This is a genomic window from Streptomyces muensis, from assembly GCF_021474425.1.
In the GTDB taxonomy this organism is placed as follows: domain Bacteria; phylum Actinomycetota; class Actinomycetes; order Streptomycetales; family Streptomycetaceae; genus Streptomyces; species Streptomyces muensis.
The window spans coordinates 1-46,307 of the sequence record NZ_JAKEIP010000043.1; the positions used below are offsets into that span (position 1 = coordinate 1).

Here is a 46,307-nt window from a genome sequence, read left to right on the forward strand (position 1 = left end):
CGGTACGCCACCCGCGCCCCCCCCAGCGCGGCCCCCGCCACGACCCCGTCGCCCGGCCCTCCGCGCCGGGGCCCCCCACCCCGGAGCCGCAGCCGCGCGGGTGCGGCTCCGGGGTCGGGGTCACCGGCTCGGAGGGCCGTACGACGTGGTCGTGGCGGTGGCCGCGATGGCCGACCGGGCGTTCGATCCAGGTGTGGTGGGCGATGTCGATGATCGTGATGTCGGTGATGACCTGGGTTGTCGGGGCCACCACGATCACCTGGTCCGGCCGGTAGCCGGGCCAGGCCCGGCCGCTGGTGCCGGATCCGCCGTGTCGGTCGACGGGCGGTGCGAGGGGGTTGCCGCAGGCGCAGCGGACGCGCGGGACGCCGTGGCCGTCGACGAGGACGGCGGTGCCGGACTGGAGGACGGACTGGTAGCCGGTCACCGTGCCGTCGCGGAACCCGTGGTTGGTGACCCGGGTGTCGGCGCGCAGCACGACCGAGGTGAGTCCGCGCAGATAGCCGGGGATCGACCCCTGGGAGATGCCGGCGGCCCGGGCGAAGACCCGCCCCTTGGCCCGGTCGGCGGTGAGCCGGTCGATCTGTCGCCGGACGTCGCAGCTGCCGGCCCCGCGGGTGCCGCCGTACAGGCCAGGTGTCTCGCCGGACAGGGACTGCGGCCCGGCCCGGCCCGAGTGCGCGGGCCTCGGCGTTCGGGTGACCGGCGGCGGGGTGGCGGTCGTGGTCGCCGTGGAGTCGGTGAAGGGGTCCGGCCCCTGGTCGGCGGCGGGCTGGAGAAGGACGTCGCCGTCCGCTCCGGTGTCCTCGTCGCCGTCGTCCCCGCATCCGGCGACGACGAGCGCCGCCGAGAGCGCGCAGGCCGTGACGAGGGCTCGGGTGAGTGTCCGCACCACGTCCTCCCGCCGGTTCTCGGGCATTTCGCCCCCATTGTCTGCTTCACTCGGTCGGGTTACGCAAGCGGAGAAGTGGTATACGGAGAGTCACCTGAGTCGAGTGGCGCGACCGGTGACGCGACAATGAGGAGAGGAGGGGACGGGCCGTGGAGTGGTTCATCGCACCGGACTACTGGACGAGCCGGCTGGTCTTCCAGCGGGCTCTGGCCGGCGTGTATCTCGTCGCGTTCCTGACGGCTGCCCTCCAGTTCCGGGCGCTGATGGGCGAGCGCGGCATGCTGCCCGTGCCGCGCTTCGTCGCGCAGGTACGCTTCCGGGCCGCGCCGAGCCTGTTCCAACTGCACTACTCGGACCGCTTCTTCGCCGCGTGCGCCTGGTCGGGGGCCGCGGTGTCGGCGGCGCTGCTGGCCGGGCTGGACAACGTCGTGCCGCTGTGGGCGGCCATGCTGCTGTGGCTCGTCCCGTGGGCGCTGTACCTGTCGATCGTGAACGTCGGGCAAACCTGGTACTCGTTCGGCTGGGAGTCCCTGCTGCTGGAGGTCGGATTCCTCGCCGTCCTCCTGGGCAACGACGAGGTGGCGCCGCCGATCGTGGTGCTGTTCCTGCTGCGCTGGATCCTCTTCCGCGTCGAGTTCGGGGCGGGCCTGATCAAGATGCGCGGCGACGAGTGCTGGCGGAAGCTGACCTGCCTGGACCACCACCACGAGACCCAGCCGATGCCGGGACCGCTGAGCTGGTTCTTCCACCATCTGCCGAGGCCGCTGCACCGGGTCGAGGTGGCCGCCAACCACGTCACCCAACTCGTCGTGCCGGTCCTCCTCTTCACCCCCCAGCCGATCGCGTCGGTCGCCGCCTCGCTGATGGTCGTCACCCAGCTGTGGCTGGTCCTGTCGGGCAACTTCTCCTGGCTGAACTGGATCACCATCGTGCTGGCCCTGTCGGCGATCGAGTTCCCGAGCGATCCGCCGACCGCGGCGGACGCGCCGCTGTGGTACGAGGTCGTGGTCCTCGCGGTCGCCGCGCTCCTCGTCTTCCTGAGCTACCACCCGGTCGCCAACATGGTCTCCCGCCGCCAGATCATGAACCGCTCCTTCGACCCGCTCCATCTGGTCAACACCTACGGCGCCTTCGGCAGCGTCAGCCGGATCCGGTACGAGGTGGTGATCGAGGGCACCGACGACGACGTGCCGCGGGAGGACTCGGACTGGCGGGAGTACGAGTTCAAGGGCAAACCCGGCGATCCCCGGCGCTGGCCGCGGCAGTTCGCGCCCTACCATCTGCGACTCGACTGGCTGATGTGGTTCGCCGCGCTGTCGCCCGCGTATGCCGGGTCGTGGTTCGGCGCCCTGGTGGAGCGGCTCCTGGAGAACGACCGGGAGACGCTGAAGCTGCTGCGCCGCTCCCCGTTCCCGCCCGACGCCCCGCCGCGCCACATCCGCGCCCGGCTCTTCCGCTACCGCTACACGACCTGGCGTGAGCTGCGGGAGACGGGGGCGTGCTGGGAGCGGACGTATGTGCGGGAGTATCTGCCGCCGACCAGGCTGGCGGGGGTGGCTCAGAGGTCGTAGACCCGGGTGGCGGTCGTCTCGAAGATCTGCCTGCGGTCGGACTTCCCGGTCAGCTCACGTGCCGTGTCCAGCACTTGGCCGTACGACGCCGCGAGTGTGCACACCGGCCAGTCGGAGCCGTACATCAGCCGGTCCGGGCCGAAGGCGTCCAGGACGACGTCGGCGTACGGGCGCAGGTCGTCGACCGTCCAGGAGGCGAGGTCGGCCTCGGTGACCATGCCGGATAGCTTGCAGACGGTGTTGGAGAGGGCGGCCAGGGAGCGGACCGCTGTCTCCCAGGGTTCCCGCTCGCCGGAGGCGATGGGCGGTTTGCCCAGGTGGTCCAGGACGAAGGTGAGGCCGGGGTGGTCCGCGGCGGCCTTGACGCAGGCGGGCAGCTGATGCGGGAGGACGACCAGGTCGTGGACCAGCCCGGCATCGGTCACCGCGGCCAGTCCGCGTCGTACGTCCGCGCGCAGCAGCCACTCCGGGTCGGGCTCGCCCTGGACCTGGTGGCGGATCCCCTTCAGATACCGGCCGCCGGGCAGCTCCCGCAGCCGGGCCAGTTCGTCGGCGACGTCGGGGCGGGTGAGGTCGGTCCAGCCGACGACGCCCGCGATGAGGTCGTGCTCGGCGGCGAGGGCGAGGAACTCCGGGGTCTCCTCGGCCACCGTGATCGTCTGGACCAGGACCGTACGGTCGACTCCGGCCTCGCGCGCCTCGGGGGCGAGGTCGTCGACCGTGAAGTTCCGTCGGAGTGGCTGCAGTTCGGGTCCGGTGATCCAGTCCTGGTCCCGGACCGAGAGGTCCCAGACGTGGTGGTGGGCGTCGACGACCGTCACGGCAGCTCCCATACGACGGGCAGGCCGGCGTCCGCGCCCTCGTCGGAGTAGTCGTGCACCACGTCGAGCAGCTCGGCCATGCGGGCCTGCCAGGCCACGTTGACGGGCAGCTTCTCCAGCTCGGCGAGGAGGCGGCCGTAGTCCTCGCACTCCAGGACGTGGAAGAGGTCGGTGCCGCTGCGCCAGATCGTCCAGGAGGTGGCCCCGGCCGCGCGGATGGCGTCCGTGAGTTCGACCGGCACCTCCTGGTGGGCGGCCTCGTACTCGGCGACGCGGTCGGCGCGGACCTTGGTGTGCAGGGCGACTCTCATGAGGGTTCCTTGTCGGACAGCAGGCCGGACTCCAGCAGTTCCCGCCAGAACGCCCTCGGCACGTCCGTGGCGAACTGCTCGGCGCAGTCCCGGACCTCGTCGGCCGACCGGGCGCCCACCAGGACGCTAGCGACGGCCGGGTGCGCGGCGCAGAAGGCGAGGGCGGCGGCCCGCAGGGTGATGCCGTGGCGGTCGGCGAGGGACTTCATGCGCAGGGCGCGGTCCAGCAACTCCTGGGGCGCGCGGGTGTAGTTGTACGTGGCGTCCGGCCTCGGGTCCGCCAGGAGGCCGGAGTTGAAGGCGCCGCCGACGACGACCGAGGTGTGGCACTCGACGGCCACGGGCAGCAGGTCGTCGAGCGCGCTCTGGTCCAGCAGCGTGTAGCGGCCGGCGCACAGCACCACGTCGACGTCGGTGTCCATGGCGAAGCGGGTGAGCATCTCGGCCTGGTTCATCCCGGCGCCGATCGCGCCCACCACGCCCTCGGAGCGCAGCTGCTCCAGCGCCGGATAGCCCTCGCGGAAGGCCTGTTCGGCGTGGTCGTCGGGGTCGTGCAGGTAGACGACGTCGACGCGGTCGAGGCCGAGCCGTTCCAGGCTCTCCTCCAGGCCGCGTCGTACGCCGTCCGCGCTGAAGTCCCAGACACGGCGGTGGGTGGCGGGGACGGCGAAGCCGTTGGCCAGGTCGTCGCCCGTCGCGTCCGTCACCGGCTCCAGACGGCGGCCGACCTTCGTGGAGATCGTGTACTCGCCTCGCGGGCGCTCCCGCAGCGCCGCGCCGAGGCGGCGTTCGGACAGGCCGAGGCCGTAGTGCGGGGCCGTGTCGAAGTAGCGGATGCCCGCTTCCCAGGCGGCGTCCACCGCCTCGTACGCCTGCTGCTCGCCGACCTCGGTGTAGAGGTTGCCGATGGCGGCGGCGCCGAAGGACAGCGGGCTGACCTCGACGTCGGTGCGGCCGAGCCGGTTCACGAGCCCACCGGCCTGAGGCGCAGTCCCTGCATGCCGCCGTCGACGGCGAGGGCGGTGCCGGTCGTGGCGCCGGACAGCGGGCTTGCCAGATAGGCGACGGCGCCCGCGACCTCGGCGGCCGAGACCAGGCGGCCGGTGGGCTGACGGGCTTGAAGCGCGGCGCGTTCGGCGGCCGGGTCGGGCGCCTTGGACAGCAGTCGTCCGACCCAGGGGGTGTCCACCGTGCCGGGGTTGACGCAGTTCACGCGAATGCCCTCGCGGACGTGGTCGGCGGCCATGGCGAGGGTGAGCGAGTACACGGCGCCCTTGGTCGCGCTGTACAGCGCCCGCTGCGGGAGCCCTGCCGTGGCCGCGATGGAGCAGGTGTTGACGATGGCCGCGTGGGCCGACTCCCGCAGCTGCGGGAGGGCGGCGCGGGCGACCCGGACCATGCCGACGACGTTGACGTCCATGACGCGGTGCCACTCGGCGTCGTCGTTGTCCTCGACCGTGCCCTGGGCGCCGATGCCGGCGTTGTTGATCAGCACGTCGAGGCCGCCGAGGTCGGCCACGGCGGCGGCGACCGCCTCGCGGACGGACGTGTCGTCGGTGACGTCGGCGCGGAACGCGAGCAGCGGCTTGTCCACCGACGACGGGTCCAGGTCGAGTACGGCGACCTGGGCGCCGCGCGCGGCGAGGAGTTCGGCCGTGGCCCGGCCGATGCCGGAGGCCCCTCCTGTCACCAGCGCCTTGAGACCGTCGAAGTCGCTCATGCCGCGTGCCCCTTCTCGTCGGTGGCCTTGAGGTCGGCGGCCCAGAAGGCGCCGTCCGGGAACGTGTACCGCGCGATCGACTCGGGTCGCATGGCGGCCGAGAAGCCCGGCGCGGTGGGTGCCGTGTAGTGACCTTCCCTGATCACCACCGGGTCGAGGAAGTGGGCGTGCAGATGGTCGACGTACTCGATGACACGGTCCTCGGTGGTGCCGGTGACGGCGACGTAGTCGAACATCGACAGGTGCTGGACGAGTTCGCACAGGCCGACGCCGCCCGCGTGCGGGCAGACCGGGACGCCGAACTTGGCGGCGAGCAGCAGGATGGCGAGGTTCTCGTTGACGCCGCCGACGCGGGCCGCGTCGATCTGGAGGACGTCGAGGGCGCCGGCCTGGAGGAGCTGCTTGAAGACGACCCGGTTCTGCACGTGCTCGCCGGTCGCCACCTTCACCGGGGCGACGGCCTCCCGGATCGCCGCGTGGCCGAGGACGTCGTCGGGGCTGGTGGGCTCCTCGATCCAGTACGGGTCGAACTCGGCGAGGGCCTTGGTCCAGCGGATCGCCTCGGCCACGTCCCAGCGCTGGTTGGCGTCGATGGCCATGCGGATGTCCGGCCCGACGACGCGGCGGGCGACCCGGCAGCGCCGCACGTCGTCCTCCAGGTCGGCGCCGACCTTCAGCTTGATCTGCCGGAACCCGTCGGCGACGGCCTCGGCGGCGAGGCGGGTGAGCTTGTCGTCGTCGTAGCCGAGCCAGCCGGCGGAGGTGGTGTAGGCGGGGTAGCCACGCTCCAGGAGCCGGGCCGTGCGCTCCCGCGCCCCCTTGCGGCCCCGGCGCAGCAGCGTCAGGGCCTCCTCGGGAGTGAGCGCGTCGCTGATGTACCGGAAGTCGATCTGGCGGACGATCCACTCCGGGTCGGCGTCGGCGAGCAGCCGCCACAGGGGCTTGTCGGCGCGCTTGGCCGCCAGGTCCCACACGGCGTTCATGACGGCGCCGATCGCCATGTGCATCACGCCCTTCTCGGGGCCGAGCCAGCGCAGCTGGCTGTCGCCGATCAGGTCGCGGTTCAGGGACCCCGGGTCGGCGCACAGTTCGTCGACGGACCGGCCGACGACATGCCCGCGCAGCGCCTCGATCGCGGCGACCTGGACATCGTTGCCACGCCCGATGGTGAACGTGAACCCGTGCCCCGCGAGCCCGTCCGCGGCATCGGTGCGGAGCACGACGTACGCGGCCGAGTAGTCCGGGTCCGGGTTCATCGCGTCGGAGCCGTCGAGTTCGCGGGAGGTGGGGAAGCGGATGTCGTAGGTGTCGACCGCGGTGATGCGGGCGGGGGTACCTGGGGTCGGGGACACGGAGGGCCTTTCGGTCAGTGGCGGCGTTGTCGGGGGCGGCGCTGGGACGGCGGTCCTGGCCGGGTCAGTCCTGGGCGCGGCCCGTCGTCACGCGGGCGATCATGAGGGCGACCAGGATGATTCCGCCGTAGATGGCCTGGATCCAGAAGGACGGCACCTGGGCGAGTGTCAGCAGGTTCTGGACGACGCCGAGGAGGAGTACGCCGGTCAGGGCACCGAACATGGTGCCCTTGCCGCCGTCGAGGCTGATACCGCCGATCACCGCGGCCGCGAACACGGTGAAGATCATGTTGTTGCCCTGGTTGGCGCTGATCGCGCCGACATAGCCCGTCTGGATGATGCCGCCGACGGCCGCGAGGGTGCCCGCCACGATGAACACGCCGAGCATCACGCGCTCGACCCGGATACCGGCCGCGCGGGCCGCGTCCGCGTTGCCGCCGATGGCGTACAGAGCGCGTCCGATGCGGTGGTACTTGAGCACGAACCCGGCGACCGCGAAGGCCGCCGCGGCGAGCCACACCGACATCGGGACGCCGATGAAAGTGGTGGTGGCCAGGGAGTAGAAGCTGTCGGGCATCCCGAACAGCGTCTTGCCCTTGGTGGCGCCGACCAGCAGTCCGCGCAGCACGATCAGCATCGCGAGCGTCACGATGAACGCGTTGAGCTTGAACTTCACCACCAGGATGCCGTTGAAGGCACCCACGGCCGCGCCGACCACGAGGATCGCCAGCAGGGAGAGCGCGGCGGGCAGTTCGGCGCCCCAGCCGGACTGCGCGGCGGGCAGCACGAGGAGCGCCCCGACGGCGGGCGCGATGCCGACGACCGATTCCAGGGACAGGTCGAACTTGCCGGTGATCAGAACCAGCGACTCGGCCAGCACGACCATCGCCAGCGCGGCGGACGCGCCGAGGATCGAGATCAGGTTCCGCTCGGTGAGGAACGAGTCGTTGACCACCGCGCCGAGCACCAGGAGCAGCAACAGGGCCGGGACCAGGGCGAGTTCGCGGGCGCGGCGGAGCAGGACGGTCCTGGCGGCACGGGCGTCCGGCACCTTCACGGGCAGGGCCGGTGGGGCCTTGGTGTCAGCCATGGTGGTCCACTCCTTCGATGGAGGCGATCAGCTCGTGGTCGCGCCAGCCCGCCGGGTGCTCGGCGACGACACGGCCGTGGAACAGGACGAGGACGCGGTCGCAGCGCCGCAGGTCGTCGAGCTCGTCGGAGACGACCAGTACGGCGACGCCGTCCTCACGGGCGCTGTCCACGCGGGCCAGCAGGGACTCCTTGGACTTCACGTCGACCCCGGCCGTGGGGTTGATCAGCACCAGGAGCCGGGGCTCGGAGGCGAGCGCGCGGGCCATGACGACCTTCTGCGCGTTGCCGCCGGACAGGTCGGAGACGGGCTGGTCGGGGCCCTCGGTGTGGATGTCGAGGCGTTCGATGAGCGCCGTCGCGAAGCCACGTTTGCGTTCGGTGCCGACGAAGCCGAAGCGGCCGAGCCGGTCGAGGACGCTCATCGTGGCGTTGTCGCCGATGGTCATGCCGGCGACCAGGCCCTGGTCGTGCCGGTCCCGGGGCACGCAGGCGACACCGGCCTTCAGCGCGGCCTGCACATCGCCGAACGGCAGCCTCTCGCCGCCCAGTTGGGCGTTCCCGCTGCTCGGCGTGTACAGCCCCGCGAAGGACTCGGCCAGCTCCACCTTGCCGCTGCCGCTGATCCCGGCGAGCCCGACGACCTCACCGTGGCGGACCGTGAGGTCGATGTTCTCGTACGCCGGTGAGGTGAGACCGCGCGCTTCGAGCAGCACAGGGGCGTCGTGGTCGACGTCCCTCGGGTCCACGGCCTGTTCGGCGAGGGCCTCCAGGGACTCCCCCGCCATGGCCTCCACCAGGGCCCGGCGCGGGAGTTCGGCGACCGGGGCGGTGGTGATCCAGCGGGCGTCGCGCAGCACGGTGACGGTCTGGCAGACCTCGTACACCTCCTGGAGGTGGTGCGAGATGAACAGGAAGGTGACGCCGGAGTCCTGCAGCGCCCGCATCCGTGTGAACAGGCGCTCGATCTCGCGGTTGTCGAGCTGGGCGGTGGGCTCGTCGAGGATGATGAAGCGGGCCCCGAAGCTCAACGCCCGTGCGATCTCCACCATTTGGCGGTCCTCGACCTTGAGGTCGGCGGTGCGGGCCTCGGGGTCGACGTGCACGTCCCAGGTGGCGAGGAGGTCGGCGGCCTCGGTACGCAGTCTGCGCCAGCTGATGAAGCCGCGCTGGAGCGGCTGCCGGTTGATGAAGAGGTTCTCGGCGACCGTCAGCTCCGGGACCACCGTGGGATGTTGGTAGACGCAGGCGACCTTGCGGCGCCAGGCGTCGCGGTCGGTCAGCGGCGGCGCGGGTTCACCGTCGAAGCGGACGGTGCCCTCGTCGGGTGCCTGGAGGCCGGTGAGGATCCTGACCAGGGTCGACTTGCCGGCGCCGTTGCGGCCGACGAGGGCGTGGGACTCGCCGGGCAGGACGGTCAGCCGGCCGTCGGCGAGGGCGGTGGTGGGGCCGTACCGCTTGACGATGTCCCGCGCCTCGGCGAGGGGTGTGATCACTGCCGTCCTCATTTGACCGTGTTGCCCCAGAGCTTGGGGTCGTCGACGTTGTCCTTGGTCACCAGCGGGGCCGGCAGCTGGTCCTCCAGGATGCCGCTGGGCAGCTTCACGATGGTGGAGTCGTGGTCGGTGGGGCCGGGCTCGAAGGTCTTCCCCTCCATCGCCGCCTTGATGTAGTACATGCCGTACTTGGCGTACAGGTCGGCGGGCTGGGAGACCGTCGCGTCGATCTCGCCCTTGCGGATGGCGTCGAACTCCTGCGGGATGCCGTCGTTGGAGACGATCGTGATGTGCCCGGACTCCCCGGCCTTCTTCAGCATGCCCTTGGACTTCAGGGTCTGGAGGGTCGGCGCGAGGTAGACGCCGCCGGCCTGCATGTAGATGCCCTTGATGTCGGGGTTGGCGTTCAGAAGGGTGTCCAGCCTGGAGGCCGCGGCGTCGGACTCCCACTTGGCCGGTATCTCCAGGACCTTCAGCTTGGGGAAGTTCTTCTTCACACAGGCGCGGAACGCCTCGGAGCGGTCACGGCCGTTGACCGAGGCGAGGTCGCCCATGATCTGCACGACCTTGCCGGAGGGGATCTGCTCGCCGAGGTACTGGCAGGCCTTCTCGCCGTACGCCACGTTGTTCGCACGGACCACCATCGCGACCTTGCCCTTGTCGGGCGCGACGTCGACGGCGACGACCGGCACGCCCTTGCGCTCGGCCTGGTCGAGGCCGGCCTCGATGGCGGCGCTGTCCAGCGGGGCGACGACGAGGCCCTTCACACCCTGGTTGAGCTGGTTGTTGATGTCGGTGATCTGCTGGGAGGGGTCACTGTTGGAGTTGACCGTCTTGAGCGTGTCGACGCCCTCGGAGTCGGCCATCTTCGGCACGTAGTCGTTGTACGACTGCCAGAACGGCGAGGTCAGCAGGGGCAGGATCACCCCGACCTTGCCGCTGCCGCCGCCTTCCGCGCTCGCGGCGCCGGTGTCCTTGGTGCTGCCGCACGCGGCGAGTGCGAGCGAGGCGCCGACGGCCAGGGCCATCGCGCCGACGTTCCGTGACCTGTACTGCTTCCGCGCTGTCCTGCCGGGCATCTGGCGGCTCCTCGTTGAGCGTCGTCGAGCACATGGTTCGAGCAGATGCCCGCATATTTATCAGACCACTTCCCGGGAAGAACACCCTCCAGCATCAGATTTTCCCGCATCGCGACCATATTGGTCGGACCACCTCTGTATTGGTCGGACCACTTCGCTGGTTAGACTGCGCGCACCGGTGACAGGAGGAACGGCGTGAACGTGGACGAGACAGCCCCGCAGAAGGGCACCGTGACGCAGCGCGCCATCGAGCGGATCAAGGCGATGATCGCGGAGGGGCGCCTGGAGCCCGGCCAGCGGCTGCCGACCGAGCGTGATCTGGCGACGCAGCTCGGCATCTCCCGCAGCTCGATGCGGGAGGCGATCCGCGCGCTGACGGTGCTGGGGGTGCTGGAGGCCCGGCACGGTTCGGGCATCTACGTCACCCAGTTGGAGGCCGGCGATCTGCTGGAGACGTTCGGTGTGGTCGCCGACCTGTCCCGGGGGCCGCGGCTGGTGGAGCTCCTGGAGGTGCGCCGCATCCTGGAGTCGACGGCGACGGCCCTGGCGGCGGCGCGCATCACGCCGGACCAGCTCGCGGAGGTCGAGAAGCATCTGACGGCGATGAACGCCACGGACGACCCCGAGGAGATCCTCGCCCACGACCTGGCCTTCCACCGCGAGATCGCGGCCGCCGCCGGCAACGAGACGATGGCCGCGATCCTGGAGGGCCTGTCCTCGCGCACCTTCCGCGCCCGCGTCTGGCGCGGCTACCAGGAGGAGGGCGCCTTCGCCCGCACCCGCCGCGAACACGCCGCGATCCACCGCGCCCTGGTCGCCCACGATCCGGAGGCGGCCAGGGCGGCGGCGGCCGCGCATGTGGGCGAGGTGGAGGAGTGGCTGCGGGCCCAGCTCGGCGGGTGAGCCCCAGCCCCTGTCCCTGCCCCTGTCTCTGTCTCTGTCTCTGTCTCTGTCTCTGTCCGGGCTAGGCGGCCCGGCGCAGTCGCAGCGTCACCAGTTCGAAGGGCCGTAGCCGCAGCGCGACGTGCTGCCCGTCGTACACCGGTGTCTCGGGCAGGGCGCGCTCCAGCAGATCCGTCGCCACGACGTCCGCGACCTCGAACCCCGCCGTCAGGGTGGCCCGTACGCGACCGCCGTGGGCCTCGTGGAGGCGCACGACCACGTCTCCGCTGCCGTCGTCGGCCAGCTTGACGGCGGTCACGACGACCGCGTCATGGTCGACGGCGACCAAGGGGGCGACCTCGTCGACGTCGCCGAACAGCTGCCGCTCGGGCAGGTTGATCCGCCAGCCCTCGCGCACCGCGTCCCCGATGCCCGCGCCGGGGACCAGGGCGTGCCGGAAGCGGTGGACGCCCTGGTCGGTCTCGGGGTCGGGGAAGCGCGGTGCGCGCAGCAGGGACATGCGGACGGTGGTGGTCGTGCCGCGGTCGCCGTCGGTGCGGACCGTGCGGGTCACGTCGTGCCCGTACGTCGAGTCGTTGACGACGGCGACGCCCCAGCCCGGCTCCTCCAGGTGGACGAAGCGGTGGTTGCAGGCCTCGAACTTGGCCGCCTCCCAGCTGGTGTTGGTGTGCGTGGGCCGGTGGAAGTGGCCGAACTGCGTCTCCGAGGCGTACCGCTCCGCGTGCACGTCCAGCGGGAAGGCCAGCTTCAGGATCTTCTCCGTCTCGTGCCAGTGGACGATCGTGTCGAAGAGCAGACGCTTGTCGCCCGGTGCGAGGCTCAGCCGCTGTGTGACGCGGGACGAGCCGAAGGCCCGTACGACCCGGACTCCCTCGCCGCTCTCGTCGACCTTCTCCGCGTCGGTCAGGTCGGTGACCGTGTTGCGGTAGAACTCGTCGACGTCCCAGGCGTCCCACATGTTCGGGAAGTCGGGGTGGAGTTGGAGGAGGTTCGCGGCAGCGCCCGGCGCGATCGTCTCGCGGTCGGCCTCGATGTCGTACACGGACACCACCAGGCCACGTCCGTCGATCTCGACGCGCAGCAGGCCGTTGTCCAGGACGTGGCCGCCGTCGGGCCGGGGCGTCACCTGTGTCCGGCCCTGGGTCTCGGCGGTTCCGACGCCGCCGGCCGGGACGCCGGCGCGTGTGTGCGGTGTGGCGTTGAACAGCAGGATCCGCTCCCCGTCCGCGTCCCCCGCCAGGGCCCGCTGTGCCGCGCGGATGATCCCCGTCAGCTCCTCGGCGACCTCCTCGTACGTCTTCCGTGCCTCCCGGTGCACCCACGCGATCGACGACCCCGGCAGGATGTCGTGGAACTGGTGCAGCAGCACCGTCTTCCAGATCCGGTCCAACTCCTCGTAGGGGTAAGGGAATCCGGTCCGTACGGCCGCCGTCGCCGCCCACAGCTCGGCCTCGCGCAGGAGGTGTTCGCTGCGGCGGTTGCCCTGCTTGGTCTTGGCCTGGCTGGTGAGGGTGGCGCGGTGGAGTTCGAGGTAGAGCTCGCCGACCCAGACGGGCGGGTCGGGGTACTCGGCCTCGGCCTTGCGGAAGAAGGCGTCCGGGGTCTCCCAGACGACGGTGGCGGAGCCTTCGAGGTCGCGCAGCCGGGCCGCCTTGGCGATCATCTCGCGGGTCGTGCCGCCGCCTCCGTCACCCCAGCCGGTGGGGGCGAGGGAGTGCCGGGCGACGCCCTTGTCCTTGAAGTTGCGGGCCGCGTGGGCGATCTCGCTGCCCTTCATGGAGCAGTTGTAGGTGTCGACGGGCGGGAAGTGGGTGAAGATCCGGGTGCCGTCGATGCCCTCCCACTGGAAGGTGTGGTGCGGGAACTTGTTCGTCTGCGACCAGGAGATCTTCTGTGTCAGCAGCCATTTGGAGCCGGCCGCCTTGATGATCTGGGGCAGTCCGGCGGCGAAGCCGAAGGTGTCGGGCAGCCAGGCCTCGTCGTTCTCGATGCCGAACTCGTCGAGGAAGAACCGCTTGCCGTGCACGAACTGCCGGGCCATCGCCTCCGAGCCCGGCATGTTGGTGTCCGACTCCACCCACATCCCGCCGGCCGGCACGAACCGCCCCTCCGCGACCGCCTTCTTCACCCGCGCCCACACCTCGGGCCGGTGCTCCTTCACCCACGCCCACTGCTGGGCCTGGGACATGGCGAAGACGAAGTCGGGCTCGTCCTCGATCAGCGCGGTCATGTTGGACGTCGTACGGGCCACCTTGCGCACGGTCTCGCGCAGCGGCCACAGCCACGCCGAGTCGATGTGCGCGTGTCCGACGGCGCTGATGCGGTGGGCGGACGGTACGGCGGGGGCGGCGAGGACGTCGGTGAGGCGGGCGCGTGCCCGGGCCGCCGTGCCGTTGACGTCCTGGAGGTCCAGGGCGTCGAGCGCCCGCTCCACCGCCCGCAGGATGTCCCAGCGTCGCGCCGACTCCACCGGCAGCTCGGCCATCAGCTCGCCGAGCACCTCCAGGTCGATGACCAGCTGCCAGACGTCCTCGTCGAGCACGGCGAGATCCATCCGGGCCAGCTTGTACTGGGGTTCGCTGCCGGCGGTCTCCTTGTCGCCCAACTGTGTCGGCAGGAAGGGGTGGTAGTCGAGGATGACCGGGTTGGAGGCGGCCTCGATGTGCAGCCGCACCTGCTCGCCGCCCTCGACGGGCGCGCCGATCCGCACCCACTGGTTGCGCGGGTTGAGGCCCTTCACCGGGGTGCCGTCGGGCCGGTAGACGAGGCCCTCGCACTGGAAGCCGGGCATGTTCTCGTCGAACCCGAGGTCGAGCAGCGCCTCGACGGTCTTCCCTGCCCACGCCTCGGGCACGGTCCCGGTGACGCGGAACCAGCTGGTGCCCCACGGAGCACCCCAGCGGGCGCCCACCTCGATCGGCTCGGGTTCGGCCGCCAGCCCCTCGGCGACGGGGACCGGCTCGCCGGGCGCATGCCACACCGCCACGTCCAGCGGCACGGACTCCGGGTACACGGCGGGTCGGACGCGCTCGTCGAGGACGCGCTTGAGACGGGCTTCGACCAGGCTGCGGTCGTCATGCATACGGGGGCACTCCGTAGGTCGTGGGTGAGGCGGGGCGGGTCGGGTTACCAGGCGTGGGTGACGGTCGCGGGGGCGGACGTGGTGTAGAGCTCCCCTACGGCGCGCAGTTCGAACCGCGCCGCCCGTTCACCCTGCTCGGGCCCCAGGCCGCCGGCGAAGAAGGCACGCTGACAGGTGGCGCCGAGGAAACGTCTGGTGCCGTCGGGGAGGAGGCGGTGCAGGGTGTAGTGGCGTACGTCGCCGGACGCCGGGTTCCAGGCGTAGCGCAGGTCGCCGCCGGACGCCGCGGTGATCCGGAGGCCGGAGGGGGCGCCGGGCGTGTGCGGGGCGTTGCGGACGGCGAGGCCGCCCAGCCGCCAGCGGACGGGGCCACCGTCGGTCGCGGTGAGGCGAATGCCGATCGCGTGTGCGGTGCCGGTCAGGCCTGTGAGCGGGACGGACACGGTCTGCCAGCTGTTGACCGAGTTCACAGGCAGATATGTGTACGGCGGTGTCGCCCCCGGCCCGCTCGGCTCGGCCATGGCCACCGCCAACTCGACGTTCACACCGCCCGCGTCGGTCCGATGCGTCAGCTCGACAACCGTGTCAACAGTGACCGGCAGCCGTGTCGCATACACATCCACGACCGCGGGCTCGTCCAGTTCACCCTCGACCAGCACACTGCTCCCGCCACACCACGCGTCAGCGAAGTCGAAGTTCACAGCGGGCCGCTGCCCCTCCGTGTGCACGACCCAGCGCCGGGACGGCAGCCGGTCCTGCAGCCCCAGGTGGTTCCAGGGCGCGTCCGACGTCACCTTCCCGTCCTCGTACCACCGCAGCCCGTGCCCGGTGTTGAACACGCTCGCGAACGGCACGGTGGTGACCGTCGAGCGGTCGGCGACCGACACGGCGGGAGCCCGCCAGCTGTCCGTACCGTCCGGCCGCGAGGGATCCAGTGACCGCCCGGTCCAGAACCGGTCGTCGGCGGCGTGGAACTCACTGGGCGCCCGCCCATCGGCCGGCAGGTGGTTCCGGGTCCACTCGGGCCGGTAGAACCCGACCGACACCACATGCGCCCTGTCACGCGGCACGATCGCGTCCCAGTTCACGGACGAGTTCCAGCCGTTGGCCTCCACGTCCACGCCCGCCCACAACTCGTAGCGGCTGCGCCCCAGTTGCCCCGCCCGCTGCCCCGACGACGTCAGCTTCGCCGCCGTCCACCGGAAGTCGACGAACATGTCGTCGGCGGCCTGGAAGAACGCCTCGTTCTGGGAGTTGAGCGCCCCCTGCCAGCTCACGGCGCCGTTCACGGTCATCGAGTCGTACCAGGTCACCCGCTGTCCGGCGGCCCTCGCGAGCGACTTCAACTCCCGCATGAAGCCCAGCATGCCCGCGGCGAGGGCGGCGTCCCCTCCCCCGGTCTCGGCGTTGACGAACCACCCGTCGAACCCGTACGCCTCCGCGACCGCGACCAGCCGCTCGGCCAGCGGATACCGCCCGGCCGCATCCTGCTGCACCAGGTCACGCGTCCACCGCAACTGTCCGCCGTAGGCGACGGGCGGCAGGAAGACGTTCCCGAGGACGGGCACCCCGTGCCGGTGCGCGGCGTCCACGATCGGCGCGTTCGGTGCCAGGATCAGCCCCTCACCGGAGGAGCCGCCCCAGAAGACCAGCTCGTCGATGTACGCCCAGTGGGTGAGGGCGTAGTAGTCGGCGGTGGCCGACCCCTGGGAGGGGTTGGCGGCTGTCGGCCCGAAGGACACCAGGGACTGGATGCGGGCCTGGCCCGCGCGGGCGGTCGCGTTCACCGGGGCCGGGGTGAAGCGCGGGGCGAGCGGCACCGTCGAGGCGTTGAAGGCGAGGTCCGGGTCGTCGGTCGGGCGCCATGACTTCAGGCTCCGCCAGGTGATGCCCGTGCCCGGGGTGCCGGAGGGCAGGGAGTCCGGGTACCAGTAGGAGGCGTACGGCTGGAGTGCGGCGGCCCTGGACTTCGGTGCCGCCACGGCCGGTGACGAGGGGAGCAGCGCGGCCGTGGCGGCGATGAGGACGGTGCGTCTGGTGGGTTTCACGAGCGGGTGCCTCCTTGGAGTCCTTGTGGGGCGGGGAGTACCTGATCGGGAGTGACGACCTCGGTGATGCCGCGCGCGGCCAGGTGTTCCTGGTCGTCGGCGCGGGTGTCGAGGACGGTGGTGGGGCGGGCGCCGTCGGCGGTGAGGCGGAAGAAGGCGTCGAAGACGGGACCGCCGGGAGCGCAGGTCGAGCGCACGGCCGGGTCGGCGGGGACGATCAGCGCCGTCGTACGCGGCTCGGGCGTGCGCGGCGTCTCCCGGGCCGCTCGCTCCAGTACCCGAGCGGTGTCCTTCGGCTTCCGGTCGTTGGTCAACAGACCCAGCCTGTATTCGAGTTCGGGAAAATCGGCCAGCTCCCGGGACACGTCGTGCGAGCACCACCAGGTGATGCCCCACAGGTCGGGGCAGTCCAGGGCGTTCGCGACGGTCGCGGCGGTGAAGGCGGCGGCGTGCTCGGGCGGGACCAGCGGGGCGGGCGCGCCGACCTCCTGGAGCCAGACGGGGCGGTGCGGGTCGCCGGCCCAGGCCTTGCTGAGCTCGACGAGGTACGCGGCGTGGTGCTCGGCCGGCACGGAGGTACGGCCGTGGCGCTGGGCGGTGCCGTTGAAGACCCAGGAGTGCACGGCGGTGACGGCACCGTGCCGGGCTGCCTGAGCCGGCGTGAACGGCTGGTCGTCCTGGTACCAGGTGGCGTCGTACTCGGCGTGCAGGTGCAGCCGCCCGGGGGCGCCTTCCTCGCAGGCGGCGAGCATACGGGTGAGCCAGCGGTCGATCTCGGCCTCGGTGGCACGGTCGGGGTCGGGGTGCGGGCCCGCCGAGAACTGGTTGACCTCGTTGCCGAGGGTCATGCCGACGAAGTTGGGGCGGTCCGCCAGCGCCGCCGCCAGGGTGCGCAGGTAGGCGGCCTGGCCCTCGACTGCCTCCGGGTCGGTGAAGAGGTTGCGCCGGTGCCACGTCCGGGTCCAGGCCGGCAGGAAGTCGAAGCTGCTCAAGTGGCCTTGCAGCCCGTCCACGTTGACGTCGAGACCGCGTTCGGCGGCGGCGTCGACGAGCCGCAGGAGATCCGAGACGGCCCGCTCCCGGATCAGGGTGCGGTTGGGCTGGAAGTACGGCCACAGCGGGAAGACCCGGATGTGGTCGAGGCCCAGTGCCGCGATGGAGTCGAGGTCGGCGCGTACGGAGTCGAGGTCGAAGTCGAGCCAGTGGTGGAACCACCCTTCGCTCGGGGTGTAGTTGACGCCGAAGCGCACGGCAGGAGGCATGCGTGTCCTTGTGACGGAGGTGGGACGGAGGTGAGACGAGGGCGGGGCGGTCGGCCCCGGGGTGGTCAGCCCTTGACGGCGCCCTCGCCCACCCCGCGGAAGAAGTACCGCTGAAGACAGGCGAACAGGGCGATCAGCGGCGCCACGGCGATGATCGTGCCGGCGGCGACCAGGCGTTCGTCGTTTGCGAAGGTGCCGTGCAGATAGTTGAGCCCGATGGTCAGGGTGAACCTGGACGGGTCGCTCAGCACGATCAGCGGCCACAGGAAGTCGTCCCAGGCACCCATGAAAGCGAAGATCGCGACGACGGCGACGGTCCCCTTCACGGACGGCAGCGCGATCCGCAGGAACCGCTGCCAGACGTTGGCCCCGTCGACATAGGCGGCTTCCTCGATCTCGTACGGCAGGTTGAGGAAGGCGTTGCGCATCAGCAGGACGTTCAGGGCGCTGATGGAGCCGGGCAGCACGACGCCGACGAGGGTGTTGTTGAGGCCGAGCTCTCGCATGGTCGTGAACTGGGCGATGATGATGCCCTCCACGGGCACGAGCATCGCCAGGATGAAGGCCAGGGTGGCCGCGCGGCGGCCCCGGTAGCGCAGCCGGGCGAGGGCGTATCCGGCGAGGGCCGCGCCGACGCAGTTGGTGACGACGTTGGCGGTGGCGACCTTCAGCGAGTTGAGGGCGTAGTCCCAGACGGGGATGGTGTCGGCGACCCGTTCGTAGTTGTGCAGCGTGGGGTCGCCGGGCAGGAGCTTCGGCGGGGAGCTGAAGATGTCCTCGGTGGGGCCCTTGAGGGAGGTCGACAACTGCCACAGGAACGGGCCGACGGTGAGGGCGAGTACGCCGAGCAGGAGCAGATAGCGCAGGGCCAGCTCCCACACCCGTATCCGGCGGCCGTGTTCGTCGGTGACGCGGGGCTCCCTCGCGGGCGCCGGCACCGTCGGCCTCACCTTTTCCATGACGCTCATGACTCGTCCCTCCGGTCCGCGCGCAGCACGAGCAGCATCAGGGCGACGGTGACGACGAAGACGACGACCGAGATGGCGGAGGCGTAGCCGACGCGGCCGGTCAGGCCGGTGCCGGTGCGCTGGACGAGCATGACGAGGGTGGTGTCCTCGCCCGCCGGTCCACCGCTCGGGCCGGCCATCAGGTACACCTCGGAGAACACCTTGAAGGCGGCGACCGAGGACAGCGCGCCGACCAGGACCATGGTGGAGCGGACGGCGGGCACGGTGACCGTGAGGAAGCGGCGGACGGCCCCCGCGCCGTCCACGGCGGCCGCCTCGTGCAGTTCGCGCGGCACGTTGGCGAGCGCCGCCAGGTAAACGATCATGTAGTAGCCGAGGCCCTTCCAGACCGTGACGGCCATCGCGCTCAGCAGGAGCAGCCACTGGTCGCTGAGGAAGCCGACCCGGCCGACGCCGATGGTCTCCAGCAGGGAGTTCACCAGTCCGCGCTCGTCGAGCAGCCACACCCAGATCAGCCCGACGACCACGATCGAGGCGACGACCGGGGTGTAGAAGGCGGACCGGAAGAAGGTGATGCCGGGGATGTTCTTCTGCACGAGCAGCGCGAGCAGCAGCGGCAGGATCACCAGCGCGGGTACGACTCCGAGGACGTACAGCGTGCTGTTGCGCAGGCCGATCCAGAACATGTCGTCGTTCAGAAGCTCGCGGAAGTTGTCGAGTCCGACGAACTCGCCCGGTATCAGGGTGCGGCGGTCGGTGAAGGCGTTGACCACGGTGGAGACGAACGGGTACAGGATGAAGGCGCCGATGATCAGCAGGCCCGGGGCGGCGAACAGCCAGGGACTGGTGGGCAGTTGGCGCCGCACCCGGGAGGCGGTGGGGAGGGCCATCGTGTACTACCCCTGCTGCTGGAGCAGCTTGTCGCAGGCCCCGACAGCGTTGTCAAGAGCTTGCTTCGGGCTCTCCTTGCCCTGCAGCGCCTTGGCGACCTCGTTGCGCAGCTCGGTCTTCATCTGCTCGCTGAACAGCACGGGCGTGTAGTTGACCGCGTTCTTCAGCGACTTGGCGGCGGCGACGCGGACCCGGGTCTCGTCGGTGCCGTCCTCCTTGGTGAAGTACGGGTCGTCGAGCGAGCCTGCGGTGCTGGGGAAGATGGCGACCTGCTTGGCGAAGGACATCTGGTGCGCGGCGTCGGTGACGTAGTGCGCGAAGGCGACCGCGGCGGGCGTGCGCTTGGTCTGCGCGTTGACCATCACGCCCATCACGTACATGTTGACATGGCCGGTGCTGGTGATCTGGTCGGTGATGCCGATGTTCTTGTACAGGTTCGGCGCCTGCTTCTTGAAGTTGCCGAGGTCGAGCGCGCTGCCGGGGTTCATGGCGACGGCGCCGGTGAGGAACTTCTTGCCGGACGACTCGGGGGTCGCGGTCAGCGCCTGCGGGTCGAGGGCCTTGGCGTCGTACAACTCCTTGTACCTGGCGAGGAGTTCGACTCCCTTGGCGTCGTTGAAGGTGAAGGCGGTGCCTTCCTTGTTCATGAGCGGGACGCCGTAGCGGCCGAAGTCCTCGATGGTGGGGACGTTCGCGAGGGTGGCGACCTTGCCGTCCGTCTCCTTGGCCATCTTCAGCGCGGCGTCGAAGACCTCGTCGTACGTCTTCGGCGGCTGCTCGGCGTCGAGGCCCGCCTCTTCGAAGAGGGTCTTGTTGTAGAAGAGCGGGCCGGTGTTGAGGTACCAGGGGAAGGCGTACGTGCCCGTCATGCCCGGTATCTGGTGGCTGGCCCATGCGCCGGGCAGGTACTCCTTCTTGTACTGGGAGGCCGCCTTGTCCAGGTCCATCGCGAGGCCCGCCTTGGCGAGCGGGGCGACCAGGTCGGGCGAGACGTTGACGACGTCGGGGAGGGTGCCGCCCGCGGCGTCGGCGCTGATCTTGTCGGCGTAGCCCTCGGCGGGCTGGTCGACCCATTTCACGTCGGTGCCGGGGTACTTCTTCTCGAAGTCGGCGATCAGGCCCTCGAAGTAGTCCTTGAAGTTCGCCCTCAGGTTCCAGGTCTGGAAGGTGATGTCACCTTCGATCTTGCCCGAGGCGTCGGTCGAACCACCGCCGTCGCCGGAACCGCAGCCGCTCAGCGGCAGGACGACACAGACGGCGGCGGCAGCGAGGGTTCTGCGGGATACAGGCACGGCGAACCGTTCTCCTTTGCGGCGGAGTTGACCAACGACGCAGACCCTGCATGTCTCTCCCGGGGCCCGTCAATGCGTCTCGCACAGCTAATTTGTTTAGTGACTAATGCGCATTAGGTTGACGCAGCTGAACCGCATTAGTGCATACTGGCGCGGAAAGTGCCGGGGAATGGGGAAACAGCGTGTCAGGCAAGCGTTCACCGGTCCGCCGACCGACGATGAAGGACATCGCACGGCATGCCGGCGTCTCCCAGAGCGCCGTCTCCTTCGCGCTGAACGGCCGGTCCGGAGTCTCCGAGGAGACACGCGAGCGGGTGCGTCAGGTCGCCGAGGAGCTGGGCTGGCGGCCCAGCACGGCGGCCCGCGCGCTGTCCGGCGAGGGCGCCGCGACGGTCGGATTCGTCCTGGCCCGGCGGGCGGAGACGCTGGGTGTGGACTCCTTCTTCCTCCAGCTCGTCTCGGGCATCCAGGAAGTGCTGGCGGAACGTCATCTCGGGCTGCTGTTCCAGGTGGTGGAGGACGTCGCCGACGAGTGCGCGGTGTACCGGCGCTGGTGGGCGGAGCACCGCGTGGACGGCGTCCTGGTCGTCGACCCGCGCACCGCCGACCCCCGCCCCGATCTCCTCGACGAACTCGGCCTGCCCGCCGTGGTGATCGGCGGCGCGCCCGACGAGCGGCACCCCGGTCTGTCGACCGTGTGGGCGGACGACGCGGGCGCGATGGCCTCGGTCGTGGACGGCCTGTACACCCTCGGCCACCGGCGGATCGTGCACATCGCGGGACTGCCGGGGCTCGCCCACACCGAACGCCGTATCCGCACCCTGCGGGCCGAGGCCGGGCGGCGCGGTCTGGCCGAGGTGAGGTCCGTGACCACCGACTACTCCGACGCCGAGGGCGCGGCGGTCACGCGCCGGGTACTGGAGGGCCCCACGCCCCCGACGGCGCTGATCTACGACAACGACGTGATGGCCGTCGCCGGAGTCGCCGCGGCGGCCGAACTGGGCTTCTCGGTACCGGCGGACGTCTCGGTGGTGTCCTGGGAGGACTCCGCGCTGTGCCGCATGGTCAAGCCGTGGCTGTCGGCGCTGTCCCGGGACAGCGGGGAGTTCGGACGTACGGCGGCCCGCGAGCTGACCGCCCTCCTGGACGGGGGGTCGGCGCGGGCGGTCCGGGTGCCGGTGCCGAGGCTGGTGGAACGGGGCAGTACGGGGGTGGCGCGGGGCGCCTGACCGTCGCCCCCCGGTCGCCGGCCCCGCGCCACCGGTGTCGTACGGCTCTAGCGGCGCAGCCCCTGGAGCCCCTCGTAGGCGGCCGTGACGAGCTCAAGACCCCGGGTGTCCTGTGTGGGTTCGCGCATCTGGTGGGTCACGTACGCCACGACCATCCGGCTGTCGGGGTCGATCAGCACCAGGGAACCGCCCCAGCCGCCCCAGCCGTAGGTGCCGCCGAACAGGCCGTAGCCCAGGCCCCAGCGCATCGGCATGCCCAGCACACGGTCGTCGCCGTCGAACTGCTCCTCCCGGGCGCGGTCACAGCCGGCCCGCGACAGCAGCCGCACCCCGTTCACCTCGCCACCGCAGGCCAGGAGCGACTGCACCAGCGCGACCGAGCGGGCGTTGCCGTATCCGCTCGCCGCGGGGATCTGCGCGCGGCGCCAGGCCAGGCTGTTGCCGTCGCGGACACGTACGCCGTTGCCCGCCTCGGAGCCCGTCGGGTTGGCCGGCGCGCTCGCCGCGTAGTCCTCGTCCCGGCCCGTCGGCGGGATGGTGAGGGCGACCCGGTGGTCGTGTGCGGGCGGCAGACCGATGTGGAAGTCGGCGCCCAGCGGACCCGTCACCTCCTCGGCGAGGAAGTCCCCGACGCTGCGGCCGGTGACCCGGCGGACGACCTCGCCGACCAGGAATCCCTGGGTGAGGGAGTGGTATCCGGCGGCGGTGCCCGGCTCCCAGCGGGGAGCCCGCGCGGCGAGCCGGGACGTGGCGGCCGGCCAGTCGTAGAGCTCGTCGGTCGGCCCGTCCCAGTCGGGCAGGCCGGCCGTGTGCGCGAGCAGATGCCGTACGAGCACCTTGTCCTTGCCCGCCGCCGCGAACTCCGGCCAGTACCGGGCGACCGGCGCGTCCGGGTCGAGTGCGCCGCGGTCGACGAGGACCAAGGCGCACAGCGCCGTCATCGTCTTGGTCACGGACCAGACGTTGACGAGCGTGTCGCGCTCCCACGGCAGGGTGCGGCCGGCGTCCGCGAACCCGCCCCACACGTCCACGACCGGCTCGCCGTCCACGAAGACGGCCACGGAGCCGCCGGCGTCCCCCGCGTCCAGCATGTCGGCCAGCGCGTTCGGCACGGCGAGGAACAGACGGTCGTAGGTGCCCTGGATGTCGGCCATGTGCCCCATCCAGCCCGTGCGGCCCTGTACCGGTCAACCGAATTTCAGACCCTCGACCGGTACAGCCCGAACTCCACGATCCGTGCCGACGCCCGCGAACCGGTCACCCGCACCCGCCACCGCCGCGCCCGCACCGGAACCGCCAGCAGCAGGATCCGGCTCGCCCCGATCGCCCCGGCCCGGGTCACCTCCGACCAGACCCCGTCCCGGTGCGCCTCCACGACGAAGCTCTCCACCTGCTGTCCGTACCGGATGTCCTCCGCGAGCCGGATCCGGTCCACCTCGCGCTCCTGGCCGAGGTCGACCGTGACACGGCCCGGTGAGACGGTGGTCCGCGCGTCGCGCGCCAGGTCCTCGGGGAGCTCGCGGTCCACGCGCTCGCGGAACTCCCGCAGCCGCGCCACGTCGGCGGCGGGCAGCAGACCGTCCGTGTCCGGCGGGATGTTGAGGAGCAGCACCGAGTTGCGGCCCACGGACCTGAAGTAGATGTCCGTCAACTGCTCGACGCTCTTGGGCTGTTGGTCGGCGTGGTAGAACCAGCCGTCACGGATCGACACGTCGCACTCGGCGGGCCACCACTGGAGGTGGTCGGCGACCGGCCGGGCCTTCACCAGGGCGGCGCGGCTGCCCATGTCGGGCGCGTCGTAGGCGAGGGCGTAGTCCGTACGCCCGTAGTCCTTCTCCTGTACCGGTACGACACTCCACTCGTCCTCCCGGGCCAGCCCGCCCTCGTTGCCGACCCACCGCACATCGGGGCCGGACACGGCGATCACGGCGTCGGGGGCGAGGGAGCGGACGAGGGTGTACCAGCTGTCCCAGTCGTACTTCTCCACCTTGTCCGGCGGGATGCGGCCCTGGGCGCCGTCGAACCAGACCTCGTCGATCGGGCCGTACTCGGTGAGCACCTCGTAGAGCTGGTTGAGCATGTGGGCGCCGTAGTCGGTGGCCTGGAGGGTGTACGAGCGTGACGGTGTGCGGTCGTCGCCCGGGACGAGGGTGGGGATGGTGTGCTCGGTACGGGGGCTGCCGTTGGCGTAGACGCCGTGGAGGTACTGGTTCTCGTCGGCGGGTGAGATGTAGACGCCGACCTTGATGCCGTGGCGGCGCATGGAGTCGGCGAAGGAGCGCAGGACGTCGCCCCGGCCGTCGCGCCAGGTGCTGGAGGCCACCGAGTGGTCGGTGTAGCGGGACGGGTGGAGGACGAAGCCGTCGTGGTGCTTGACGGTGAGGATGGCGAGCCTGAAGCCGCCGTCGCGCAGGGCGCGCGCCCACTGGTCGGTGTCGAGGCCGGCCGGCTGGAAGACGTCGGGGTCCTCGTCGCCGGTGCCCCATTCGAGGCCGGTGAACGTGTTCACGCCGAAGTGCAGGAACGCGGTGCGTTCCAGGCGCTGCCAGGCGATCTGCCGTGCGGTGGGGCGGACCTGGGAGGCCTTGCGGACCAGGTCGGCCTCGGTGTCGTCGGGGCTGACGGGGATGCGGTAGCGGTCCTCGGCGTCGGCTGCGGGTGCGGCGAGGGCGGGTCTGGTGGCGCCGGTCGCGGCGAGGACGGCGGCTGTCGCGACGAAGACGCGTCGGGAAACGGCCATGGGAGGGCTCCTCGGGTGGGTTCCTCAGGTCAGGTGCCATACGGCGGGCATGCGCTGGTCGGGCGGGTACTGGGCGAGCCGGCCGTCGTCGGTCACGCTCACCGTCATCCGGGTGATGGCGTTGACGAGCCGGTAGCCCCCGGCCACGGGCTCCAACTGCCAGCGCTGGAGGGTGTTCGCGGGATCGCAGGTCTGCGGCGCCGCCTCCACCCCGGGTTGCAGCGGCACGTTGAGCGTGAGCTTTCCGCCGCGCACCTCCAGGCAGCCGTCGGCCGTGCGCAGGGTCGCGTATCCGTCGGCCGTGCGCCTCAGCTCGGCGGTGAAGGAACGCCCGGGCGTGCGGAGGGTGTACGTCCCGTCCGACACCGGTACGCGGGTCAGGTCCCGCCACCCGGGGGCGTGGCCCACGGCCGTGCCGCGTGCCGTGAACTCGGCGTAGGTGGCGTCCGGGTGGGGGTCGCCCCACGTCGCCTGGGCGATGTGCCGCAGCGCCGGCCACAGCGCGACGGCGACCTCGTTCTCGGTCTCGCCCCGGCCGTTGTCGGGCCAGAGGCTGATCTTCGCGCCGGTGACGCCGTCGGCGGAGGCGAGCTTCTCGCCCTCGAAGCTGCGCGGGTCCCAACTCTGGTCGTACAGCCCCTTGGTGTCGCTGTGGAAGCCGCCGCGGACCAGGTACAGGGCGTACGCGGCGTTCATCACGGGGTAGCCCTGCGCGAGGAGTGCGCTCGGCTTGACCGCGACGTTCAACCAGTGCTCGACCGTCGTACCCGCGGTCACCGGGACGGTGTTGGCGCCGGTGAGTCCGTCGTTCCAGATGCGCAGCTTCCTGCCCTTGCCTGCCGCGTAGGCGTGGACGCGGTTGACGAAGTCGATGAAGGCGTCCTGGGGTGTGGCGTCGGGGCCGTATCTGTCGCGCGCGTAGGTCAGGATCTGCGGGTACTTGGCGAAGTCGGAGCCGAGCATGTACTCGTCGGCTCCCATGTGCCAGGAGGTGGCGGGGAAGACCTCGGCGTACTCGTCGATCAGGCCGGTGTAGTAGGCGAAGGCCTCCGGCCGGGTGATGTCGAGCCGCGAGGGCTGCTTGTCGCCGTCGGAGTCGGTCAGCTGCAGGTCGGGGCGGTTCTCGATCCACGGGTCCATGTGCCCCGGTGAGTTGATCTCGGGGATGATCTCGACGTGGTACCGCTTGCCGAGGGCGACCAGGCGGCGGATCTCGTCCTTGGTGTAGTAGCCCCAGGTGTTGGCCTCGGGGTGGTTCTCGCTCTTCACCTTCAGTTCGAGGAGCAGCTGGTTGAGCTTGTGGTACGCCATCTCGCGGACCAGGTTCTCCAGCCAGGGCAGGGAGACGTGGATGTAGCAGGCGCAGACGCCCACGCCGCGCTCCTTGTAGCGCGGTACGTCGACCGTACGGCCTGCCGGGACGCGGGCGCCCTGGGCGAGGAGTTGGAGGACGGTGCGGGTGCCGTAGAAGGCGCCGGTCTCGGTCGCCGCGGTGATGGTCAGCCGGTTGCCGGAGCGGAGTTCGTAGCCGTCCGTGCCGAGGGCGGTCCGGGAGGGCTGGACGTCGATGACGATGTCACCGGTGCGGGCGCCGCCCCGCACCACGTCGGGCGTGCCGTGGCCCGCGGCGCGCAGGTCGCCGGCGAGGGTGTCGGCGACGCGCCGTTCGCCGGTGCTGTCGGCCACGAGGCGGGTGGAGCGGCCGTAGGTGTAACCGCCGGCTGCGGGTGTCCAGTCGGTCAGGGCGGGCACCGTGACCGGCGCTGCGGCCCGCGTTTCCCGCGCGGCCGCGGGCAGCGGCGCCACGAGCAGCAGCATCAGGCTCAGCACCGCCAGGACACCTGACGATCTCCAGCGTCTCCTCATGAGGCACCCCTATTCATCGGATGTCTGATCATTGGGCGGGCCTCAGGGGCTGTCAATGGGACGCGAAGAGGGCGGAGTTGGCTCATTGATCGGATGACGCGCAGGTCAGCGGCGCGGAGCCGGGAAGGGGCGCCGTGAAAAGTCCAAGAAGAGCCGCCCGAATATCCAAGCGTGGCGCCTCTCGACGCCGGGCCCGCCGCGGGGCAGAGTTCTCCTACATACTCGCGAGTAAGCCCGAGGAGCAGCCGTGACCAGCTGGGTCGGCAGGACCGCCGCCGAGATCGCCGCCGCCGTACGCGAGAAGCGGGCCACACCCCGTGAGGTGGTGGCCGAGCACCTGGCCCGGATCGAGCGCCTCGACCCGCGCGTCGGCGCGTTCCGGGTGGTGCGCGGCGAGGCGGCGCTCGCCGAGGCCGACGAGGTGGCCTCGCGCGGCGACCTCGCCGAACTGCCGCTGGCGGGCGTGCCGGTGGCCATCAAGGACAACCTCGCGGTGCGCGGCGAGTCCAAGCGGATCGGCTCGGCGGCGACGCCGGACACCCCGGCCGACGACGACCATGTGACCGTGGCCCGGCTGCGGGCGGTCGGCGCGGTGGTCGTGGGGCTGACGAACGTGCCGGAGCTGTGTGTCTTCGGCACCACGGAGGGCGTGCACGGCACCGCCCGCAACCCGTGGGACACCTCGCGCACGGCGGGCGGTTCGTCCGGCGGCAGCGCGGCCGCGGTCGCCGCGGGCATGGTGCCGATCGCCCTCGGCAACGACGGCATGGGCTCGCTGCGCATCCCGGCCGCCAACTGCGGCCTGATCACCATCAAGCCGGGCTACGGCGTGGTCCCGGCCGGCGTCAGCGACGGCGACTGGTTCGGCATGTCGGAGAACGGCCCGCTGGCCACGACGGTCGAGGACACCCGCCTGATGCTGTCGGTCCTCGCCGGCACCGACGTCGTACGGCCGGACGCGCCCGGCACGCACCGGATCGCGGTGTCGCTGCGCAGCCCCCTCGCCGGGGTCACCATCAGCAAGCCGTACGCGACCGCCGCCCGCGACGCCGCCGGGCTGCTGATCAAGGCCGGTCACCAGGTGCGGCGCGCCGACCCGCCGTACCCGATGTCCCTCGGTGTCACCTCGCTGACCCACTGGACGGCGGGCACGGCCGAGGACGCCCGGGGTCTCGATCTCCGGCAACTCACCCGCCGGACCCGGGTCCACGCCACCGTCGGCAGGCGCTTCGTCGGCCGGGTGCGGGGCGGCGCGAGCCGGGAGCGGCTGCGCCGGCGTCTGGAGCCGTTCTTCGCCGAGTACGACGTGCTCCTCACCCCGGCCCTCGCCCGCCGCTCCCCCAGGTCCGAGCCCTGGCACGAGCGGGGCTGGCTGCGCAACGTCCTGGCCAACACCAACTACTCGCCGATGACTCCCCCGTGGAACCTCACCGGATGGCCCGCGATGGCGATCCCCTTCGGCACACTCCCCTCCGGCGCCCCCGCCGCCGTACAACTGGTGGGGCGTCCCGGCTCGGAGGCGGACCTGCTGGGCCTGGCGGAGCAGATCGAGAAGCTGCGGCCCTGGCGGCGGACGGCTCCGCTGGACGAGGCCGTGTCGTCGTAGGACTCAGATCGCGCCGGTCCCATCGGCGAAGGGGCCGGTGCCGGTGAACGCCAGCCGTGCGAAGCGCTCGCCGATGCGGCGGTGGGTGGCGGCGTCCGGGTGGAGGCCGTCGGGCAGGGGCAGTTCGGCGGAGTCGGTCTCGCCGTAGAGCTCGCGGCCGTCGAGGTAGTGCAGGTTCGGGTCGTCGGCCGACCGCTGCTTCACGATGCGGGCCAGCTCGTCGCGGATGACGCCCAGGGTCAGCTTGCCGCTCGCGCGCTCCGCCGGGTCTCCCATGGCGACGAACCGCAGCCGGCCGGCGCTCATGCCGCTGAAGTCGGGGGCGCAGGGGCCGGGTGTGTCCTCGTGGATCGGGCACAGGATGGACGACACGACGAGCAGCGGCGTCGTCGGCCGGCCCTCCCGGATGGTGTCGAGGAATCCGTGGACCGCGGGCCCGAAGGCACGCAGCCGCATCAGGTCGACGTTGACCAGGTTGATGCCGATCTTGACGCTGATGAGGTCGGCGGGGGTGTCGCGCAGGGTGCGGGCGGTGAACGGGTCGAGCAGCGCGCTTCCGGCCAGGCCGAGGTTGATCAGCTCCACGCCGCCGAGCGAGGCGGCGAGCGCGGGCCAGACGCCGGTGGGGCTCGCGGCGTCGGATCCGTGGCTGATGGAACTGCCGTGGTGCAGCCACACCCTGCGGCCGGTATCACGGGCGGGCTCGACGGGGGCGTCGGTGCGCAGGGCGATCAGTTCGGTGGTCTCGTTGTGCGGCAGCCAGATCTCGATGTCCTTGTCGCCTGCGGGCAGTCCGGTGAAGCGGACGGTGCCGGGCGGGCCGGGCCGCTGCTCGGCGGTTCCCGCGGTCATGTCGACGGTCACGACGTTGCCGCCGGTCACGCTGCCCTGCCCCGCCGGGCGGCCGTCGACGATCAGGTCGTACACGCCGTCGGGACGGGGCGGCGCGCCCACATAGGCTCGCTTGGTGCGCAGCGCGTCCAGTTCGACGGCGGTGGCCCGGGTGCGGAACGCCAGCCGTACACCGGAGGGCTGCGACTCGGCCATGGCCAGCTGCCCGTCGGTGTTCTGGGCGCGGGCCCGGGCGGGCAGCCGGTGCGGCAGCACTCCGCGCTCGGTGTGCTCGATGTCGAGGGCGCCGCGCAGGAGGGCGGCGGTGACGGGCGTGGTGATCCAGTCGCGCCGGGTGTCGCGCTCGGTGTCCATGTTGTCCTCCGCCTGTGGTCAAGGGGTGGGCTCGGTGGGCCAGTTGCGCAGGAGGGCGTCGAGGGCGTCCAGGATCCGCGTCCAGGTCTCCTCGGAGTCGGGGGCGCTGTGGCTGAAGCCGCCGGCGGACTCCAGGCTGGCGTAGCCGTGGAAGACGCTGCCCAGCAGCCGCACGGCGTGGGTCGCGTCCGGTTCGGTCAGGTCGTAGCCGCGCAGGATCGCCCGGGTCATCTGCGCGTGCCGGACGCCCGCACTGGCGGCCGCCGTCTCGGGGTCGAGCCGCATCCGCGCGGCGGCGGCCCGGCCGGGGTGGTCGCGGCCGTAGTCGCGGTAGACGTTCGCGAAGGCCACCAGGGCGTCCTTGCCGGCCCGGCCCGCGATGGCGTCGGCGGCCCGGTCGGCCAGCTCCTCCAGCGCGAAGAGCGAGATCCGCGTCTTGAGGTCCTGGGAGTTCTTCACATGCGAGTACAGACTCGCGACCTTGACGTCGAACCGCCGGGCGAGTTCCGACGCGGTCACCAGCTCGAAGCCGATCTCGTCGGCCAGCTCCGCACCGGCCCGGACCAGTCGTTCCGTGCTCAGTCCCACGCGTGCCACAACAGCCCTCCCGTTCGCCGTAAACGATTATGCATTCACCTAAAGCGTTTAGGCAAACAGGGAAGGCGCGAAGGTGATCGACTAAAGCGCCCGGTACATGATGTGCAGCCCCACCCGCCCGTGCCGGGGATGGTCGAAGGCCTCCGGGACCGTGCCGAGAATCGTGAAACCGAGGGAGGTCCACAGGTGCACGGCCGGGTTGGTCTCGACGACGGCGTTGAAGACCATGCCCCGATAGCCCTCGGCCTTGGCCACGACCAGCAGATGCTCGGCGAGGGCACGGCCGATGCCGCGCCCGGCGTGGCCGGGGTCGACCATGAAGCCGGCGTTGGCGATACGGGCGGCGGGGCCGCCGTAGTTGGGGGTGACGTAGGCGGAGGCGACGACGACTCCGGCGTCGTCCTCGACGACGTGGACGCTCTTGGCCGGGTTCATCCACAAGGCCCGGGCGGCGTCCTCGGAGGTGTCCGGGTCCCACGTGTAGGTCTCGCCGGCGGCGACGATCCGGTGCCAGAAAGACCAAATCCGCGGCCAGTCGTCGGCCGCGGCTTCTCTGATCTGCATGGGCGTGAGTCTCGCACGCCCATGCGTCCGGCAATCGCGAAGGGCTCTGCCCCTTCGGTCGACCCGTCAGTCGACGCTGGGCAGGATGTGGGGCTCGGCGAGGTCGTCCTCATAGCCCGCCAGGCGGATGGGGGCGGACCTGGCCCACACGTCGAGACTGCCGATCTCCTTGGACCGGCGGCCCGCGCGCTCCGTGCGTTCCTTGGGGCGCTGTTCGCGATTCGTCTGCTCAGGTGTCACCGCGCACTCCTTCTGTGTCGGATCACCCTCGGGGCGAGGCCGGTCCAGTCTGCGGTCCGGTGCTCGACGCCCGCTCGGGTCTTACTCAAAGTCGGCTCGGACGCGGTGGCGCCGGTGTACTGGTGTGAGAGCAGGCCGTTGTGCACCGGCTTGTCCCGGGACGGACCGTGGGTGTGGGTTGGGACCCTGTCATGCTGTCCGTCCGCTACAGACTAACCAAATGAGCGGGTGGCCGCTCGATGGGGCTGCAAACAAGGGGTAACTATCCGGAGTCGACCGGATTTCACCTGCCCGCCACCTCCCGTTTCATTACTATTCGCGGCATTTACGAGTCACTCGTTCGGCTCAACGACATCGCGTCGTCCCCCGCCGGACCCCACCACGCCGCGCAGTTCAGGTCCCGTTGGCCGAATCGCAAGGCGGCCATGATCTGCTCGGGTACGCCAACGGCCGGCCGGCGGGAGGACTGACGCATGGAGCTGCGCAGTGTCGAAGAGCTGATGGATCTGCTGTACGCCTGCCCGCACCAGCCCGCGTTGCGGACCGCCGCGCTGCTGCGCCGTAGCCGCCCCGCCGACAAGGAGCTCCAAGTGGCGGGCCTGGTCCACGACATCGGCCGCCTGCTGGGCCCCGGCGACGAGACCCGCCGTACCGAGCACGCCGCCGAAGCCGTACGGCAGCTGCTCGGCGAACGCGTCCACCGCCTCGTCGGCCGCCACGACCCCGGCACGGACGAGGACGCGCTGCGCCTGCGCCTGGCGGTCGAGGAGAGCCGGGCCACCTGTTTCGACGCCGGGGTGCTGGAGGACTGGCGCACGGTCCTGGAACTGGTGGCGGCACGTCACTCGCGTCTCGGGGCTGTTGACTGACGGCCCGTCATGAGACGGTACGGCGATGACGTCGTCGTACGCACTCCGGGGCAGGGCCGCCGTCGTCACGGGCGGTACGCGCGGCATCGGCAGGGCGGTCGCCGAGCATCTGACGCGGGCCGGCGCGCTCGTGTGCGTGACCGCGCGGGACGCCGACGAGGTGCGGCGGACGGCCGCCGACCTGGGCGGCGTCGGAGCGGCCGGCAGTGTGGCCGATCCGGAGCACCTCCGGGAGGTCGTGGACCTGGCCCTGCGCGAGTTCGGCCGGCTCGACGTGCTCGTCAACAACGCGGCGACCAACCTGCCGTACGGCCCGCTCATGGACGTCGACCCCCTCGCCTGGCGCGAGTCCTTCACCGTGAACGTCGAGGCCCCGCTACGGCTCGTCCAGTGCGCCTGGCGGGCCTGGATGCGCGAACACGGCGGCGCGGTGATCAACGTCTGCACGGAAGGCGCCACTCACGTCGGCCCCCGTATCGGCGCCTACGGCACCACCAAGGCGGCCCTGCTCCACCTCACCCAGCAACTGGCGGGCGAACTGGCCCCGAAGGTACGGGTCAACTCCGTCTCGCCCGGGCTGGTCCGCACGGAGATGGCACGGTTCGTGTGGGAGCCGGGCGAGGAGGAAGTGGCCGCCGGGCTGCCCCTGGGCCGGATCGGCGAGCCGGACGACATCGCCCGCGCCGTGGTCTGGCTGGCCTCAGAGGAGGCGGAGTGGGTGACAGGGACGGACCTGCTGGTGGATGGCGGGACACGGGTACGCGCGGCCGGCACGGCAAAGGGATACGCAGTCCACGGGCACCTACGATCGCGCGGCCCTGCCACCCCCTAGGGGCGCGGGGCTGAATCAATTTGCGGCTCCGCCGCGTGGGCGCGACCAGCCCCCGCACTCCCGCAGACGCACCACCGGCCGTACCTACCACTTACCGGGCGCGTAGTCCTTCAAGAAGACCCCGTACACATCCTCACCGGCCTCACCCCGCACGATCGGGTCGTACACCCGAGCCGCACCATCGACCAGGTCGAGCGGCGCATGGAACCCCTCCTCGGCAAGCCGCAGCTTGTCGAAGTGAGGCCGCTCATCGGTGATCCACCCGGTGTCGACCGACGTCATCAGGATGCCGTCACTCTGGAACATCTCCTGCGCACTGGTCCGCGTCACCATGTTCATCGCGGCCTTGGCGGCATTCGTGTTCGGATGCCCCGCGCCCTTGTAACCGCGCCCGAACACCCCCTCCATCGCGGACACGTTCACGACGTACGCCCGCCCGCTCGCCGCCTTCTTCGCGGCGTCGGCCATCGCCGGCCGCAGCTTGCTGATCAGGATGAACGGCGCCGTGTAGTTGCACAGCTGGGTTTCGAGAAGCTCCACCGGCGAGATCTGCTCGATGGTCTGCACCCAGGTGTTGCTGTCGACGACGTCCGGCACGAGCCCGCCCGCGTCGATCGCGGTGCCGTCGAGGTGCCGGGCGACGCTGGCGTTGCCCGCGACCAGGGCGAGGTCGGCGACCTGCTGGGCGTCGATGCCGGAGATTCCGGCGGGCAGGGAGGCAAGGCCATCGACCGCGCCGGAGCCGAAGGCGCCGATGACGTGGTGGGCGGGGAGTTCACCGGCCGGCAGCGGAGCGCTCTCGCCCTCGACGAGGGCGGCGTACGCGGAGGGCAGCCGGCGCACGGTCTGCGTCGCGTTGTTGACGAGGATGTCGAGCGGACCGGCCTCGGCGACCTGGTCGGCGAGGGCGACGGCCTGGGCCGGGTCACGCAGGTCGATGCCGACGACCTCCAGGCGGTGCATCCAGTCGCCGGAGTCGTCCATGGCCTTGAACCGGCGGATGGCGTCCTTCGGGAAGCGCGTGGTGATCGTCGTGTGCGCGCCGTCCCGCAGCAGCCTGAGCGCGATGTACATGCCGATCTTGGCGCGCCCGCCGGTGAGCAGGGCGCGCTTGCCGGTGAGGTCGGCGCCGGCGTCGCGCTTGGCGCGGTTCAGGGCGGCGCAGTCCGGACAGAGCTGGTGGTAGAAGTAGTCGACTTCCACGTACCGGGTCTTGCAGGTGTAGCAGGAGCGCGGGCGCTGGAGTATCCCGGCGATCTTGCCGGCCTCGGTGGCCGACGACGGCAGGATGCCCTCGGTCTCGTCGTCGATGCGCTGCGCCGAGCCGGTCGCCGTGGCCTCCGTGACCGCCTTGTCGTGCGCGGTCTTGGCGGCCCGGCGCTCCTGGCGGCGGCGCTGCTTGACGGTGCGGTAGATCCCCGCGGTGGCCCGGCGCACGGCGATGGCATCGGGGTGGTCGACCTCCAGCTTGTCGAGCTCGTCGAGCACGCTGAGGCAGACGGCGAGCCGCTCCGGGTCGATGCCGGGGCCGTGGACGACCTCGTCACCGGACTCGTGCACGACCTCGTTCGCGGTCGCCGAGCCTTCCTCTGTCACCGTCATCGCGCTGCCGTTTCCCTGATCACCCGAGCGGCGCTCCGACCGCGCCCGCTTTCGAACGGGGAATTGTACGGAGCGCCGGGTCACTCCTCCAAAATCCGGCGGAGTGACCCGTGGAACCGGGGGCTCAGGGAGCGCAGGCGGCGATCAGCGACTCCACCTCCTCCTGGACGGCCCTGGCCAGCACGTCGAGATCCGGTACGGCCGCGGCGTCGGCGACGAGCCCGTAGTGGACGCGCCCCCGGTACGTCGAGATCGCGACGGCCAGGGACTGGCCGCGGGCCAGCGGGGCGAACGGGAAGACCTCGGTGACCTGGTGGCCGCCGAGCTTCAGGGCGATGCCGGGCAGCGGCACGCTGGTGACCAGGATGTCGAACCAGAGCCGGGCGGCCTGGCTGACCAGCGGTCCGCCGAGCCGGTGGCCGAGCGCCGGGACGTGGTCGGCGAGCAGCGCGACGGCGCCCGCGCCCCGGTTGGGGCCGGCGTCCTTGTTGCGGTCCATGGCGGTGCGGACCGTGGCGAGGCGGCGCAGCGGGTCGGGGTCGTCGACCGGAAGCCGTATCAGGTAACCCGAGAGCCGGTTGCCCTGTGGGTGCGCGGTGCGGGGCCGGCGCTTGGAGACGGGGATCAGGGCGCGGGGCGCGACACCCTCGCTGCCGTCGCCGCGCTCGTCGAGCCAGCGGCGCAGGGCGCCGGCGACGACGGCGATCAGGACGTCGTTGACGGTGCCGCCGACGGCCTTGCGGATCACGTGCACATCGTCGATGTCCACGACGACACCGGCGGTACGGCGGGTGCCGCTGGGCTCGGCGGTCAGCGCGGACGACGAGCGCATCCCGAGGGTGGAGACGGCGACGGAGGCGCCGATGTCCAGGGCACGGCCGACGTCCGAGAGGGCGCCGCGCACGAGTCCCGGCAGCCTGCGCACGTCGGGAAGGCCACGGCCGCCGGGCTCTTCGGGGCGGGGTTTGCGGGCGGGCATGTCCATGGGGTCGAGGACGGCGGCGGCGAGCGTCAGCGCGCGCAGTCCGTCGGCGAGGGCGTGGTGGAACTTGAACAGCACGGCGAAGGACACGCCGTCCTCTCCCGGCAGCACATGCGCCTCCCACGGCGGCCGGCCGCGCTCCAGCGGCCGTTCCATGAGCCGGCCCGCGACCGCCTGGAAGTCGGAGGTCGGGGCGTGCAGCCGGACGTGGTCGAGCGGATCGAAGTCCGGGGCGGGCTCACGGGTCGCTCCGCCGAACGAGAACGGCTGGAGGAGGCCGACCGGCTGCCAGGCGTCACGGATGCGCATCCGCAGTCCCGGCACGGCGGCGGCCCGGGCGGCGAGCAGGTCGGCCGCGTGGGCGCCGGCGGTGGGCGAGTGCGCCGTGAAGACGCCGAGCGCGCCCAGGTGCATGGGGTGTTCCGCGGACTCGATGTTCCAGAACGCCAGGTCGAGAGGGGCGAGCAGGTCAGAAGTCAATGGCTTGCCTCGCGTCGACGAAGGGTGGACCAGCAGTCAATCGCCCTCTGGCGATTACAGTCAAGTACGATCAAGCTACGCTCAGTTAACGGCAGATTAAGTCCCGCCCCTCGTGAAAGGGGCGGGACTCATGGTGCATATGAGGTCACTTCAGCACGGGTAGCGGCACCGGGCATCCCGACGGTGTCACCCGGGAGGCGTCACGGATGAGTGCCTCGTGAGCGGACCTGACCCGTTCCGCGTCCGGTTTGAGCACCGCGCGGTCGTAGGTCAGCAGCCCGTTCAGCTCACCCTCGACGTCCGTGATCTGGGTGTACACGGCACCGTTGCCGCCCCGGCAGACCAGGGCGCGCACCTCGTCGAGCTTGGTGAGGTAGTCGTCCGTGTAGGTCGCCGGGTCGACGTCGACGTACGACTGCTGCACCGACCAGGCGTGACCGGGCACCGCGAGGCCGAGGCCGCCGTACTCGCCGCTGACCAGTGCCCGTTCGCCGTCGGGGCGCGGCGGCAGGGCGGGGCTGGGATAGCCGTGCTCGTCCATGATGTCGCCGGCGCCTCCGTCGGCCCCGAGGTTCAGCCCCGACTGGTTGTTGACCAGCCGGGTCGGGTCCCAGGCCTTCGCCTGCTCGGCGACGCGGCCGATGTCGTACTGGCCCCAGCCCTCGTTGAAGGTCACCCACATGACGACCGACGGGCTGCTGATGTGCTCGTCGATCATCTGCTTCATCTCGCGCTCGTACTGGGCGCGGGCCTCGGCACCGGGGTTCACCCCGGCGGTCATCGCGGGCATGTCCTGCCACACCAGCAGACCCAGCCGGTCGGCCCAGTGGAACCAGCGGTCCGGCTCGACCTTGATGTGCTTGCGCACCGAGTTGAAGCCCAGTTTCTTGTGCGCCTTCAGGTCGTACGCGAGGGCCTCGTCGGTCGCCGCGGTGTGCAGGCCGTCGGGCCAGAAGCCCTGGTCGAGGGTGGCCATCAGGAAGATCGGTTCCCCGTTGAGGACCGTGCGCGGCACGCCGTTCACCTTCTCGACGGCGATGGAGCGCATCCCGAAGTAGCTGCCGACGCGGTCGGCGCCGACGGTCACCTTCAGGTCGTACAGGAAGGGGTCGTCGGGTGACCACAGGTGCGGGTCGCGGAGGGTGAGCGTGAGGGGCTGTCCGGTGCGGCCGCTCGCGGTGGCGACCTTGCGCCGTCCCTCGTACGCCGTCGCCGTGACGGGGACTCCGTCGCGCACACCCTGAGCCTCGACGGTGAGCGTGCCGGCGTCGACGTCGGGCGTGAGCTTGAGCCCGTCCACGTGATCCGGGGCGACCGGCTCCATCCACACCGTCTGCCAGATGCCGGAGGACGGGGTGTACCAGATGCCGCTCGGGTCCAGGCGCTGCTTGCCCAGCGGTGGGTTCTCGCCGTTGGCCGCGTCGGTCGGGTCGTACACGCCGACGATCAGCTCCTGGGTGCGGCCGGGCTTCAGCGCGGCGGTGACGTCGGCACCGAACTTGTCGTAGCCGCCCGTGTGCTCGGTGACCTTGGTGCCGTTGACGTACACCTCGGTACGCCAGTCGACGCCGCCGAAGTTGAGCCTGAGGCGCTTGCCGGAGCCGATGCGCCAGTCGGCCGGGACCGTGAAGGTGCGGCGGTACCACATGCGGTCCTCGTGGCGTTCGACGCCGGAGAGCTGGGACTCGACGGGGTACGGGACGAGGATCCGCTCGGGCAGGTCCTTGCCGACCGGGGGCCGCTCCCCCGCCTCGGCCGCCGCGAACTGCCAGCGGCCGTTGAGGTTGCGCCAGGCGGGGCGGGTCAGCTGGGGCCGCGGGTATTCGGGGTGGGCGTTGTCCGGGCCCACCTCGTCGGCCCACCTCGTGCGCAACTGGTACGTCGAGCGGTTGGGGCCGCTGCTCAGGAAGCGTTTGACAACGTTGCCGTCGGCGGTGGCCAGACCGCCTTCACCGTCGTAGCGGATGTCGGCCGTGCCGCGAGCGGTGCCGATCCTGTTGCCGACCACGGGTTCCTTCAGCGCGACCAGGAGCGCCCTGGGGTCGGCGGGGTCCAGCGCGGCCGTCCCGAGGGGCCAGGTGGCGCCGCCGATGACCGCGTCCAGGTGGTCGATGACGCCGGCCGGGGGTGCGGCGAGTTTCCGGGCGAAGTCGAGCTTGAGCGTACGGCCGTCGGCGAGGACCGTGGCCGCGACGGCCCCGTCGTAGTCGAAGCCGTCGGGGAGGCGGAACGCGGACTGCGGGACGGGCTCCTTGGCGCCGCCGGGCTCGGTCCAGCGCAGGTGGAGGTTGGAGCCGCCGTAGTGCTCGAAGTACTCGACCTTGATGTCGTAGGCCGTGCCGGCGGTCAACTCGACGGGCGGGGCGGTCTGTTCGCGGTCCCAGTCGTCGACCCAGTGGTCGATGGCGAGCCGTCCGTCGATCCAGAGACGGAAGCCGTTGTCGGCGCTGATCGAGAAGGTGTGCGAGCCGGTCCGCTCCGGCACGATCCTCCCGGTCCACCGGACACTGACGTCGTCCGGGCGTCCGGTGGTGAAGGCCAGGCGTGGTTCCAGGTTGTCGAAGTCGAGGGCGGGGTCGAAGGCGGTCGCCTTGAGCTCGTGGAAGTCGAAGGCGCCGGGGGCGGACTGGGTGTAGTACTCGCCCTTGAGGCCGTGGATCTCCACGGGGTCGTCGGCCGCGGCCGGGGCGGGTGTCGCGGTCAGGCCGGCGAGGCCGAGGGCCCCGGCGAGCAGGAACACCAGTCGGTTTCTGATCCGTCGTGTGCGCACAGAGCCTCCATAACAACGTTGTCATGGACAACACTTGGCAGAACACCACGGATTTCACCATCCACCCAGGTACATGACAAGACTTAGGTACAGGCCAATCCTCGGCGTCCCCCGGGAGGAGGTACGCCGAGGTCCTCTCGGCCCGCTAGGGGACCTGCTGGCCCTTCCCCAGCGCGATGACCCCGCCCTTGGAGACGGTGTACAGCTCGGCGTCCCGCTCCGGGTTGACGCCGATCGTCGCGCCCGGAGGCACCTCGACGTTCTTGTCCAGCACGGCACCGCGCACCACCGCGCCCCGCCCGATGCGCACGTTGTCGTGCAGGACCGCTCCCTGCACCACGGCCCCCGGGTCGACCACGACGCCCGGCGACAGCACGGACCGGGTGACCTGGCCGCGTATGAGGCAGCCGGCGCTGATGATGGACTCGCTGGCCATGCCGCCCGCGTTGAAGCGGGCCGGGGAGAGCTGGTTGGAGTGGGTGTAGATGGGCCAGTTGCGGTTGTACAGGTTGAAGGCGGGGCGCTCGGCGATCAGGTCCATGTGGGCGTCGTAGTACGCGTCCAGGGTGCCGACGTCCCGCCAGTAGCCCCGGTCGCGGTTGGTCTCGCCGGGGACGTGGTTGGCGCTGAAGTCGTAGAGCTGGGCCTCGCCCCGGTCGGTGAGCTGGGGCAGGATCGAACCGCCCATGTCGTGCACGGAGTTCTCGTCCTCGGCGTCCCGCTGGAGCGCCTCGATGAGGGCCTTGGTGGTGAAGAGGTAGTTGCCCATCGAGGCGAAGACGGTCTCCGGGTCGTCCGGGAGGCCGGGCGGGTCGGCGGGCTTCTCCAGGAAGCGTTCCACGGTCAGACCGTCCGAGCCGGGGCTGATCACGCCGAAGGACGACGACTCGCCGCGCGGCACCCGGATGCCCGCCACCGTCACTCCCGCGCCGCTCTCGATGTGCTGGGCGAGCATCTGGCGCGGGTCCATGCGGTACACGTGGTCGGCGCCGAACACCGCGACGTACTCGGGGCGTTCGTCGTAGACCAGGTTCAGGGACTGCAGGATCGCGTCCGCGCTGCCCAGGTACCAGCGCGGGCCGAGGCGCTGCTGGGCCGGGACCGGGGTGACGTAGTTGCCGAGCAGGCTGGACATCCGCCAGGTCGTGGTGATGTGCCGGTCCAGCGAGTGCGACTTGTACTGCGTGAGGACGCAGATGCGCAGGATGTCGGCGTTGACGAGGTTGGAGAGGACGAAGTCGACCAGGCGATACGTTCCTCCGAAGGTGACCGCTGGTTTCGCGCGGTCCGCGGTCAGGGGCATCAGGCGTTTGCCTTCTCCGCCCGCGAGTACGATTCCGAGCACCGAAGGTCCGCCACGACGCATGGCCGCTCCCCTCACCGTGGTTGATGCCAGCCTGCCCCTGAGCAGCGCGCGCTAAGCCTGTTTGAGGATCTCCCCGTAGAGCCGTGCCGTCCGCCGCGCCACCGCGTCCCAGCCGAACTCCCCCACCGCGCGCTCCCGTCCGGCCTCGCCCATCCGACGGGCGGTCTCCGGGTCACCGATCACCGAGTCCAGGGCCCGCGCGAGGCCGGCCTCGAAGGCCTCGGCGTCGTCGTCCAGCGGGACGAGCAGGCCGCTCTTGCCGTCGTCGACGACCTCGGGGATGCCGCCGACCCGCGAGGCCACCACGGGAGTTCCGCAGGCCATCGCCTCCAGGTTGACGATGCCGAGGGGTTCGTACACCGACGGGCAGACGAACACGGCGGCATGCGTGAGGAGTTGGATCACCTCGGGGCGCGGCAGCATCTGCGGGATCCAGTGCACGCCCTCGCGGACCCGGCTCAGCTCCTGGTAGAGATCGCGGAACTCCTGGTCGATCTCGGGGGTGTCGGGGGCACCGGCGCACAGTACGACCTGTGCGGCCGGGTCGATGTCCCGTACCGCGCGCAGCAGATGGGGCACGCCCTTCTGGCGGGTGATGCGGCCGACGAAGAGGACGTACGGGCGGTCGGCGTCGAGGCCGAAGCGGGCGAGGACGTCGGTGCGGTGGTCGGGCCGGTACAGGGTGGTGTCGATGCCGTTGTGGACGACATGGACGCGGCCCGGGTCGAGCGTGGGATAGCAGCCGAGGATGTCCTCGCGCATGGCTCCGGAGACGGCGATCACCGCGTCGGCGGCCTCGATCGCGGTCCGCTCGGCCCAGCTGGACAGGGCGTATCCGCCGCCGAGTTGCTCGGCCTTCCAGGGGCGCAGCGGTTCCAGCGAGTGGGCGGTCATCACATGCGGGATGCCGTACTGGAGCTTGCCGAGGTGGCCGGCGAGGTTGGCGTACCAGGTGTGGGAGTGGACGAGTTCGCGGCCTTCGAGCCCGGCGGCCATGGCGAGGTCCACGGAGAAGGTGCGCAGCGCGTCGTTGGCGGTGTCGAGCGCGGACCACGGGCGGTGGCGCTGTACGCCGACCCCTCGGCCCTCGCCCCAGCAGTGCACCTCGAGGTCGACGAGGTCCCTCAACTCCCGGGCGAGGAACTCGACATGGACACCCGCGCCGCCGTACACGTCCGGCGGGTACTCCCGGGTCAGCAGTCCCACACGCACCCGGAACCCCCTGTTCTCAGCGGCTGGTTGCCCTTTCATGGTCACCCAGATGTGGCGCGTGGGGAAGAGCGCGGGGGTCGTGTGAAGCAACAGTCACCGCACACGCCCCCGCCCGGCACGCGGTAGTAGAGGCAGCAGCTGCGGCGGCGGAACGCGGTCCCGGTGCGGGTGCCGGTGGCGGCGAGGAGGGGGTGGGCGAAGAGTTCCGCGGTCAGGGCGCGGGTGCGGACGGCGGCGTCCGTACGGCCGTGGGCGCGCGCCCACTGGTCGAGTTGCCGGGCCGCGGCCGCGAGCGCCGAGCCCGCGTTGCCCCACAGCAGGCCGGTGGCGACACGGTGGCGGGTGTGCAGGGCGGCGGTCAGGGGTTCCAGGTGGGCGCGCAGGACCGCGTCCGCGATGTCCGCCGCGTCGGCCGCGTCGGCCGGCAGTGGTCGTACCTCGGTGAGCCACAGGTCGTCGGGGGCGCTGCCCTCGGGGTCCCAGAGCAGCAGCCGCGGGTCGAGGTCGGGGAGGCGACCGTACAGCGCGGCACAGCCGAGCGTCACCGACCACAGCCGCGCCGCGAGGCCCTGCTGGGCGATGGAGGCGGCGATCCGCGGCTCGGGGGCGCGCAGGGCGTCCGCGACCTTCCGGACGCGGCGGCCCAGGGGATCTGCCTGAGGATCCTCCGGGGGGTTTGCGTAGGTCTGCGCCAGAGTCGGGAGTGGCCGAAGTGCTACCCCTGCCGTGTGTAGTACGAAGAAGCCGCCCAGCGGCCGGAGCGCGGCGAGATCGGGGTCGAGGTCCACGAAGAGCAGTAGTACCAAGGCCTCTCAGGGGCGTCACCTCGGGGGTTCCACCGAGGGTCACCCGCCTGGGGGATGAGACCGGCGGCGTAATACTCCATCGGCAGTACGACACAGTGCGTGCTCTGGTACGACGACGGGAAGAGCTTTTCGGGGCATCGTGTTGGTTATGAGAGCCGACCGTTCGCCGCGCCGGGGTAACCGCCCCCGCCTCACGCAGAGGAGCAGCTCATGAGTGCCCTCGCGTTGTCCGTGCTGCTGTCGCTCGTCTCCGCCGTCGCGTACGCGGGCGGGGCGATCGTGCAGGAGCGTGTCGCGGTGTCCTCCCCGGGACAGCAGTTCGCGCCGATGCGTCGGCCGGGCTGGTGGGCGGCGGTCGCGCTGAACGGCCTCGGTGGGCTGCTGCACGTGGTGGCGCTGGCTTTCGGACCGCTGAGTCTGGTGCAGCCGCTGGGTGCCCTGACGATCGTGTTCGCGCTGCCGATGGCGGCGCTCTTCGTGGGCCGCAAGGCCGGTTCGACGGCCTGGCGGGGCGCGATCATGGCGACCGTGGGTCTCGCCGGGCTGCTGTCCCTGGTCGGCTCCTCGGAGTCGCAGTCGCTGGCCACCGCCGAGCGGGTGGGCGTGGCCCTGGTGACCGGCGGCATCGTCGTGGCCCTGATGATCGCGGGCCGGGCGGCCCACCGCCACCCGGCGGTGCGCAGCATGCTGCTCGCGACCGGCTCCGGCATAGCGTTCGGCATGTCCTCGGTGTTCACGAAGGTCGTCGCGGTGGACTGGGACGGCAGGGTGTCGATGGCCGACGTGCCCGCGCTGGCGACGATAGGCGTCTTCGCGACGGCCGGCATGCTGCTGTCCCAGGCCGCCTACCGGGGCGCGGGCCTCGCGGCGCCGCTGGCCACGCTGACGGTCGTGAACCCGGTGGTGGCGGCCGCGGTCGGCATCACGATGTTCGGAGAGACCTTCCGCTACGCCACCACGGGCACCGTGCTCGCCCTGGGCTGTGGTGTGGTCGCGGCGGGTGGCCTGATCCTGCTGACGACGGAGCGGATCGCGCGTACGGAGGCCGAGACGGGCGTGGCGCTTCCGGAGGCGGTGCGCTCCGGGGAGACCCTGGCCGAGCCGGCCCTTGCTGGCCCCGCCCTGGACGCGGTGCCCGCCGCGGAGCTGCTCGGTGGCCTTCCGGAGCAGGCCGGGACGAGGCAGCGCGAGGACATCGTCGTACCGGACGGCATCGAGGGCATCCTCATTCCGGTGCAGATCGCGCAGGAGCCGTACGAGGACGCCGAGGAGCCCGTTCCCGGCCATCTGGAGTCCCCGAACCTCTACGGCCCGTTCTACGGCGGCCCGTACGTCCCGATGATGCCGGTCGTCGACCGGCACCGGATGCGCGTCAAATCCTGACGCCGCCCGCCCGGAGGTAGGCCACCGGGTCGATGTCGGAACCGAAACCGGGCCCCGTCCGCACCTCGAAGTGCAGATGCGGGCCCGTGCTGTTGCCCGTGGACCCGGAGCGGCCGATGCGCTGGCCCGCGCCCACCGACTGCCCGTCCTTCACGGAGATCGCCGAGAGATGGGCGTACTGGCTGTAGCGGCCGTCGGTGTGCCGGATCACCACCTGGTAGCCGAACGAGCCCTCCCACCCGGCGCTCACGACCCGCCCCGCACCGACGGCCTTCACGGAGGTGCCGGTCGGCACCGCGAAGTCGACGCCGGTGTGGTAGCCCTTCGACCACAGGGCACCGGCCTTGCGGTACGGCGTGCCGGTGGACGCGCTCACCGGGGAGACCAGCGAGCGGCTGCTCGTGGTGGCCTGCTCCTGCCGCTCGGACGAGGTCTTCTCGGGGGTCGGCCTGGGCTTGGGCTTGGGCGTGGCCGTCGGCTTGGGCTGAGGCTTGGGTGCGGCCGTCGGCCCGCTCGTCGTCGTGGCCGCCTTGCCGCGCAGCGCGAGCCGCTGCCCCGGCAGGATCAGGTCGGGGTCGGCGCCTACGGCCTCGCGGTTCGCGGCGTACAGGCCCCGCCAGCCGCCCCGGACCTGCTGCGACTCCGCGATCCCGGAGAGCGTGTCGCCGTGGACCACGGTGTACATCTCGGCGGTGCCCGCCCGTGACTGGGGCGTGGTCTGCGGTTGGACGTCCTGGACGGAGGTCTTCTGGCCGGTGCGGCCGGTGCCGCGGCTGTCACGCGTGTCGCGGGTGCCGGCCGGGTGGATGTCGGGGGTGTCCCCGCCCCGGGTCAGCCCGGCCCGTACCGAGCACACCGGCCAGGCGCCGGGGCCCTGGCCGTCGAGGACCTTCTCGGCCACGGCGATCTGCTGGTCCTTGGTGGCCAGATCCGCGCGCGCCGCGTACCGCGGGCCGCCGTAGGCCTCCCACGTCGACTGGGCGAACTGGAGTCCGCCGTAGTAGCCGTTGCCGGTGTTGACGTCCCAGCGGCTGGTCGACTCGCAGGCGGCGACCTTGTTCCAGGTGCTGACGTCGGCCGCCTGCGCGGTGCCGGTGCCGATGAAGGGGAGCGCCATGCCGGCGCCGCCCGCGGTGACGGTGAGCGAGGCGCGGTTGATCCTGTTCGGCTGGTACCGGCGGTGCCGACCGCGTACGGCCATGACGGAGCCCCCCATTGACATGCGTCAGGAGGGGCAAAAGTAAGCGCTGCGAACAGGCCATGACAAGACGGCAATTCAGCCGCCTCTTCGCGCCAAGTGGCGCGGAACCGGCGCACGTTGCCCGGCATCCGGACAGCGCGCGAACGGCCCGGGACGGGTGAGTGCGCCGGGGCCTTCTGTGCGTATCTGCCTGCGCGACATCGCGCCACCCCGGGTGTGCGGTCGGGATACCGGCACGTCAGGATGGACGATGGGGCAATACTGGCGGGCATGACCGGCACCGCTGATATATCGAGGTCACTAGGAGCCAACGCATGAGCACTTCGGCGCAGATCGGCGTCACGGGTCTGGCGGTCATGGGCCGCAATCTCGCCCGCAACTTCGCCCGCAACGGCTACACGGTCGCGGTCCACAACCGGACGCCGGCGCGTACGCGGGCGCTGGTGGAGGAGTTCGGCAGCGAGGGCGAGTTCATCGCGGCCGAGTCCGCCAAGGACTTCGTGGCGGCGCTGGAGCGCCCGCGGCGGCTGGTCATCATGGTGAAGGCCGGTGAGCCGACCGACGCGGTGATCCAGGAGTTCGCGCCGCTCCTCGAACCCGGCGACATGATCATCGACGGTGGCAACGCGCACTTCGCCGACACCCGGCGCCGCGAGCGCGACCTGCGCGAACAGGGCATCCACTTCGTCGGCATGGGCGTCTCCGGCGGCGAGGAGGGCGCGCTGCTCGGGCCGAGCATCATGCCGGGTGGCCCGAAGGAGTCGTACGACTCGCTCGGTCCGATGCTGGAGAAGATCTCCGCGAAGGCGAAGGACGGGGCGCCCTGTGTGACGCACGTCGGTCCGGACGGTGCCGGGCACTTCGTGAAGATGGTGCACAACGGCATCGAGTACGCCGACATGCAGCTGATCGGTGAGGCGTACCAGCTGCTGCGCGATGTCGCCGGGTACGAGCCCGCGCAGATCGCGGAGATCTTCCGGACCTGGAACCAGGGGCGGCTGGACTCCTACCTGATCGAGATCACCGCCGAGGTGCTGTCGCACGTGGACGCGGCGACGGGCAAGCCGTTCGTGGACGTGGTCGTCGACCAGGCGGAGCAGAAGGGCACGGGCCGCTGGACCGTGCAGATCGCGCTGGACCTGGGTGTGCCGGTGTCCGGGATCGCCGAGGCGGTCTTCGCCCGCTCGCTGTCCGGGCACGCGGCGCTGCGGGACGCGTCCCGCGGGCTGGCCGGGCCCAAGGCGGCGCCGCTGAGCGAGGCCGAGGCGGGAGCGTTCGCCGACCGGGTCGAGCAGGCGCTGTACGCGTCGAAGATCGTGTCGTACACGCAGGGCTTCCACGAGATCGACGCGGCGCGCGCGGAGTACGACTGGGACATCGACCTGGGGGCCGTCTCGGCGATCTGGCGCGGCGGCTGCATCATCCGCGCGGCGTTCCTGGACCGGATCCGCGCGGCGTACGACGCCCGGGCCGATCTGCCGAGCCTGCTGTCCGACGACACGTTCGCGCAGGAGATCGCCGACGCGCAGGACGACTGGCGTGAGGTGATCATCGCGGCGACCCGGCAGGGTGTGCCGACGCCGGGCTTCGCCGCGGCTCTCGCCTACTACGACGCGCTGCGTGCCGAGCGGTTGCCTGCGGCGCTTACGCAGGGGCAGCGGGACTTCTTCGGGGCGCACACGTATCGGCGGGTCGACCGGGACGGGACGTTCCACACGTTGTGGGGTGGGGATCGGTCGGAGGTTTCCGCCTAGTAGCTCGGGGTTCGGTCGTCGCGCGGGTGCGGCTGCGTGGGGGTTGATCGCGCCCACGCGGCGGAGCCGCGAATCGATACAGCCCCGCGCCCCTGAAGAGGGGCGTTGCGGTGGGCGGGGTTGTTGGCCGCCCACCGCTTTGCGTTTCCCGGCTCAGGTCAGGGGTGGGCCGGGGGCCGGGGTGGTATACACATATCCGAGCCCCCCAGACCGGGTGTTTCATCG

At 71.3% G+C, this 46,307-nt stretch carries 37 protein-coding genes; 8 read left to right on the forward strand and 29 right to left on the reverse strand.

Annotated features, from left to right (window positions below):
• Positions 1-919, reverse strand: a 919-nt coding sequence (locus L0P92_RS13930) for a DUF6777 domain-containing protein (RefSeq protein WP_234762937.1), incomplete at its 3' end; no start/stop codon positions are given.
• Between the two features lie 122 nt (positions 920-1,041).
• On the opposite strand from L0P92_RS13930, the gene L0P92_RS13935 reads away from it, so the two are divergent.
• A complete protein-coding gene (locus tag L0P92_RS13935) occupies positions 1,042-2,463 on the forward strand; it encodes a lipase maturation factor family protein (RefSeq protein ID WP_234762939.1) in 1,422 nt (473 codons plus the stop codon).
• On the opposite strand, the gene L0P92_RS13940 is transcribed toward L0P92_RS13935, so the two are convergent.
• From L0P92_RS13940 to L0P92_RS13975, 8 genes are all read right to left on the reverse strand, one after another.
• Positions 2,451-3,296, reverse strand: a complete 846-nt coding sequence (locus L0P92_RS13940; protein WP_234762946.1) for an amidohydrolase family protein — start codon at positions 3,294-3,296, stop codon at positions 2,451-2,453. The genes L0P92_RS13935 and L0P92_RS13940 overlap by 13 nt on opposite strands.
• Positions 3,281-3,595 (reverse strand): L-rhamnose mutarotase, encoded by a 315-nt coding sequence (locus tag L0P92_RS13945; RefSeq protein WP_234762948.1) that lies wholly within the window; start codon positions 3,593-3,595, stop codon positions 3,281-3,283. The genes L0P92_RS13940 and L0P92_RS13945 overlap by 16 nt, the downstream gene beginning before the upstream one ends.
• Entirely contained in the window at positions 3,592-4,563 is a 972-nt protein-coding gene (locus L0P92_RS13950; RefSeq protein WP_234762949.1) for an aldo/keto reductase, read from the reverse strand. Before L0P92_RS13950 ends, L0P92_RS13945 begins: the two co-directional genes overlap by 4 nt.
• Positions 4,560-5,315 carry an SDR family NAD(P)-dependent oxidoreductase gene (locus L0P92_RS13955; protein ID WP_234762951.1) on the reverse strand — a complete coding sequence of 252 codons (756 nt, stop codon included), beginning with the start codon at positions 5,313-5,315 and terminating at the stop codon, positions 4,560-4,562. Before L0P92_RS13955 ends, L0P92_RS13950 begins: the two co-directional genes overlap by 4 nt.
• Positions 5,312-6,667, reverse strand: coding sequence for an L-fuconate dehydratase (locus L0P92_RS13960; RefSeq protein WP_234762952.1), 1,356 nt, complete (start codon positions 6,665-6,667; stop codon positions 5,312-5,314). Before L0P92_RS13960 ends, L0P92_RS13955 begins: the two co-directional genes overlap by 4 nt.
• A gap of 64 nt (positions 6,668-6,731) precedes the next feature.
• A complete protein-coding gene (locus tag L0P92_RS13965) occupies positions 6,732-7,757 on the reverse strand; it encodes an ABC transporter permease (RefSeq protein ID WP_234762953.1) in 1,026 nt (341 codons plus the stop codon).
• Complete coding sequence (locus tag L0P92_RS13970; protein WP_234762954.1) at positions 7,750-9,264, reverse strand: sugar ABC transporter ATP-binding protein; 1,515 nt, start codon at positions 9,262-9,264, stop codon at positions 7,750-7,752. Before L0P92_RS13970 ends, L0P92_RS13965 begins: the two co-directional genes overlap by 8 nt.
• Complete coding sequence (locus tag L0P92_RS13975) at positions 9,261-10,331, reverse strand: sugar ABC transporter substrate-binding protein (RefSeq protein WP_234762955.1); 1,071 nt, start codon at positions 10,329-10,331, stop codon at positions 9,261-9,263. Before L0P92_RS13975 ends, L0P92_RS13970 begins: the two co-directional genes overlap by 4 nt.
• Before the next feature lie 201 nt (positions 10,332-10,532).
• Between L0P92_RS13975 and L0P92_RS13980 the strand changes: the two genes are divergently transcribed.
• Positions 10,533-11,234: a FadR/GntR family transcriptional regulator gene (locus L0P92_RS13980; protein ID WP_234762989.1), complete on the forward strand. Its 702-nt coding sequence runs from the start codon at positions 10,533-10,535 to the stop codon at positions 11,232-11,234.
• A gap of 61 nt (positions 11,235-11,295) precedes the next feature.
• Here the strand turns inward: L0P92_RS13980 and L0P92_RS13985 are convergent, their stop codons facing one another.
• From L0P92_RS13985 to L0P92_RS14010, 6 genes are all read right to left on the reverse strand, one after another.
• Positions 11,296-14,316 (reverse strand): alpha-mannosidase, encoded by a 3,021-nt coding sequence (locus L0P92_RS13985; protein WP_234762956.1) that lies wholly within the window; start codon positions 14,314-14,316, stop codon positions 11,296-11,298.
• 44 nt (positions 14,317-14,360) lie between these two features.
• A complete protein-coding gene (locus L0P92_RS13990) occupies positions 14,361-16,364 on the reverse strand; it encodes an endo-beta-N-acetylglucosaminidase (RefSeq protein ID WP_234762957.1) in 2,004 nt (667 codons plus the stop codon).
• Positions 16,361-17,626: a glycoside hydrolase 5 family protein gene (locus L0P92_RS13995; RefSeq protein ID WP_234762958.1), complete on the reverse strand. Its 1,266-nt coding sequence runs from the start codon at positions 17,624-17,626 to the stop codon at positions 16,361-16,363. Before L0P92_RS13995 ends, L0P92_RS13990 begins: the two co-directional genes overlap by 4 nt.
• Positions 17,627-17,691: 65 nt before the next feature.
• Complete coding sequence (locus L0P92_RS14000; protein WP_234762959.1) at positions 17,692-18,594, reverse strand: carbohydrate ABC transporter permease; 903 nt, start codon at positions 18,592-18,594, stop codon at positions 17,692-17,694.
• Positions 18,591-19,484, reverse strand: coding sequence for a carbohydrate ABC transporter permease (locus L0P92_RS14005; RefSeq protein WP_234762961.1), 894 nt, complete (start codon positions 19,482-19,484; stop codon positions 18,591-18,593). The genes L0P92_RS14000 and L0P92_RS14005 overlap by 4 nt, the downstream gene beginning before the upstream one ends.
• Positions 19,485-19,490: 6 nt before the next feature.
• Positions 19,491-20,777: an ABC transporter substrate-binding protein gene (locus L0P92_RS14010; protein WP_234762962.1), complete on the reverse strand. Its 1,287-nt coding sequence runs from the start codon at positions 20,775-20,777 to the stop codon at positions 19,491-19,493.
• A 218-nt stretch (positions 20,778-20,995) separates the two neighbouring features.
• Between L0P92_RS14010 and L0P92_RS14015 the strand changes: the two genes are divergently transcribed.
• A complete protein-coding gene (locus L0P92_RS14015) occupies positions 20,996-22,006 on the forward strand; it encodes a LacI family DNA-binding transcriptional regulator (RefSeq protein ID WP_234762990.1) in 1,011 nt (336 codons plus the stop codon).
• Between the two features lie 47 nt (positions 22,007-22,053).
• On the opposite strand, the gene L0P92_RS14020 is transcribed toward L0P92_RS14015, so the two are convergent.
• From L0P92_RS14020 to L0P92_RS14030, 3 genes are read right to left on the reverse strand one after another with little or no spacing between them, the layout of a single operon-like run.
• On the reverse strand, positions 22,054-23,160 hold the full coding sequence (locus L0P92_RS14020; protein WP_234762964.1) for a serine hydrolase domain-containing protein: 1,107 nt from the start codon (positions 23,158-23,160) through the stop codon (positions 22,054-22,056).
• Between the two features lie 44 nt (positions 23,161-23,204).
• Positions 23,205-24,746, reverse strand: coding sequence for an alpha-L-fucosidase (locus L0P92_RS14025; protein ID WP_234762965.1), 1,542 nt, complete (start codon positions 24,744-24,746; stop codon positions 23,205-23,207).
• A gap of 24 nt (positions 24,747-24,770) precedes the next feature.
• Positions 24,771-26,612: a glycoside hydrolase family 20 protein gene (locus tag L0P92_RS14030; protein ID WP_234762967.1), complete on the reverse strand. Its 1,842-nt coding sequence runs from the start codon at positions 26,610-26,612 to the stop codon at positions 24,771-24,773.
• 247 nt (positions 26,613-26,859) lie between these two features.
• Here L0P92_RS14030 and L0P92_RS14035 point away from each other — a divergent pair, with 247 nt between their 5' ends.
• Positions 26,860-28,218, forward strand: a complete 1,359-nt coding sequence (locus tag L0P92_RS14035; protein WP_234762968.1) for an amidase — start codon at positions 26,860-26,862, stop codon at positions 28,216-28,218.
• Positions 28,219-28,221: 3 nt separating this feature from the next.
• Here L0P92_RS14035 and L0P92_RS14040 read toward each other — a convergent pair whose 3' ends face one another.
• The 4 genes from L0P92_RS14040 to L0P92_RS14055 all read right to left on the reverse strand — a co-directional run bounded on the left by L0P92_RS14040 (position 28,222) and on the right by L0P92_RS14055 (position 30,825).
• Positions 28,222-29,424 (reverse strand): GDSL-type esterase/lipase family protein, encoded by a 1,203-nt coding sequence (locus tag L0P92_RS14040; protein ID WP_234762970.1) that lies wholly within the window; start codon positions 29,422-29,424, stop codon positions 28,222-28,224.
• A gap of 18 nt (positions 29,425-29,442) precedes the next feature.
• The gene (locus L0P92_RS14045; RefSeq protein WP_234762971.1) at positions 29,443-30,021 is read right to left on the reverse strand and encodes a TetR/AcrR family transcriptional regulator; all 579 of its coding nucleotides are present in this window, start codon (positions 30,019-30,021) and stop codon (positions 29,443-29,445) included.
• Between the two features lie 81 nt (positions 30,022-30,102).
• Entirely contained in the window at positions 30,103-30,585 is a 483-nt protein-coding gene (locus L0P92_RS14050; RefSeq protein ID WP_234762974.1) for a GNAT family N-acetyltransferase, read from the reverse strand.
• A gap of 66 nt (positions 30,586-30,651) precedes the next feature.
• On the reverse strand, positions 30,652-30,825 hold the full coding sequence (locus tag L0P92_RS14055) for a hypothetical protein (protein ID WP_107122756.1): 174 nt from the start codon (positions 30,823-30,825) through the stop codon (positions 30,652-30,654).
• A 473-nt stretch (positions 30,826-31,298) separates the two neighbouring features.
• Here L0P92_RS14055 and L0P92_RS14060 point away from each other — a divergent pair, with 473 nt between their 5' ends.
• Both L0P92_RS14060 and L0P92_RS14065 read left to right on the forward strand, forming a co-directional pair.
• Positions 31,299-31,694, forward strand: a complete 396-nt coding sequence (locus L0P92_RS14060; RefSeq protein ID WP_234762978.1) for a hypothetical protein — start codon at positions 31,299-31,301, stop codon at positions 31,692-31,694.
• 25 nt (positions 31,695-31,719) lie between these two features.
• Entirely contained in the window at positions 31,720-32,526 is an 807-nt protein-coding gene (locus tag L0P92_RS14065) for an SDR family oxidoreductase (protein WP_234762979.1), read from the forward strand.
• A gap of 84 nt (positions 32,527-32,610) precedes the next feature.
• Here the strand turns inward: L0P92_RS14065 and L0P92_RS14070 are convergent, their stop codons facing one another.
• From L0P92_RS14070 to L0P92_RS14095, 6 genes are all read right to left on the reverse strand, one after another.
• Positions 32,611-34,128: an SDR family NAD(P)-dependent oxidoreductase gene (locus tag L0P92_RS14070; RefSeq protein ID WP_234762980.1), complete on the reverse strand. Its 1,518-nt coding sequence runs from the start codon at positions 34,126-34,128 to the stop codon at positions 32,611-32,613.
• Between the two features lie 124 nt (positions 34,129-34,252).
• Complete coding sequence (locus L0P92_RS14075) at positions 34,253-35,590, reverse strand: wax ester/triacylglycerol synthase family O-acyltransferase (protein WP_234762981.1); 1,338 nt, start codon at positions 35,588-35,590, stop codon at positions 34,253-34,255.
• A 145-nt stretch (positions 35,591-35,735) separates the two neighbouring features.
• Positions 35,736-38,360, reverse strand: coding sequence for a PA14 domain-containing protein (locus tag L0P92_RS14080; protein WP_234762982.1), 2,625 nt, complete (start codon positions 38,358-38,360; stop codon positions 35,736-35,738).
• 145 nt (positions 38,361-38,505) lie between these two features.
• A complete protein-coding gene (glgC, locus tag L0P92_RS14085; RefSeq protein WP_234762983.1) occupies positions 38,506-39,726 on the reverse strand; it encodes a glucose-1-phosphate adenylyltransferase in 1,221 nt (406 codons plus the stop codon).
• Between the two features lie 51 nt (positions 39,727-39,777).
• On the reverse strand, positions 39,778-40,938 hold the full coding sequence (glgA, locus tag L0P92_RS14090; RefSeq protein ID WP_234762984.1) for a glycogen synthase: 1,161 nt from the start codon (positions 40,936-40,938) through the stop codon (positions 39,778-39,780).
• Between the two features lie 41 nt (positions 40,939-40,979).
• Positions 40,980-41,744: a (2Fe-2S)-binding protein gene (locus tag L0P92_RS14095; protein WP_234762985.1), complete on the reverse strand. Its 765-nt coding sequence runs from the start codon at positions 41,742-41,744 to the stop codon at positions 40,980-40,982.
• 210 nt (positions 41,745-41,954) lie between these two features.
• On the opposite strand from L0P92_RS14095, the gene L0P92_RS14100 reads away from it, so the two are divergent.
• Positions 41,955-43,127, forward strand: coding sequence for a DMT family transporter (locus tag L0P92_RS14100; protein ID WP_234762986.1), 1,173 nt, complete (start codon positions 41,955-41,957; stop codon positions 43,125-43,127).
• Here the strand turns inward: L0P92_RS14100 and L0P92_RS14105 are convergent.
• Positions 43,117-44,328, reverse strand: coding sequence for a transglycosylase family protein (locus L0P92_RS14105; protein WP_234762987.1), 1,212 nt, complete (start codon positions 44,326-44,328; stop codon positions 43,117-43,119). The two genes, L0P92_RS14100 and L0P92_RS14105, sit on opposite strands and share 11 nt — an antisense overlap.
• 314 nt (positions 44,329-44,642) lie before the next feature.
• Between L0P92_RS14105 and gnd the strand changes: the two genes are divergently transcribed.
• Entirely contained in the window at positions 44,643-46,082 is a 1,440-nt protein-coding gene (gnd, locus tag L0P92_RS14110) for an NADP-dependent phosphogluconate dehydrogenase (RefSeq protein WP_234762988.1), read from the forward strand.
• Positions 46,083-46,307 lie beyond the last annotated feature (225 nt).

Excerpts from the sequence above, each read along its gene's own strand:
- L0P92_RS13940 (WP_234762946.1), bottom strand. The coding sequence starts at position 3,296 with ATGGGAGCTGCCGTGACGGTCGTCGACGCCCACCACCACGTCTGGGAC.
- L0P92_RS13945 (WP_234762948.1), bottom strand. The coding sequence starts at position 3,595 with ATGAGAGTCGCCCTGCACACCAAGGTCCGCGCCGACCGCGTCGCCGAG.
- L0P92_RS13955 (WP_234762951.1), bottom strand. The coding sequence starts at position 5,315 with ATGAGCGACTTCGACGGTCTCAAGGCGCTGGTGACAGGAGGGGCCTCC.
- L0P92_RS13965 (WP_234762953.1), bottom strand. The coding sequence starts at position 7,757 with ATGGCTGACACCAAGGCCCCACCGGCCCTGCCCGTGAAGGTGCCGGAC.
- L0P92_RS13970 (WP_234762954.1), bottom strand. The coding sequence starts at position 9,264 with ATGAGGACGGCAGTGATCACACCCCTCGCCGAGGCGCGGGACATCGTC.
- L0P92_RS13975 (WP_234762955.1), bottom strand. The coding sequence starts at position 10,331 with ATGCCCGGCAGGACAGCGCGGAAGCAGTACAGGTCACGGAACGTCGGC.
- L0P92_RS13985 (WP_234762956.1), bottom strand. The coding sequence starts at position 14,316 with ATGCATGACGACCGCAGCCTGGTCGAAGCCCGTCTCAAGCGCGTCCTC.
- L0P92_RS13995 (WP_234762958.1), bottom strand. The coding sequence starts at position 17,626 with ATGCCTCCTGCCGTGCGCTTCGGCGTCAACTACACCCCGAGCGAAGGG.
- L0P92_RS14000 (WP_234762959.1), bottom strand. The coding sequence starts at position 18,594 with ATGAGCGTCATGGAAAAGGTGAGGCCGACGGTGCCGGCGCCCGCGAGG.
- L0P92_RS14005 (WP_234762961.1), bottom strand. The coding sequence starts at position 19,484 with ATGGCCCTCCCCACCGCCTCCCGGGTGCGGCGCCAACTGCCCACCAGT.
- L0P92_RS14015 (WP_234762990.1), top strand. The coding sequence starts at position 20,996 with ATGAAGGACATCGCACGGCATGCCGGCGTCTCCCAGAGCGCCGTCTCC.
- L0P92_RS14020 (WP_234762964.1), bottom strand. The coding sequence starts at position 23,160 with ATGGCCGACATCCAGGGCACCTACGACCGTCTGTTCCTCGCCGTGCCG.
- L0P92_RS14025 (WP_234762965.1), bottom strand. The coding sequence starts at position 24,746 with ATGGCCGTTTCCCGACGCGTCTTCGTCGCGACAGCCGCCGTCCTCGCC.
- L0P92_RS14030 (WP_234762967.1), bottom strand. The coding sequence starts at position 26,612 with ATGAGGAGACGCTGGAGATCGTCAGGTGTCCTGGCGGTGCTGAGCCTG.
- L0P92_RS14040 (WP_234762970.1), bottom strand. The coding sequence starts at position 29,424 with ATGGACACCGAGCGCGACACCCGGCGCGACTGGATCACCACGCCCGTC.
- L0P92_RS14050 (WP_234762974.1), bottom strand. The coding sequence starts at position 30,585 with ATGCAGATCAGAGAAGCCGCGGCCGACGACTGGCCGCGGATTTGGTCT.
- L0P92_RS14060 (WP_234762978.1), top strand. The coding sequence starts at position 31,299 with ATGGAGCTGCGCAGTGTCGAAGAGCTGATGGATCTGCTGTACGCCTGC.
- L0P92_RS14065 (WP_234762979.1), top strand. The coding sequence starts at position 31,720 with ATGACGTCGTCGTACGCACTCCGGGGCAGGGCCGCCGTCGTCACGGGC.
- L0P92_RS14070 (WP_234762980.1), bottom strand. The coding sequence starts at position 34,128 with ATGACGGTGACAGAGGAAGGCTCGGCGACCGCGAACGAGGTCGTGCAC.
- glgC (WP_234762983.1), bottom strand. The coding sequence starts at position 39,726 with ATGCGTCGTGGCGGACCTTCGGTGCTCGGAATCGTACTCGCGGGCGGA.
- L0P92_RS14100 (WP_234762986.1), top strand. The coding sequence starts at position 41,955 with ATGAGTGCCCTCGCGTTGTCCGTGCTGCTGTCGCTCGTCTCCGCCGTC.
- L0P92_RS14105 (WP_234762987.1), bottom strand. The coding sequence starts at position 44,328 with ATGGCCGTACGCGGTCGGCACCGCCGGTACCAGCCGAACAGGATCAAC.
- gnd (WP_234762988.1), top strand. The coding sequence starts at position 44,643 with ATGAGCACTTCGGCGCAGATCGGCGTCACGGGTCTGGCGGTCATGGGC.